Source organism: Rhodococcus sp. NPDC078407 (genome assembly GCF_044542515.1).
In the GTDB taxonomy this organism is placed as follows: Bacteria; Actinomycetota; Actinomycetes; order Mycobacteriales; family Mycobacteriaceae; genus Rhodococcoides.
The window spans coordinates 111,336-157,724 of sequence record NZ_JBITUQ010000011.1; the positions used below are offsets into that span (position 1 = coordinate 111,336).

The 46,389-nt window shown below is 64.2% G+C and carries 41 protein-coding genes (1 of these 41 cut by a window edge); 29 read left to right on the forward strand and 12 right to left on the reverse strand.

Features of this window, described 5'->3' with window-relative positions; all coding sequences use genetic code 11:
- On the reverse strand, nucleotides 1-253 hold the 5' portion of the coding sequence (locus tag ACIGGF_RS13675) for a Crp/Fnr family transcriptional regulator (RefSeq protein WP_027494494.1). It extends 422 nt beyond the left edge of the window; the window shows 253 of its 675 coding nt (coding positions 1-253); it begins with the start codon at nucleotides 251-253; its stop codon lies off the left edge, out of view.
- A gap of 255 nt (nucleotides 254-508) precedes the next feature.
- A complete protein-coding gene (locus ACIGGF_RS13680; RefSeq protein ID WP_397521847.1) occupies nucleotides 509-778 on the reverse strand; it encodes a hypothetical protein in 270 nt (89 codons plus the stop codon).
- 173 nt (nucleotides 779-951) lie between these two features.
- Here ACIGGF_RS13680 and nth point away from each other — a divergent pair, with 173 nt between their 5' ends.
- Genes nth through marP form a run of 4 tightly spaced genes read left to right on the forward strand, consistent with a single transcriptional unit; the run spans nucleotide 952 to nucleotide 4,224 of the window.
- Entirely contained in the window at nucleotides 952-1,638 is a 687-nt protein-coding gene (gene nth, locus ACIGGF_RS13685; RefSeq protein WP_397521870.1) for an endonuclease III, read from the forward strand.
- Nucleotides 1,639-1,688: 50 nt separating this feature from the next.
- Complete coding sequence (locus tag ACIGGF_RS13690) at nucleotides 1,689-2,327, forward strand: TlpA family protein disulfide reductase (protein WP_397521871.1); 639 nt, start codon at nucleotides 1,689-1,691, stop codon at nucleotides 2,325-2,327.
- Between the two features lie 23 nt (nucleotides 2,328-2,350).
- Nucleotides 2,351-3,037, forward strand: coding sequence for an NUDIX hydrolase (locus tag ACIGGF_RS13695; protein ID WP_397521872.1), 687 nt, complete (start codon nucleotides 2,351-2,353; stop codon nucleotides 3,035-3,037).
- On the forward strand, nucleotides 3,034-4,224 hold the full coding sequence (marP, locus tag ACIGGF_RS13700; protein ID WP_397521848.1) for an acid resistance serine protease MarP: 1,191 nt from the start codon (nucleotides 3,034-3,036) through the stop codon (nucleotides 4,222-4,224). The genes ACIGGF_RS13695 and marP overlap by 4 nt, the downstream gene beginning before the upstream one ends.
- On the opposite strand, the gene ACIGGF_RS13705 is transcribed toward marP, so the two are convergent.
- Nucleotides 4,221-5,153, reverse strand: coding sequence for an alpha/beta fold hydrolase (locus tag ACIGGF_RS13705; protein ID WP_397521849.1), 933 nt, complete (start codon nucleotides 5,151-5,153; stop codon nucleotides 4,221-4,223). The two genes, marP and ACIGGF_RS13705, sit on opposite strands and share 4 nt — an antisense overlap.
- A gap of 21 nt (nucleotides 5,154-5,174) precedes the next feature.
- Entirely contained in the window at nucleotides 5,175-5,669 is a 495-nt protein-coding gene (locus tag ACIGGF_RS13710; protein WP_243597013.1) for a phage holin family protein, read from the reverse strand.
- A 240-nt stretch (nucleotides 5,670-5,909) separates the two neighbouring features.
- On the opposite strand from ACIGGF_RS13710, the gene ACIGGF_RS13715 reads away from it, so the two are divergent.
- Complete coding sequence (locus tag ACIGGF_RS13715) at nucleotides 5,910-7,280, forward strand: MFS transporter (protein WP_397521850.1); 1,371 nt, start codon at nucleotides 5,910-5,912, stop codon at nucleotides 7,278-7,280.
- A gap of 67 nt (nucleotides 7,281-7,347) precedes the next feature.
- On the opposite strand, the gene ACIGGF_RS13720 is transcribed toward ACIGGF_RS13715, so the two are convergent.
- Nucleotides 7,348-8,448 carry a hypothetical protein gene (locus ACIGGF_RS13720; protein WP_397521851.1) on the reverse strand — a complete coding sequence of 367 codons (1,101 nt, stop codon included), beginning with the start codon at nucleotides 8,446-8,448 and terminating at the stop codon, nucleotides 7,348-7,350.
- 217 nt (nucleotides 8,449-8,665) lie between these two features.
- Between ACIGGF_RS13720 and ACIGGF_RS13725 the strand changes: the two genes are divergently transcribed.
- Complete coding sequence (locus ACIGGF_RS13725; protein WP_397521852.1) at nucleotides 8,666-8,812, forward strand: hypothetical protein; 147 nt, start codon at nucleotides 8,666-8,668, stop codon at nucleotides 8,810-8,812.
- A 60-nt stretch (nucleotides 8,813-8,872) separates the two neighbouring features.
- On the opposite strand, the gene acs is transcribed toward ACIGGF_RS13725, so the two are convergent.
- Nucleotides 8,873-10,816, reverse strand: a complete 1,944-nt coding sequence (acs, locus tag ACIGGF_RS13730) for an acetate--CoA ligase (RefSeq protein ID WP_397521853.1) — start codon at nucleotides 10,814-10,816, stop codon at nucleotides 8,873-8,875.
- 444 nt (nucleotides 10,817-11,260) lie between these two features.
- Here acs and ACIGGF_RS13735 point away from each other — a divergent pair, with 444 nt between their 5' ends.
- The 5 genes from ACIGGF_RS13735 to ACIGGF_RS13755 all read left to right on the forward strand — a co-directional run bounded on the left by ACIGGF_RS13735 (nucleotide 11,261) and on the right by ACIGGF_RS13755 (nucleotide 17,337).
- Nucleotides 11,261-12,883: an ABC transporter substrate-binding protein gene (locus ACIGGF_RS13735; protein ID WP_397521854.1), complete on the forward strand. Its 1,623-nt coding sequence runs from the start codon at nucleotides 11,261-11,263 to the stop codon at nucleotides 12,881-12,883.
- 146 nt (nucleotides 12,884-13,029) lie between these two features.
- Nucleotides 13,030-13,953, forward strand: coding sequence for an ABC transporter permease (locus ACIGGF_RS13740; RefSeq protein ID WP_397521855.1), 924 nt, complete (start codon nucleotides 13,030-13,032; stop codon nucleotides 13,951-13,953).
- The gene (locus tag ACIGGF_RS13745; protein WP_397521856.1) at nucleotides 13,946-14,884 is read left to right on the forward strand and encodes an ABC transporter permease; all 939 of its coding nucleotides are present in this window, start codon (nucleotides 13,946-13,948) and stop codon (nucleotides 14,882-14,884) included. The genes ACIGGF_RS13740 and ACIGGF_RS13745 overlap by 8 nt, the downstream gene beginning before the upstream one ends.
- Before the next feature lies 1 nt (nucleotide 14,885).
- Entirely contained in the window at nucleotides 14,886-16,559 is a 1,674-nt protein-coding gene (locus ACIGGF_RS13750; RefSeq protein ID WP_397521857.1) for an ABC transporter ATP-binding protein, read from the forward strand.
- Between the two features lie 31 nt (nucleotides 16,560-16,590).
- Nucleotides 16,591-17,337 (forward strand): oxidoreductase, encoded by a 747-nt coding sequence (locus tag ACIGGF_RS13755; RefSeq protein ID WP_397521858.1) that lies wholly within the window; start codon nucleotides 16,591-16,593, stop codon nucleotides 17,335-17,337.
- A gap of 402 nt (nucleotides 17,338-17,739) precedes the next feature.
- On the opposite strand, the gene ACIGGF_RS13760 is transcribed toward ACIGGF_RS13755, so the two are convergent.
- A complete protein-coding gene (locus ACIGGF_RS13760; protein WP_397521859.1) occupies nucleotides 17,740-18,585 on the reverse strand; it encodes an HAD-IB family hydrolase in 846 nt (281 codons plus the stop codon).
- 334 nt (nucleotides 18,586-18,919) lie between these two features.
- Here ACIGGF_RS13760 and ssd point away from each other — a divergent pair, with 334 nt between their 5' ends.
- The 6 genes from ssd to ACIGGF_RS13790 all read left to right on the forward strand — a co-directional run bounded on the left by ssd (nucleotide 18,920) and on the right by ACIGGF_RS13790 (nucleotide 27,691).
- On the forward strand, nucleotides 18,920-20,035 hold the full coding sequence (ssd, locus tag ACIGGF_RS13765; protein WP_397521860.1) for a septum site-determining protein Ssd: 1,116 nt from the start codon (nucleotides 18,920-18,922) through the stop codon (nucleotides 20,033-20,035).
- Nucleotides 20,032-21,216, forward strand: coding sequence for a TadA family conjugal transfer-associated ATPase (locus tag ACIGGF_RS13770; RefSeq protein ID WP_397521861.1), 1,185 nt, complete (start codon nucleotides 20,032-20,034; stop codon nucleotides 21,214-21,216). Before ssd ends, ACIGGF_RS13770 begins: the two co-directional genes overlap by 4 nt.
- Nucleotides 21,213-21,992: a type II secretion system F family protein gene (locus ACIGGF_RS13775; RefSeq protein WP_397521862.1), complete on the forward strand. Its 780-nt coding sequence runs from the start codon at nucleotides 21,213-21,215 to the stop codon at nucleotides 21,990-21,992. Before ACIGGF_RS13770 ends, ACIGGF_RS13775 begins: the two co-directional genes overlap by 4 nt.
- Nucleotides 21,989-22,561 carry a type II secretion system F family protein gene (locus ACIGGF_RS13780; RefSeq protein WP_397521863.1) on the forward strand — a complete coding sequence of 191 codons (573 nt, stop codon included), beginning with the start codon at nucleotides 21,989-21,991 and terminating at the stop codon, nucleotides 22,559-22,561. Before ACIGGF_RS13775 ends, ACIGGF_RS13780 begins: the two co-directional genes overlap by 4 nt.
- A gap of 188 nt (nucleotides 22,562-22,749) precedes the next feature.
- Nucleotides 22,750-24,441, forward strand: a complete 1,692-nt coding sequence (locus ACIGGF_RS13785) for a recombinase family protein (RefSeq protein WP_283347338.1) — start codon at nucleotides 22,750-22,752, stop codon at nucleotides 24,439-24,441.
- Between the two features lie 1,300 nt (nucleotides 24,442-25,741).
- Nucleotides 25,742-27,691, forward strand: a complete 1,950-nt coding sequence (locus ACIGGF_RS13790; protein WP_283347337.1) for a hypothetical protein — start codon at nucleotides 25,742-25,744, stop codon at nucleotides 27,689-27,691.
- A 134-nt stretch (nucleotides 27,692-27,825) separates the two neighbouring features.
- Here ACIGGF_RS13790 and ACIGGF_RS13795 read toward each other — a convergent pair whose 3' ends face one another.
- Nucleotides 27,826-28,707 carry a ParA family protein gene (locus tag ACIGGF_RS13795; RefSeq protein ID WP_283347336.1) on the reverse strand — a complete coding sequence of 294 codons (882 nt, stop codon included), beginning with the start codon at nucleotides 28,705-28,707 and terminating at the stop codon, nucleotides 27,826-27,828.
- A gap of 794 nt (nucleotides 28,708-29,501) precedes the next feature.
- Here ACIGGF_RS13795 and ACIGGF_RS13800 point away from each other — a divergent pair.
- The 12 genes from ACIGGF_RS13800 (at nucleotide 29,502) to ACIGGF_RS13855 (ending at nucleotide 42,883) form a co-directional block, all read left to right on the forward strand.
- A complete protein-coding gene (locus ACIGGF_RS13800) occupies nucleotides 29,502-30,026 on the forward strand; it encodes a hypothetical protein (protein WP_283347335.1) in 525 nt (174 codons plus the stop codon).
- A gap of 887 nt (nucleotides 30,027-30,913) precedes the next feature.
- Complete coding sequence (locus tag ACIGGF_RS13805; RefSeq protein ID WP_283347334.1) at nucleotides 30,914-31,060, forward strand: hypothetical protein; 147 nt, start codon at nucleotides 30,914-30,916, stop codon at nucleotides 31,058-31,060.
- Nucleotides 31,061-31,125: 65 nt separating this feature from the next.
- A complete protein-coding gene (locus ACIGGF_RS13810; protein WP_283347333.1) occupies nucleotides 31,126-31,959 on the forward strand; it encodes a hypothetical protein in 834 nt (277 codons plus the stop codon).
- Nucleotides 31,960-32,928, forward strand: a complete 969-nt coding sequence (locus ACIGGF_RS13815; RefSeq protein WP_283347332.1) for a hypothetical protein — start codon at nucleotides 31,960-31,962, stop codon at nucleotides 32,926-32,928. It begins immediately after the preceding gene.
- Nucleotides 32,918-34,279 (forward strand): radical SAM/SPASM domain-containing protein, encoded by a 1,362-nt coding sequence (locus ACIGGF_RS13820; protein WP_283347331.1) that lies wholly within the window; start codon nucleotides 32,918-32,920, stop codon nucleotides 34,277-34,279. The genes ACIGGF_RS13815 and ACIGGF_RS13820 overlap by 11 nt, the downstream gene beginning before the upstream one ends.
- 6 nt (nucleotides 34,280-34,285) lie before the next feature.
- On the forward strand, nucleotides 34,286-35,440 hold the full coding sequence (locus ACIGGF_RS13825) for a hypothetical protein (RefSeq protein WP_283347330.1): 1,155 nt from the start codon (nucleotides 34,286-34,288) through the stop codon (nucleotides 35,438-35,440).
- Nucleotides 35,441-35,771: 331 nt separating this feature from the next.
- The gene (locus ACIGGF_RS13830) at nucleotides 35,772-36,386 is read left to right on the forward strand and encodes a hypothetical protein (protein WP_283347329.1); all 615 of its coding nucleotides are present in this window, start codon (nucleotides 35,772-35,774) and stop codon (nucleotides 36,384-36,386) included.
- Nucleotides 36,387-36,625: 239 nt separating this feature from the next.
- On the forward strand, nucleotides 36,626-37,930 hold the full coding sequence (locus ACIGGF_RS13835; protein ID WP_241260586.1) for a tyrosine-type recombinase/integrase: 1,305 nt from the start codon (nucleotides 36,626-36,628) through the stop codon (nucleotides 37,928-37,930).
- On the forward strand, nucleotides 37,927-39,687 hold the full coding sequence (locus ACIGGF_RS13840) for a hypothetical protein (RefSeq protein ID WP_206492264.1): 1,761 nt from the start codon (nucleotides 37,927-37,929) through the stop codon (nucleotides 39,685-39,687). The genes ACIGGF_RS13835 and ACIGGF_RS13840 overlap by 4 nt, the downstream gene beginning before the upstream one ends.
- 14 nt (nucleotides 39,688-39,701) lie before the next feature.
- The gene (locus ACIGGF_RS13845; RefSeq protein WP_206492265.1) at nucleotides 39,702-41,708 is read left to right on the forward strand and encodes a hypothetical protein; all 2,007 of its coding nucleotides are present in this window, start codon (nucleotides 39,702-39,704) and stop codon (nucleotides 41,706-41,708) included.
- Nucleotides 41,705-42,088, forward strand: a complete 384-nt coding sequence (locus tag ACIGGF_RS13850; RefSeq protein ID WP_206492266.1) for a hypothetical protein — start codon at nucleotides 41,705-41,707, stop codon at nucleotides 42,086-42,088. Before ACIGGF_RS13845 ends, ACIGGF_RS13850 begins: the two co-directional genes overlap by 4 nt.
- 486 nt (nucleotides 42,089-42,574) lie before the next feature.
- Nucleotides 42,575-42,883 (forward strand): alkylmercury lyase, encoded by a 309-nt coding sequence (locus ACIGGF_RS13855; protein ID WP_206492267.1) that lies wholly within the window; start codon nucleotides 42,575-42,577, stop codon nucleotides 42,881-42,883.
- Between the two features lie 58 nt (nucleotides 42,884-42,941).
- Here ACIGGF_RS13855 and ACIGGF_RS13860 read toward each other — a convergent pair whose 3' ends face one another.
- Genes ACIGGF_RS13860 through ACIGGF_RS13875 form a run of 4 tightly spaced genes read right to left on the reverse strand, consistent with a single transcriptional unit; the run spans nucleotide 42,942 to nucleotide 46,127 of the window.
- Nucleotides 42,942-43,289: a DUF3703 domain-containing protein gene (locus ACIGGF_RS13860; protein WP_206497609.1), complete on the reverse strand. Its 348-nt coding sequence runs from the start codon at nucleotides 43,287-43,289 to the stop codon at nucleotides 42,942-42,944.
- Complete coding sequence (lspA, locus tag ACIGGF_RS13865; protein ID WP_241257668.1) at nucleotides 43,286-43,804, reverse strand: signal peptidase II; 519 nt, start codon at nucleotides 43,802-43,804, stop codon at nucleotides 43,286-43,288. The genes ACIGGF_RS13860 and lspA overlap by 4 nt, the downstream gene beginning before the upstream one ends.
- Nucleotides 43,801-45,753, reverse strand: coding sequence for a cation-translocating P-type ATPase (locus ACIGGF_RS13870; RefSeq protein WP_206497608.1), 1,953 nt, complete (start codon nucleotides 45,751-45,753; stop codon nucleotides 43,801-43,803). The genes lspA and ACIGGF_RS13870 overlap by 4 nt, the downstream gene beginning before the upstream one ends.
- Nucleotides 45,750-46,127, reverse strand: coding sequence for a helix-turn-helix transcriptional regulator (locus tag ACIGGF_RS13875; protein ID WP_206492269.1), 378 nt, complete (start codon nucleotides 46,125-46,127; stop codon nucleotides 45,750-45,752). The genes ACIGGF_RS13870 and ACIGGF_RS13875 overlap by 4 nt, the downstream gene beginning before the upstream one ends.
- Between the last annotated feature and the right edge of the window lie 262 nt (nucleotides 46,128-46,389).

The following is a 46,389-nucleotide window of genomic DNA, read 5'->3' on the forward strand; positions in this document are numbered from 1 at the left end:
CGAAGATCGACAGCTCACCGAACATGTCCGACGGTCCCATGATCGTCAGCAGGTTCTCGCGGCCGTCGGGGGAGCGTCGTCCGAGCTTGATCTTGCCCGAGACGATGATGTAGAGCCGGTCTCCGGGCTCACCCTCGTTGAACACGACGTGTCCGCGGGGGAAATCGACAGGCTGCAGCTGCTTCGTCAGCGCCGCAACCGCAGAGGGTTCGACTCCTTGGAAGATGCCGGCCCGTGCCAGGACGTCGTCCACTTGCGCTCCTTTTGGGATGTCGGTGATGCGGCAACCCGCACCCCCGAAAGCGTTTGTACATACTCGTCACCCGCCAAATCGCGCGTGCAATTCAGGCGTCGATGCCGATGCAATGTTCAAACACAACAATTACCTCAGGGGAGTCTACTTCGACTCGGCCGAAACCGAGTGATCGACGCCACCACAGGTTGCCAGAGGAACGGTACGTCTGTTCGCGTTCACCATAAATTCATCGAAATGTGGACAAATGGGTGCTCAGCTGGCCCGTTGGTCGACCATGCCGTCGCGTGTGTCGATGGTGCGCGGAGGAGTCTGTCGACGCTTACGGGTGTTGAAGCGGGCCAGTGCATGCGGAAAGCCTTCGTTGGCCAGAGTGGCGACCTCGGACTTGCTCGCCTTGTCGAGGAATTCCTGAACTTCCTGCTCTCGGACGCCGAGCTTGCTGAGCCGGAACTCCACCCGTTCCATCGCGAGTGCGAAGAGCATGAGTAGTACCGGAAAGAGCACCACGGCGAGTCCTTGCATACCGGCCAGTTAACACCGAAAAGATCTCGATACAAACACGGTCCGCCGCTGCCACAGCGAACGTTACGCATTCTTGTCCGTACAGTTGGGGAGTGGAATCGACAGCTCCGAAACGTCCCGACGTGCGCAAACGCGAGGAGACGCACCTCGGGCTGGTGCGCCGAGCTCGGCGGATGAACCGGACGCTCGGGGTCGCCTTTCCGCACGTGTACTGCGAACTCGACTTCACCACGCCTCTCGAACTCGCCGTCGCGACCATCCTGTCCGCGCAGTGCACCGACAAGCGCGTCAACATGGTCACCCCCGCACTGTTCGTGAGATACCGCACAGCTCGCGATTACGCCGAGGCCGACCGGACCGAACTCGAGGAGTTCATCCGCACCACGGGGTTCTATCGCAACAAGGCAAACTCGCTGATCGGACTCGGGCAGAAGTTGCTGGAGAACTTCGACGGTGAAGTCCCCGCTTCCCTGAAGGATCTCGTGACGTTGCCCGGCATCGGCCGAAAGACGGCCAACGTCGTGCTCGGCAACGCGTTCGACGTACCCGGAATCACCGTCGACACCCATTTCGGTCGGCTCGTCCGGCGCTGGCAGTGGACCGAGGAGCAGGACCCGGTCAAGGTCGAGCACGCCGTCGGCGCTCTCATCGAACGCAAGGAGTGGACTCTGCTCTCGCATCGAGTGATATTCCACGGCCGACGCGTCTGCCATGCCCGCACGCCTGCGTGCGGGGTCTGCGTCCTCGCGAAGGACTGCCCGTCGTTCGGGGCGGGGCCCACCGATCCTGCGACCGCAGCCGCGTTGGTGAAGGGTCCGGAAACCGATCACCTGCTCGCCCTCGCCGGAATCGTGTCGTGAACAAGGCTGCTCTTCGCTGGTCACTGGTTGCGCTGATTCTCGTAGTGGGGATGGTCTACGCGTTGTGGCCCCGCAGTGACTCTCCGGTAGCTCAGCCCTCGGACGGGCCCGGTTCGGGGCAGCGGGGACCCTCGACGGCCGAGCGCCGCGCCGCCGACACACCCGAGGCTCTCGCACCGTTGCGGCAGGACGCCGCGCTTGCCGCATGTCCGGCGGCGTCGGGCAATTCAGCGTCGGACAATTCAGCCTCGGGCACTGCGGCGGGCCCGTTGACGGGAATCACGCTCGAATGCATCGGCGACGGCTCCTATCTGGACGTCGGCCAGGCGTTGGCCGGCCGTCCGGCACTGCTCAACATCTGGGCCTACTGGTGTGGACCCTGCGCCGAAGAGTTGCCGTACCTGCAGCAATACGCCGAACGAGCAGGCGACGCGATCACGGTCGTCACGGTGCACAACGACCCCAACGAGGCGAACGGCCTGACGCGGCTCACCGATTACGGCGTCACCCTGCCCGGAGTTCAGGACGGCGGCGGCCGTGTCGCGGCCGCGGTGGGTGCACCGAACGTGCTGCCCGTTTCCGTTTTGATATCTGCAGATGGCACTGTCGCCAAGGTGCTGCCACAACCTTTCGACAGCGTCGACGACATCGCCGACGCCGTACGCGTGAACCTCGGTGTCGACTCGTGAGCGTTCCCGAGTGGCTCGGCCGCATGGTCGAGGTTGCCAGCGGTGCGGGCGGACTGACCGACACCACCGGCATCAACCCGGTACTGCAACGACAGGCGCAGCCGGCCGAGAGCTCCCGATCCGCAGCTGTTCTGGTGCTCTTCGGCGGCACTCCCGTCGTCGACCCCTCCTCACCCGGCGGACTGCCCGCCGATGCCGACGTGCTTCTCACTCAGCGCGCGTCGACGCTGCGTGATCACAGCGGTCAGATCGCCTTCCCCGGCGGTGCCACCGACCCGGGCGACGACGGGCCCATCGGAACGGCGCTGCGCGAGGCACAGGAAGAGACCGGACTCGATCCGGCCGGTGTGCTGCCGCTGGCGACGATGCCCGGGATCTACGTTCCGCCGTCGCGCTTCGACGTGGTCCCGGTGCTCTCCTACTGGCACAGCCCGAGTCCGGTTCGGGTGGTCGACGCGGGCGAGACCGAGCGGGTGGTGCGAGTTCCGTTGCGGGAGTTGCTGGATCCGGACAACAGATTTCAGGTGCGCCACCCCGCCGGATACCAGGGCCCGGCCTTCTCGGTCCAGGGAATGCTGGTGTGGGGTTTCACGGGCGGTATTCTGGCGGGCCTGCTCGCTGTATCGGGCTGGGAGTCCGAGTGGGACACGGGGGACATACGTGATCTGGAGGCCAGCTTGACTGCGGTAGGAGCGAGGCTCGATCGGTGACGGGTTCAGGGTGGGTCGATATTGCGGTGGTTGTCGTCGCGTTGATGGCGGCAACGTCGGGTTGGCGGCAGGGGGCGGTGGCGTCGGCGCTGGCGTTTCTGGGTGTCGTGCTCGGGGCGGTCGCCGGAATTCTGGTGGCACCGCACGTTCTCGAACACGTCGACGGAACGCGAACGCGGGTGTTCGTCGGTATTGCGCTGATCGTGATGCTGGTGATCGTCGGTGAGGTCGCCGGTATGGTCCTCGGGCGCGCACTGCGCAGTGGAATACATTCGCGCGGAGCCAGATCGGTGGACAGCACTATCGGGGCCGGGTTGCAGGCCGCAGCCGTGCTTGCTGCCGCGTGGCTGCTCGCGATTCCGCTGACGTCGTCGTCGCAGCCCGAGGTCGCCAGTGCCGTGCGTGGCTCGACCGTCCTGGGCAAGGTCGACGAGGTTGCGCCCGACTGGCTTCGCCAGGTGCCGAAAGAATTCTCGGCGCTGCTCGACACCTCCGGGTTGCCGGACGTCATCGGCCCGTTCGGACGCACCCCTGTCGCGGACGTCGCCGCACCGGATTCCGGTATCGCAGCGGGGCCGATTCCGTTGGCCTTGCAGGCCAGCGTCATCAAGGTCAACGGCATCGCGCCGAGCTGCCAGAAGGCGCTCGAGGGCTCGGGCTTCGTTGTCGGATCGGATCTGGTGATGACCAACGCGCACGTCGTCGCCGGTACCTCCGAGGTGACGGTCGATTCGCCGAACGGGCCTCTGGTGGCCGACGTCGTGTTGTTCGACTCCGAGGAAGACATTGCAGTGCTTCGGGTTTCGCAGCTCCAAGCGCCGGTGCTGGCGTTCGCGTCGTTGCCTGCCGAATCCGGCACCGACGCCATCGTGCTCGGCTACCCCGGCGGCGGACCGTACACCGCGAGCTCGGCGCGCATCCGCGAGATCATCAACCTCAGCGGACCGGATATCTACCGCACGGGAACCGTCCAACGCGAGGTCTACACCGTTCGCGGATCGGTGCGGCAGGGCAATTCCGGTGGACCGCTGGTCAACTCGTCCGGCGAGGTACTCGGCGTCGTGTTCGGTGCGGCAGTCGACGACCCCGACACCGGATTCGTGCTGACTGCGTCGGAGATCGCGGACGAGCTCGCGCAGAGCTTCGATGCCCCGGTGCCGGTGGGTACCGGCGACTGCATCGTCTAGCTCTCGCGTACGACTCGCAGAATTTCCTCGGACACCACGTCGGGTGCCTCCTGGTGCACGTAGTGCCCCACGTCGCGCACCGTTCGACGCGTCAGCCCCGGTGCCCAGTGCCGATCTCTGTCGAGGGTGGTGGGCAGGACGTACGGGTCGAGGTCGCCGCTGATCTGCGCGACGGGAATCGACGTGCGCACGTCCACCGCGTCCATGAAGCGGCGTCCGTCGGAGCGGAATTGGCTGCGGAACGCCCAGCGCTGATATTCGAGCGCACTGTGGGCGGCACCGGGAATGCGGATGGCAGAGCTCATCTTGGCTACGGTGTCCGCGAAATCCTCGGTGCCCTGCCACACGGACCCGGCGCGACTACGCATCAGCTCCTCCACCGCGACACCACCTCGACGCGTCAGCAGTCTCTCGGGACGCAGCGGCACCTGGTAGCGAACGAAGTGCGGCAGCAGCGCGGCGCGTTGTGCGGAATCCTTCAACACGGCGCGGCGCAGAGAGATGGGGTGCGGGGCATTGATGAGCACCATCGAGCGCACCATGCGCGGGTGCAGTGCCGAGCCGGCCCAGCACACCAGCCCGCCGTCGGCATGGCCGACGAACGTGGCGTTCGGGTAGCCCAGCGCGCGGATCAGTCCGACGATGTCGCCGGCCAGGGTCCAGCCGTCGTATCCGCGTGGGGGTTTGTCGGTGTCGCCGTAGCCGCGTAGGTCGACGGCGATGGCTCGGACCCCGGACTCGGCCAGGGCGCTCAGCTGGTGTCGCCACGAATACCAGAAGTCGGCGAAGCCGTGCAGCAGAACCACCAGCGGTGCGTCCGGTGCGTGCTCGCCGACCTCCACGATGTGGAACCGAATTCCGTTGGCGTGAATATCACGATGGATCCACTGTCCCGGATATCGGGCCGTGGACGGATCGGGCTGATTCATACTGCTCGATTCGCCGGGCTGCTACTTCTTGTAGCCGGGGACTCCGGGGATGGAATCGTGCTGGTTCGGCAGCACCGTCGACGCCTGCTTGAGCGAGTCGATGGTCTTCTCGGGCTTACGCAGCTTCTTGACCCTGCGGTAGCCCAGGAATCCGAACAGCGCGGCAGCCAGCACCATGAATGCGAACACGATGAGGAAGGCGGCCCAGCGGTAGAGCCACACGTCGAGCAGTTCGGCGGCGAAGAAGAAGAAGAAGAAACTGCTGAACAGCAGCACCGTCAGCGCGATGATGAAGAAGACGCTGCCCTGCAGCCCCTTCTTGACCTCGCCGGTGACCTCTGCCTTGGCGAGAGCGACTTCGGCGCGCACGAGCGTCGAGACCTGAGTGGTGGCGTCCTTGACGAGGTTGCCGATGCTGGCGCTACCAGGGGTTCGGGCATCGACGTCGGTCAGAGGTATCGACGAAATCGTGTTCGGGACGCCGTTTCCGTATCCCTTGTCATTGCTGACGCTCAACTCTCGACCCCTTGTAATCGCTTTGCTCGGTGTTGCGGAAGATCGTATCGACAGTAGTGCCTGAACAGGTTAACCGTTCCGCGACGGGCGAGCGTCGCTCGGCCCGTCGATGGGTACCTCTCCGTTGGCTCCGACAAACACCGGGAAGTTGCACGAATCGGCAACGAACGGCCCGGGGGCGTGAAATTCTCAGGTGTTCATCAGGTAATTTTCAGGGAACTTTCCCCTTCAGGAGCACTCGTGAGTTCAACACACGCCGTCACGGACGACGGCGCAATTCCCGCACCTCAGGTGCCGCGGTCACGCATCGTGATCGCCTCGATGGTCGGCACGTCCATCGAATTCTTCGACTTCTACATCTATGCCACCGCCGCAGTGCTCGTCTTCCCGCGGTTGTTCTTCCCGGCGGGTAACGACACCACCGCGCTGCTGGCGTCGTTCGCCACCTTCGGTCTGGCGTTCGTCGCCCGGCCCATCGGCTCGATTCTGTTCGGCCACTTCGGCGATCGCATCGGCCGAAAGGCGACTCTTGTCGGATCGCTGCTGACTATGGGCGTCGCGACGTTCGCGATCGGGTTGCTCCCGACGTACGCGGCAGCGGGTCTGTGGGCGCCGGCACTGCTGGCGATCATGCGCTTCACCCAGGGCGTCGGCCTCGGCGGTGAGTGGAGCGGTGCGGCCCTGCTGGCCACCGAAACCGCCAAGCCGGGCAAGCGAGCGTGGGCGGCGATGTACCCGCAGCTGGGCGCGCCCATCGGCTTCTTCTTCGCCAACGGCATCTTCCTGCTGATCGTCATCGCGACCGGCTACGACTCCGTGAATTCCGGCACCGACCACGCCTTCCTCACGTGGGGCTGGCGCATTCCGTTCCTGCTGAGCGCAGTCATGGTCATCATCGGCCTGTACGTCCGGCTCAAGCTCGAGGAGACGCCGGTGTTCAAGCTGGCCGTCGAGCGTGGACAGAAGGTCAAGACCCCGTTGGCTCAGGTGTTCAAGACCAGCTGGCGTCAGCTGATCATCGGTACCTTCGTCATGCTCGCGACCTACACGCTCTTCTACATCATGACCACCTGGGTGGTCAGCTACGGAACGGGCAAGGTGGCCGACGTCAACGGACCCAAGCTGGCCATCCCGTATACCGATTTCCTGGAGCTGCAGCTCATCGCCGTGCTGTTCTTCGCGGCACTGATCCCGGTCGCCGGACTGTTGGCCGACAAGTACGGCCGCCGGCCCACGCTGATCGTCATCACCGCGGCGATCGTGCTGTTCGGTCTGTCGTTCCACTGGTTCGCCGACCCGGCCTCCGCATCGGCCGGCAAGATGCTGGTGTTCATGTGCGTCGGCCTCGGCTTGATGGGCCTGACGTTCGGGCCCATGAGTGCCGTTCTGCCCGAGCTGTTTCCGACCAACGTGCGCTACACCGGCTCGGGAATCTCGTACAACACCGCGTCGATTCTCGGAGCTGCAGTGGCACCGTTCATCGCAACCTGGCTGGTGAGCAGCTACGGCGTCGGCTGGGTGGGGGTATACCTCGCCATCGCTGCGACGTTGACGCTGATCTCGCTGATCGTCATGAAGGAAACTCGGGACCGGTCACTCGACAGCGTGTGAACGGGCTGCATCCCCACGACCTTTCGTGGGGATGCAGGGTTTCTGCGAACTGCAGAGAACCGACTTGTCAGGTGAACCGGAGCAAGGCCGCGCACCCATCGGCAGGGGTGATCCGTTCGTCGATGCGAACCAGCGCCGAACCGGTCGCGAGTGCGGCGGAGGGAAGGGCCTCATCCGCCCGCCGGGTGGCGGCGGCGGTGGACCCGAGTTCCGACAGTTCATCGGGAGTGGTGGCGATCCACGTGGGTTGATCACCCATCAGCACCGTGCGATCGGCGAGGTCACCGAGCAGCAGAGTATCGACGCTCCCGGCGCGCAGAGCGGCAACGACGGCATCGAGTCCTTCCGCCGCCAGGCCCGACTCTCGACCGGTTTCCGCGCGAAAGCGCGTCGCGACATCGTCGATCACGGCGAGGCGTCGCAGGGCCAGTTCTTCGGCAACGGCCTGATCGATCCCGTCCGGGTGCGAACCCCGAGCTCGTGAACCGACGTCGAGCTGTACTGCAGATGCCTGATCCTTCTTGGTGAGCGCAGCAAATAGATCGGTGCGCGAGCGCACTTCCCCGACCAGGAAGATCGGCTCGACGCGGTACTCCTCGGTGAGTGTCGACACCCGGTGCGCAACGGTCGCGATGTTGCGGCGAACCGCCTCCTCCGCCACAGGTTGTGGGTCTCCGTACCCGGCGGTCTCCGCCCCGGCCGCCTTGTGCACTGGATACTCTCCGCCTTCGACGGTTTCGGTATGCGTCCGCTGACCCCGGCCGTCTTCGATGGTGATGTCCGCTCCCTCGTGATCCACCGCGACCACCAGGTAGGCCGGGCCCTGGGCACCGTGCTCGATCACCGGCAGAAGATACGGCAGATCGGAGAAGCGCGCCTCCGTCACTGGCGGCGGCCTCAGCAGGTGTTCGTCGACCAGGATTCGCTCGGCGTTGGCAACGAGTCCTCGCCCGCTGCGACCGACCGGCGGTGCGCTGCCGCGGATCTCGTTCTCGATCGAGTCCAGAACTGCGTCCGGAGCGCCGGCGTCGACCAACTGGTTCCGCAGGCCACGCCACGTCAGTTCCAGCTGTTTGGCGGCGTCCTCGGTGTCGTGGGTGTCCTCGAAGTAGACCGACGCGAACGGTCCCTCGGCCGAGATCACGTGCTCGAATGTATCGGCATGCACAGCATTGCTCCTCTCGATGTGACGACAGGTTTCGGTTGCCCGATCACTTCCTGGCGAAACACGTCGAGGGCATGCGTTGACCACAGAACCATTGTGTAGAACTTCCGTTGCCGGGTACCGCTTTTCAACGGCGGCGGAACAGGTTCCGTCTGCCATGTACTCGAGAAGAGCCATGCACTCGAAGAAGAGACATGCACTCGAAGAAGGGAGACGCGACATGGAACGAGGAAGCGGTAAGCACTCGCCCCGTCAGGACGACGCGTTGAAAGAGCAGACCGAAGGCATGATCCGAGGCAACAAATCGACTCGCGCCGACGAATCATTGGATCCGGAGCCGCCGGCCGACGACGACCCCGAGTTGTGAGTGCCTTCGGCAGTGGTGTGGATAAGTGCCCGCTGGGGCACTTATCCACACCACTGGCCGCTAGCGGCCCTTCTTGATCGACTCGAATACCTTCGGGTCGACGAGGGTGGAGATGTCACCGAGTTCGCGGCCTTCGGCGACGTCGCGGAGTAGGCGGCGCATGATCTTGCCGGAGCGGGTCTTCGGTAGCTCGGGAACGATGGAGATCTCCCGCGGCCGGGCGATCGGTGAAATCTCCTTGGAGACCTGGGCTTTGAGTTCGGCGATCAGCGCGTCGCCGGTGTTCTCCTCACCGCCGCGCAGGATGACGAACGCGACGATGCCCTGACCGGTGGTCTCGTCGGCGGCACCGACGACAGCTGCTTCGGCGACGCTGTGATGGCTGACCAAGGCCGATTCGACCTCGGAGGTGGAGATGCGGTGGCCGGAGACGTTCATGACGTCGTCGACGCGGCCGAGGACCCACAGTGCGCCGTCGTCGTCGTACTTGGCACCGTCGCCGGCGAAGTACCAGCCCTCTTCGGCGTAGCGGGACCAGTACGTCTCCTTGTAGCGGTCCATGTCGCCCCAGATACCGCGGAGCATCGACGGCCACGGCTCGTCGAGGACGAGATATCCGTTGCCGCCGTTGCCCAGTGGCGTGGCGGCGTCGTCGACGATCTTGGCCGAGATGCCCGGCAGCGGCGTCATGGCCGAGCCCGGCTTGGTGGCGGTGACGCCGGGCAGCGGGGAGATCATGATCGCGCCGGTTTCGGTCTGCCACCAGGTGTCGACGATCGGTGCGGTGCCGCCGCCGACGACGTCGCGGAACCACCGCCATGCCTCGGGGTTGATGGGCTCGCCGACGGATCCGAGCAGGCGGATCGAAGACAGGTCGTGGGCCTCGGGAATCTCTTTGCCCCACTTCATGAATGTGCGTACCAGGGTGGGGGAGGTGTAGTAGATCGAGACCTTGTACTTCTCGATGACGTTCCAGTGTCGGTGCTCGTCGGGCGAGTTGGGGGTGCCTTCGTAGACGACCTGGGTGGCGCGGTTGGAGAGCGGGCCGTAGACGATGTAGGAGTGTCCGGTGACCCAGCCGATGTCGGCGGTGCACCAGTAGACGTCGGTGCCGGCCTTGTGGTCGAAGACGTTGTGGTGGGTGTACGAGGTTTGCGTCAGGTAGCCGCCGGAGGTGTGGATGATGCCCTTGGGCTTACCCGTGGTTCCGGAGGTGTAGAGGATGAACAGCGGGTGCTCGGCCGGGAACGGCTGCGCCTCATGGGTTGTCGATGCCTTCGCGACGGTGTCGTGCCACCACAGGTCGCGTCCGTCGGTCCAGGCGACGTCGGAGTCGGTGCGCTTGACGACGAGCACGTGCTCGATGCTCGCTGCGCCGTCGACGGCTTCGTCGACGGTGTCCTTGATGGGGGCGGGTTTGCCGCGTCGCCACTGGCCGTCGGTGGTGATGACGAGCTTGGCTTCGGCGTCGTCGATGCGTGAGCGCAGTGCGGTGGCGGAGAATCCGGCGAAGACGACCGAGTGGGTCAGACCGAGCCGGGCGCAGGCGAGGATCGAGACGATGGCCTCGGGGATCATCGGCATGTAGATCGCGACGCGGTCGCCGGAGACGAGGCCGAGTTCGGTGAGGGTGTTGGCGGCTTGGCTGACGTCGGCCAGCAATTGGGAGTAGGTGACGTCGCGGCTGTCGCCGGGTTCGCCTTCCCAGTGGATGGCGACCTGGTCGCCGTGGCCGTCGAGGACGTGGCGGTCGACGCAGTTGTAGGCGACGTTGAGTGTCCCGTCGGCGAACCATTTGGCGACGGGGGCGTCGGACCAGTCGAGGACTTCGGTGAACGGGGTGTGCCAGTGCAGCCGGCGGGCCTGCTCCGCCCAGAACGCGAGCCGATCCTTCTCCGCGGTGGCGTACAGATCCGCCTGAGCGTTCGCCTGCGCCGCGAACTCGGCCGAGGGTGCGTACGAAGCAACCGGGGTCTCGTCGGTTCCGGAGGTACTGGTCGTCATCTCGAATAGCTCTCTTTCGTCCGATGCTTTTCGCCCATGTAACGGCACTTGCATGCCGGTCTCGAGCCTCTGGTGAGGGTAGTCACATGCGATGGCTATCGCACCGTTGCAATCGGCTGCAACCCCTTGATCTGCGGTGATCGGTAGTTCTCGCACGATGGACGGTCGCCGGGGCGCCCAGTGAGTCGGCTCGGCGTGGCCGGATTCCGAACTGTGGGAAATCGACTTGCCGAAACGTTTCGATCATGTTTCGGATCTACTCGGGGGTCGGCGAAACCCGGGGGAGTTCACATGTTCGTTTCAAGATGTGTCTAAAGTCCATTCCATCAGATCGTTGGAACGGCCCACCTGCCGTGCCATGCGGTCGCCCACGAATCCCCGGGCGTCGCGCCCGAGGAACTGAGCACGGACGACCCCGTGTTCACATCTGGATGGAGGATTTTCTTGCGTATCAAACGTGCCGCGGTAGTCACCACGGCTGTGCTGATGAGTGCGAGCCTGCTCGCCGCCTGTGGCGGTGGAGGCGCGAACTCCGGTGGCAGTGCCGACGGGGTCTACAGCATCTACATCGGCGAGCCGGAGAATCCGCTGATTCCCGGAAATACCACCGAGAGCGAAGGCAGCCAGGTCCTCGAGGCCCTCTTCACTCCGCTGGTCACGTTCAACGACGACGACAACAGCGTCGAGTACAACGGCGTTGCCGAGTCCGTCGAGTCCGAGGACAACACCACCTGGACCGTCAAGCTCAAGGACGGTTGGACCTTCCATGACGGCACCCCCGTCACGGCCGAGTCCTACACCAAGGCGTGGAGCTACAATGCGTTGAGCACCAACGCATTCGGTGCTTCGTACTTCTTCGAGAACATCGAGGGCTACGCGGATCTGCAGGGCAGCGACACCGCCGAGCCCGTCGCGACGGAACTGAGCGGACTCAGCGTCGTCGACGACACCACCTTCACCGTCAAGCTCACCGGACCGTTCGCGATCTTCCCGCTCACGCTGGGTTACACCGCGTTCGACCCGCTGCCCGAGGCGTTCTATGCCGATCCCGACGCCTTCGGCGCTCGCCCGATCGGTAACGGCCCGTTCAAGGCCGATTCGGACTTCATTCCCGGACAGGGCTTCACCGTCACCAAGTACGACGATTACGCGGGCGACAATGCCGCACAGTCGGCAGGCGTCAACTTCAAGGTCTACACCGAAGTGAGCACCGGCTACAACGATGTTCAGGGTGGCGGACTCGACGTCATGCTCGACCTCCCCGAGGACGCGTGGGCCACTGCCCGCGACACGTTCGGTGACCGCTACGGCGAGCGTGCTCGTCCCGACATCACCTCGCTCGGCTTCCCCACCTACGATCCGCGCTTCCAGGATCCGAACGTGCGCAAGGCATTCTCGATGGCCATCGATCGCCAGGCCATCGCGACCGCGATCTTCACCGATACCCGTACTCCGGCAGGATCTTTCGCGTCGCCCGTCGTCGACGGTTACCGCGAGGACGCCTGCGGTGCCAACTGCGAGCTGAACCCGGACGAGGCCAACCGTCTGCTCGACGAGGCCGGATTCGATCGCAGCCAGCCGGTGGACCTGTGGTTCAACGCCGGTGCGGGCCACGATTCGTGGATGACCGCAGTCGGCAACCAGTTGCGTGACAACCTGGGCGTGAACTACGCACTGCGCGGTGACCTCCAGTTCGCGCAGTACCTGCCGCTGCAGGACGCCAAGGGCATGACCGGACCGTTCCGTTCCGGTTGGATCATGGACTACCCGTCGATCTACAACTTCCTCTCGCCGTTGTACTCGGCTGCGGCCACACCGCCGGCCGGTAGCAACTACGTCTTCTTCAACGACCCGGCATTCGACGCCGCGTTGGCAGAAGGTAACAACGCAGAGGACATCGAGGGTGCCACCGAGGACTACCAGAAGGCCGAGGACATCCTGATCGATCAGATGCCCGCGACCCCGCTGTTCTACGGCCTGAACCAGGCCGTGTGGTCCGACCGCGTCTCCGACGTCAAGATCGACAACCGAGGAAACATCATCCTCGAGGACGTCGTAGTCAGCTGACGACACACCTGGTGGGCGGCAACCATGCGTGATCGGTTGTCGCCCACCGGGTCTCGTTCTACCGTGGGCCGTTCTGTTCCCACACCGACCTGCGCCGGCAAGACCCGAGGCGCAGGTTCGTCCCTTGTTCAAGGAGAAGACACACAGTGGGTCGCTACATCACTCGCCGATTACTGCTGACGATTCCCGTCCTGATCGGCTCCTCGTTCTTGATCTTCGCGATGGTCTACGCGCTGCCGGGTGATCCCATCCGCGCCCTCGCCGGAGATCGTCCCCTCGCGCCCGGCGTCGTCGCCCAGCTGCGAGACGAGTTCAACCTCGACGACAATCTGTTCGTCCAGTACTTCAAGTACATCGCCGGCTTCTTCCAGGGCGACTTCGGTACCGACTTCTCCGGACGTCCCGTCCTCGACACCATCGAGCGGGCCCTTCCTGTGACAATTCGGCTGACCATCGTGGCCGTCGTCATCGAGACCATCATCGGTATCGCCGCAGGCGTGCTCGCCGCTCTCAAGCGAGGATCGTTCTTCGACAACCTGGTGCTGATCTCGACCACGCTCCTGGTCTCGGTGCCGGTGTTCGTTCTCGGCTTCATCGCCCAGTTCACCCTCGGTCTCAAGTTGGGGCTCTTCCCGATTTCGGGCATCAACGACGGCTGGGCGAGCTACCTGCTTCCCGGCATCGTGCTCGCTTCGCTGTCGATGGCATACGTCGCTCGGCTGACGCGCACCTCGGTGGCGGAATCCATGGCCGCGGATTACATCCGCACCGCGAAGGCGAAGGGAATCAGCAACCGGCGCATCATCGTTCGGCATGCGTTGCGCAACTCTCTGATACCGGTGGTCACCTTCATCGGTGCCGACGTCGGCGGATTGCTCGGCGGCGCGATCGTCACCGAAACGGTGTTCAACCTGCCCGGTCTCGGACGCGCGATCTACGACGGTCTCGCCCGTCAGGAAGGTGCCGTCGTCGTCGGCATCGTGACGCTCTTCGTGTTCTTCTACATCTTCTTCAACCTCGTCGTGGACGTTCTCTACGCGGTACTCGATCCAAGGATTCGTTATGAATAAAGAAGATTCGAGCGCAGCTCAGCACGCCAAGGACGAGGGCCAGCCCGGCAACGTCGCCACCGGTGAGGCCGTCGAGTTGGTCGGTCAGGCCAGCCTGTGGGGCAACGCGTGGAAGTTCTTGCGCAAGAGCCCGTTCTTCATCATCGGAACCTTTCTTTTGACGGTGTTGCTGGTGATGGCGGTGTTCCCACAGCTGTTCGCTCGCGGGATCGATCCGCGCGTGTGCTCGCTGTCGGACTCACGGCTGAGCCCCAGTGCCGAGCACTGGTTCGGTACCGACGTCCAAGGTTGCGACTACTACGCCAACGTCATCTACGGCGCGCGGATCTCGTTGTCCATCGGTGTGCTCTCGGTCATCGGTGTGTTGATCATCGGTGTGCTGATCGGTGCTCTCGCAGGCTATTTCGGCGGAATCACCGACAGCATCCTGGCGCGTTTCACGGACGTGTTCTTCGGCATCCCGCTCCTGCTCGGTGCTTTGATCCTGCTCACCGTCACGGCTCAGCGCACCATCTTCACCGTGTCGTTGGCCCTGGTTGCCTTCGGCTGGATGACCGCTATGCGTCTGGTCCGATCATCGGTCATTGCAATCAAGAACAGTGAATACGTCCAGGCTGCACAGGCATTGGGGGCGTCGACCTACCGCATCCTGGTGCGGCACATTCTGCCCAACGCGCTGGCCCCGGTGATCATCTACGCCACGATCTCGGTGGGAACGTTCATCGCGGCCGAGGCGACGCTGACCTTCCTCGGAATCGGGTTGCAAGCGCCCGAGATCTCCTGGGGACTGCAGATCAACCTGGGACAGAACGTGTTCCTGACGGCACCGCACCTGGTGCTGTTCCCGGCGGCGTTCCTCTCGGTCACGGTGCTCGCGTTCATCATGCTGGGCGACGCACTCCGTGACGCACTCGACCCGAAACGGAACTGACATGAGCATGCAGAAGGACGCCGTTCTGAGCGTCACCGATCTGACGGTCGAGTTCGAGGTCGACAAGGTATGGCGCAAGGCCGTCGACACCGTCTCGTTCACCGTCGGCTCCGGCGAGGTGCTGGCCATCGTCGGCGAGTCCGGATCGGGCAAGTCGACGACGGCCATGGCCGTCCCCGGCCTGCTGGCCGACAACTCGCGGGTGTCGGGCAGCATCAAGCTGGGCGAGAAGGAACTGGTCGGGCTGCCGGAGAAGCAACTGGCTCCCATCCGCGGCAAGAACGTGGCGGTGATCTTCCAGGAGCCGATGACGGCGCTGAACCCGGTGTACTCGATCGGGTGGCAGATCACCGAGGCCATCCGTGCGCACACCTCGCTGTCGAAGAAGGAAGCGAAGGCGCGGGCCGTCGAGCTGCTGAAGCTCGTGGAAATGCCTGATCCGGAGACTCGGGTGAACTTCTACCCGCACCAGCTCTCCGGTGGCCAGCGTCAGCGAGCGATGATCGCCCAGGCGCTGTCCTCGGATCCGTCGCTGCTGATCGCGGACGAGCCGACCACGGCGTTGGACGTCACGGTGCAGGCCGAGATCCTCGACCTGATGCGCGACCTGCGTAACCGGATCGACGCCTCGATCGTGCTGATCACCCACGACATGGGTGTGGTGGCCGACATGGCCGATCGCATCGCCGTCATGAAAGACGGCGTGATCGTCGAAACCGATTCTGCGCAAACCATTTTCAAGAACGCGTCGCACCCGTACACGCAGCAGCTGCTCGCCTCGGTTCCGCACCTGGGCAGCAGCATGGAGTCCGTGGCGGCGGGGACCGTCGCCGCACCGAAGGCGGCCGAGGACACGCGCGCGTTGAGCATCGTCGACGGCGTGATCGAGTACCCGGGCCGCACGGTGTTCCGGGCCGTCGACGGGGTCAGCCTCGACATCGAGATGGGTGAGGTCGTCGGTCTCGTCGGTGAGTCCGGATCGGGCAAGTCCACGATCGGCAAGGCCGTGGTGGGGCTGAACAAGTTGACCGGCGGCTCGCTGTCGATCGCCGGCGTGGACATCACCGCGATGTCCAACCGGGAGCTACGGGCGGTACGCAGCAAGGTAGGGATCGTGTTCCAGGATCCGGGTTCGTCGCTGAACCCGCGCTGGCCCATCGGACAGTCCATTGCCGAGCCGATGCTGTTGCACACCCAGCACAGCGCCGCAGAACGCAATCGCAAGGTCGAGGAACTGCTCGACCGGGTGCACCTGTCGCGGACCATGCGCAACCGTTACCCCCACCAGCTCTCCGGTGGTCAGCGTCAGCGCGTCGGCATCGCCCGGGCTCTTGCGCTGGAGCCGACGCTACTGGTGGCCGACGAGCCGACGTCCGCCCTCGATGTGTCGGTGCAGGCGAAGGTGCTCGAGCTGTTCAAGGAACTGCAGCACGAATACGGATTTGCATGCTTGTTCATCAGCCACGACCTCGCAGTGGTCGAGGTGCTGGCCAAGCGCATCGCGGTGCTGAACAAGGGCAAGTTGGCCGAGTTCGGTACGACGGATCAGATTCTGCGTCGTCCGACCAACGAGTACACCAAGCGGTTGCTCGCGGCGGTCCCGGTGCCGGATCCGGCCGAACAGGCCAAGCGTCGTCAGGCGCGCGCCGAGTTGTTGGCGGCAGGCGCGAAGTAGGGGTCGAGGGGAGGGGGTACCGTCGTCTGTCGTGACGGATCCCCTCGCCCCGCTGCTGGAACTGCCCGGAGTAGTCGACTCCGCCGAACGCGCACGTGACGCACTGGGCGCAGTACATCGACACAAAGCCAACCGTCGTGGCTGGCCCGCCACCGCCGCCGAGGCCGCGGTGCGTGCAGCGCGTTCGTCCTCGGCGCTCGAGGGCGGTTCGATGGACTTCCCCCGCGAGGGCGAGGACGGCGACCCGATTCTGGCCGGTGCGCTGCGAGTGGCGGCTGCTCTCGACGGAGATGCTCTGCAGAACACGCTGTCCACCTGGAAACGCGCACCACTGCAGACGCTGGCTCGCCTGCATCTGTTGGCAGCGGCAGACCTCGTCGACGACGCTTCCTCACTCGGTCGGCCACGCACGGACGCCGGCGTCGGCGAGCGGCTGGACCTGCTTGCACAGCTGGTGACCGGCGGAACCTCTGCACCGGCCCCGGTGATCGCAGCGGTGGTGCACGGTGAGTTGTTGACGCTCGGCGCTTTCGGATCGGCCGACGGCATCGTGGCGCGTGCTGCATCGCGGTTGGTGGCCGCATCGTCGGGCTTCGATCCGCACAACCTCGGCGTGCCCGAGGTGAGCTGGATGCGTCGAGCGAAGGCATACCGGGACGGAGCCGCCGGATTCGCCGAGGGTACCGCTACCGGCGTCGGAAGTTGGGTGATCCTGTGCTGCGGAGCATTCGAAGCTGGTGCGGCAGAAGCGACTTCGATTGCCGAGGCTGCACAGTAGGAGCTGTGGGAACGTAAAAGGGCCGCGAGCGGAGCCTGCAGTAGTGAGCACATAAAAGGGCGGCGATGCCGACTTGCGTCGACGTCGCCGCCCGTTAGCACGGATCACCTGGTTACCAAGCGTGCACAGGTGGGCTGTGATGGACTACCACGTGGCCTCGGCGAGGATTCGACAGTGATGAGGTCATCCCTGCAACCGGTGCAGGGTTCTTGCTGATCATTCTCGAATTTCGCAGGCCCACAGCGCTTCTGCCATTAGGTGGCTAGCTCCGCGTGGGTGCCGGTGTCCGTGCTGGGAATCCCGGTCGGGAGAGCGAATCTTCTCTTCCGATTCGTCCTTGGCCTTCCGTTCTTCCGTACGTCATTTCTACCCCGTGACGCTGCTCACATCAAGGGGTGAGCGTCATCTTTTTCGGCGGAGCAGGCCGTAGCTGATCGCGCCGGCCGCGAGAGCGCTGAAACCTGCTGCCGCACTGACCACTACGGTTTTGCCGGACGGATTCTGGATCCGCGACCGCAACGAGACCGGGTTCGAGAAGGTGAGAATCGGCCACCCGTTCGTCGCAGCTTCCTTGCGTAGCGCGCGATCGGGGTTGACGGCCGTCGGATGTCCCACGGCGCGCAGCATCGGCACGTCGGTGATCGAATCCGAATACGCATAGCTCGACGTCAAGTCGTAATCGTGTTGCGCTGCCAGGGAGTTCATGGCGTCGACCTTGCCCTCGCCGTAGCAGTAGAAGTCCACCTCGCCGATGTATTTTCCGTCCACGGTCACCATCGTGGTGGCCATGCTGTGGTCGGCACCCAGTAGTTCGGCGATGGGGTGCACGATCTCGTCGCCGGACGCCGAGACGATCACGACGTCGTGTCCGCGGAGCTTGTGGTCTGCAATGAGGTCGGCGGCCTCGGCGAACACGAGTGGGTCGACGATGTTGTGCAGCGTTTCGGCGACGACGGCTCGTACCTGTTCGACGTCCCACCCGGCGGTCATGCCCGCAATGTGTGCGCGCATCCGCTCCATCTGATCGTGATCGGCTCCCGAGAGCAGAAACAGGAATTGCGCGTAGCTGCTCTTGAGAACCGCGCGCCTGTTGATGAGACCTTGGTCGAAGAACGGCTTGCTGAAAGCCAGCGTGCTGGACTTCGCGATGATCGTTTTGTCGAGGTCGAAGAATGCCGCGACGCGCCCTGTGCGTCGGCCGGCTGGGGCGTCGTCGTTGCTCGCGCTCTGGGTCACGTTTGTCACCATAGTGGCCGGTGGTGACCGTTGGCTGTTACGCGGTGCCACTGGGGGACTCGGGAGAACATCGCCTCGAAAATCAGACGGTTGAACTTGCAAACAAGGACGTCCACGGGTGTAGTATTTTCTACGAGCCCGGTTCATTCCGGGCGGTGTTCAGCCCGACCCCCCGGGGCTGAACCAGACGACCCTCGCCTCCTCCCCCCCTGGCGAGGGTCGTCCTCTTTTCTGGGGTGAGTCAAAAAGTGGTACCGAAGTACCGTTATTCATCCACAGGGCCGAATCTATCCACATTCTCCCAAGTCACGCGCATCTCGAGCAGATTCTCACGCAGGCTGGGTGCATGGAAACAGATGCGCGACGGTCGCAGGCTCGGTCTTCGGTCACGATGTCGATCGACCTTCGCGGTCTCCGCGAGGACGTGTACCGAATCGCAGCAGCCGCGGATTGTGTTGTGGAGGAGCAGAACTTACTGGTCGGTATCGGATCGACGCGGTCGATTTGGGATCGCGCCGGAACGATTTTGATCGATTTCACGTCCGCGGAGGCAGCAATGTCGGCCGGATTCTCCCGACGCTCGGACGTCATTCTGATCACAGACGCGCCGCCGACACTCGACGACTGGCGAACCGCCACCTCGCTCGGAGCCGAGCACGTGATCTCCCTGCCGTGGGACGAGGACGCCCTCGTGCGCATACTCGGCGAACCCACATTCGCACCGTCGGGAAACGGTGGCGTGATCGCAGTGGTCGGCGCTCGCGGTGGGGCGGGGGCGTCCACATTCGCCGCCGCACTCGGACTCTGCAGCAGCCGCTCGGGCCGACGCGCACTTCTCGTCGAAGGTGACCGGTACGGCAGTGGACTCGATCTGTTGCTCGGCTGGGAGAACACGCCCGGTCTGCGGTGGTCCGGGTTGGTCGTCGAAGGCGGTCGGGTATCCGCAGATGCCCTGCACGGCGCACTGCCGTCGCGGGACGGGCTCTCGGTCTTGGCGCTGGGCAGATCCGAGAACCGAAGCATCGGGCCGACCGCCGTCGCAGTGGCGGCTGTGCTCGATGCAGGGCGCGCAGCGGGTGATCTGGTGGTGTGCGATGTCCCGCGTCACCCCGGCGACGTCTCCGACGCTCTGTACGCCGCGGCGGACCTCGTTGTGCTGTTGCTACCGGCGGAGCTACGCGCCGTCACGTCCGCGGGAGCGGTGATCGAGCACGTCGCTGAACGAAATGCCAACGTCGGCATCGTCGTTCGCGGACCCGCGCCGGGCGGGCTGCGAGCCGACGACATCGCCGTCGCCCTCGGCCTACCGCTGTTGACGTCGATGCGCGCCGAGCCGGGATTGGCCGAGCGACTCGAACGGGGCGGCCTTGCTCTCGGTCGTCGTTCACCCCTGGCCGCCGCTGCCGACGGCGTGTTGGAGACCTTCGCGCAGAAGCCGGGCGCACGGCGGTGGGCGGCATGAGTGCCGTTGTCACTGCGGACTTGTTGGACCGCGTACGTGATCGCTTGGCCGCATCTGCCGACACTCCCGTTCCGGCTACGGTGGCCGCGGCCATCCGCGCCGAGGCGGGTGGCGTCATCGGCGACACCGACATGCTCGCTGCCCTGCGTGTTCTGCAGACCGAGCTGACGGGAGCGGGACCGCTCGAGCCGCTGCTGTCCGAGCCCGGCGTGACCGATGTACTGGTCACCGCCCCGGATCAGGTGTGGATCGATCGCGGACGCGGCCTCGAACGCACCGACATTCGCTTCGCCGACGACGCCGCTGTGCGTCGGCTGGCGCAGCGGCTCGCGCTCTCGGCCGGCCGCCGTTTGGACGACGCGCAACCCTGGGTCGACGGCCGACTGCCCGGAGTGGGGCGGGACGTGTTCGGGGTTCGCCTGCACGCTGTGTTGGCACCGGTGGCGAGCGGCGGTACGTGTGTGTCGCTTCGAGTGTTGCGACCGGCGACGCAGGGACTCGCGGCGCTCCGTGCGTCCGGTGCGGTGACCGAAGACGGGTACGAGCTGCTGCGTCGAATCGTGTTCGGCCGCCTGGCTTTCTTGGTCGTCGGCGGTACCGGTGCAGGAAAAACTACTCTGTTGGCCGCACTTCTCGGGGAGGTGGATCCGGCCGAGCGAATTGTCTGTGTGGAAGACGCTGCCGAGTTGGCTCCGGCGCACCCACACGTGGTTCGGCTGGTAGCTCGCGCGCCCAATGTCGAAGGGGTGGGGGAGGTGTCGGTGCGGCAGTTGGTGCGTCAGGCGCTGCGAATGCGACCCGATCGACTCGTGGTCGGTGAGGTACGCGGTGCCGAGGTGATCGACTTGATGACGGCTCTCAACACCGGGCACGACGGCGGTGCCGGAACGATCCATGCGAACTCCCCTGCCGAAGTACCTGCACGACTGGAAGCTCTTGCAGCACTGGGCGGAATGGGCCGCGATGCGCTGCACAGTCAGCTCGCCGCGGCGGTCCAGGTGGTGCTCCATGTGCATCGCAGTGCCGACGGGACGCGCCGGCTCCGCGAAATCGGGGTGGTCGACGTCGATCCGACCGGGCGCGTGCACATAGTGTCCGCGTGGTCGGTCGAGGGCGACGCAGTGCCGGGCCAGAGTCGGCTACTCGAATTGCTGGACCGACGTTGCGGTGATGGTCGATGACGGCCGTCTCGTTGGCTCTCGCTACTGCAATTCTGTTGTGGCCTAGCGGGTCCCGAGTCCTGCCGACAGAGAAGCTCGCGGTGTCGACGGTGCCGCGATGGCTGGTGCCGAGTTGCGCTGCGGTGATGGCAGCAGGCGGGGTGTGGTGGGTGGGCGGCGTCTGGGCCGCGTGCGCAGCGGGGGTGGCCGGAGGTACCGGGTGGAGCCGCTACCGGCGACGGCTGGAGCGTGATCGACGCGCGGTCGAATTGAACTGGTTGGCAACCGCAGTGGAGGTGATCGTCGGTGAGCTGCGGGTGGGCTCCCACCCGGCCGCGGCCAGCGCGGTGGCGGCCGACGAGTGCGGCGGTATCGCCTCGGCTGCCCTGCGGGGCGCGGCGTCGCGATCCAGGCTCGGCGGCAGCGCTGCCGATGGTATCGCCGCGTCCGATCCACTGCTGGACGCCGAGCTCGGCAGGCTGGCCGCAGCGTGGCGGGTCGCGGACGAGCATGGGCTCGCCCTCGCCGAACTGCTCGACGCGGTGCGCGACGACATGTTGGGACGCAGGCGTTTTCGGGAACGAACGGAGGCGTCACTCGCCGGAGCCCGCGCCACGGCTTTGGTGCTGGCAGGGCTGCCGGTCCTCGGAGTTGCGCTGGGGCAGCTGATGGGTGCGAATCCTTTGCAGATTCTGCTCGGTGGTGGGATGGGCGGCATTCTGCTGTGCATCGGCACGGCGCTCGGTTGCGCCGGGTTGCTGTGGACCGATGCAATCACCGGCAAGGTGACCACATGATGTGGGCTGCTGTGCTCTGCCTGGCAACGGCATTGATCACCGTGCCCTCGGCCGGCGGCGGGCTGCGTCGTAGGGCATCCGACCGCCGCGTGGAAGCCGACACCGCCGATACTCCGAGACCCGATCCGCTCGCCGTGGCCACGACCTTCGACCTCCTCGCCGCATGCTTACGATCGGGACTTCCGATAGCGACGGCCGCGGCAGCCGCGGCGCGGTCCGCGCCCGCCTCGTTCGGAATCGCGCTACGCAAGGCCGCCGACCTACTCGAACTCGGGGCCGACGCCGAGGCGGCCTGGGATTCCGTCGCACACGACCCGGAAACCGAGGCGCTGGCGAGAATGGCACGCCGATCGGCTCGGGCCGGGTCGTCCATGGCGTCGGCGATGACGGAACTGGCTGCGACACAACGAACTCGGGCCGAAGATGCGTCGGCCGCCGCGGCCGAACGCGCAGGTGTGCTGATCAGTGGTCCGTTGGGTCTGTGTTTTCTGCCCGCTTTCATCTGTCTCGGGATCATCCCCGTGGTGATGGGCCTGGCGGGCAACGTACTGGGCGGTGGACTGCTGTGATGGCCGCTTATCAAGATTTCCGGTGCGGAGATGCCGCACCGGATAACAGGGAGGGGAATCGAGATGATCGAGAACGCACTGCAGGAATTGAAGACTCGAATCGTGTTGTTGGGCGTCGAGGACGACGGGATGTCCACCGCAGAGTAGTCCGCGGTCCGGGTTTACACCCATGACGTAGTATTTGACAGATGGGTGGGAGAGCAGCGCCTCGGGCATTGATCGTGGTCCGGCTGTCGCGTGTCACAGAGGCGACTACGTCGCCGGAGCGCCAGCTTGCGGAGTGCCGAAAGCTTTGTGAGAGCAGGGGTTATGACGTCGTAGGGGTTGCCGACGACTTGGACGTCTCCGCTGGCAAGACGTCACCGTTCACTCGCCCTAAGCTCGGCCCCTGGCTGGATGCACGTCACAACGATTTCGACGTGATCGTCTTCTACCGCATGGATCGGATCGTGCGCAGGTTGATGGATTTGGCGAAGCTGATCGACTGGGCCGAGAAGCACCGTGTCACGTTGGTGTCAGCCACCGAGTCGTTTCTCGATTTGAGTCAGCCGTTCGGGAAAATTATCGCGCTCCTCGTGGCGAATGTCGCAGAGATGGAGCTCAACGCCATCACGGAGCGTAATGCGAACGCGTTCAAGCACAACTATGAGGCGGGCAAGTGGCGCGGTGGCGTTCCGCCCTGGGGTTTCCTCCCCGAGAAAGATACTGCTGGCGAATGGCGGTTGGTGCAAGACCCCATGCAGGTCGAGGTCATTGACGAGGTTGTCGAGCGAGTGCTCATAGGCGAGCCGTTGCGCGCCATCGCCCACGACCTGACCGACCGAGGGATACTGACACCGAAGGATCGGTTCGCGCAGTCGAGGGGCCGGAAACCGGCCGGATACGAGTGGCATTCGGGGCCTCTGAAGCGGGGGCTGACGTCTCAGACGTTACTCGGCCGCATTGTGACCCGTGAGCCGCGTGTTGACGAACTGGGCGAGGCCCTGAGAGATCCAGACGGTAAGAAAATCTTCGGTCCCGAGACAATCGTGGTGGGTGCCGACGGTTCTCCCCTCGTGCGAGCCGAGCCGATTGTCACGCGTGAGACGTTCGATCGCCTCGCCGGCGAGCTGTCCGGCCGTGAGAACCGCACGGAGCCGACAGTGCGTTCGACAGGCCTACTGCTGCGGGTCATCTATTGCGGGGTGTGCGGGCGGCCTGCCTACCGACTCAAGGGTGGGACTGGGCGAAAATCTCGATACCGTTGCGCTTCAGCGCAGTACAAGGACCAGTGCGACAACAGGACAGTCACCGCAGAGGATGCCGAGGGTCGGGTCGAAGAGCAGCTTCTCAGAACTCTCGGTGAGATGGAGCGGACGGTGCGAACCTGGATGCCGGGCAGTGACGTCGCGACCGAACTAGCCGAAGTCGGCGAAATTCTGTCCGACCTCACCGACCAGATCGGTACGGGTTCGTTCAGGAGGGGCACGCCGCAACGAGAGCGTCTGAACGCAAGGATCGCCGCGCTGACCGAGCGGCAAACAGCGCTCGAGGCGCAGCCGACCGAGACCGCCGGATGGCGCTACGAGGGCACTGGACAGTCTTTCAACGATTGGTGGGCCTCGTCTACGTCTGAAGCGCGGAACGTATGGCTGCGGGACAACGTGCGTGTGACATGGCGGTCACACAGCGTCGGTACGCGAACCGTACTGGACGCCCTCGACGTCGAGATGCTGGCACCGGATCTGGCTAGCGGCGTGCTGTTGGGACCAGTCGGGGCTCTGGCCGAGTACAAGGCTGCGGGGGCTTGGGCGCATGCAGGTCTGGGCACGCTGCCGGATGCCCTGGCTGCGGTCTACATGCGGCAAGGGAAGTCACGACCGCGCGTCGTGCAGGAGTAGAGACACGCTCCGCGTCGACTCGGTGTGTGTTCGAGCGCTGTGGGTCTCGGCGTCAGCAGTCGGTGACGCGTTTCTCCTAGACAATCTCGCATGCAAGAAATTTCGTCGTGATCTCGTCGGCTTCCAATGATTGACCGGGCTCAGTCGTTCCGTCCTAGCCGCGTTCGCGTGTTCGAGAACATAGCCACTGAAGCCGAGCGGCCCCTCGCTCAGGCCACACGCACAGGCCACCGTTAAGCCCGCCGACAGCGGTGTCGAAACGCACGTAGAGAGCGGACTCGCCAAGCAGTGCGAGGTGGTTCTCTATCTTCTCTGCTACGACTTCGGCACGGAGACAGATGTTTTGAGTACATGCGCGCACGTAAATTTTGCGTGGGTGCAACCGATAATGCGTTTGCGATGGAAGCTTCGAGGTGGCGGTCTTAGCTATCGAGCGCATCTGCGGTACCTCGCAGGCCTACCCGAATATTCCTCGTTGCCTCAGGACCGTGCGCGTCGCGAATTATCAGCGGGCCGGTCCGCGCGTGGCTTTGCGGTCTGGATCCGACATTGTCTTTTGAATAACTCAGTCGAATAACTTTGTAGCGGTCGCCGACCATGCCGGTGACCGCTACGACCTGCGAAGCCTTAGCGAAACGGAGGGGTTAGGAGTTTCCGCGTGAGTAATATTTTTGTATAGCTGTTCTCCGACAAGCGATTTCAGTTCTTGCGATCACCTCGACTTCGACCTAGGGTGAGATCATGTCCGGGGATCCAGATAGGCCAAGTCGGTCAGATTCAACCGCCGCGAATGGTGGTCAAGCGGTTACGCACGATTGTGCGCCACGAGTGTTGAGCGCGCGGGACTACGCCGAATTAAAAGGAATTCCCCTGCGTTCGCTGCGCCGATACCTGGCGCAGGGGCTGATTCCCGGTGCCGAGCGCGTGGGGCCGGGGAAGAAATGGCGGATCACTCCGACCACACCAGCCTGATCCGAAGCTCGATTCGACCGTGCTGCCTCAGCAGGGTTCTGCGCGAGGCTTCCTGAGCGAAATATTCACTGCAGGAAACGCTTACGCGCGATCCTGACCAACATTCAGCAACACGGCTGGCCTCGACAGAAGAAAACCCCCGCACCTGCAGCAACAGGAGGCGGGGGTCACTATCGAAGTTTTGCGAGAAGCGAGTTGCAAGCTCGAATCTCAGTGTTGCGCATCCCCAGAAGGGACTGTCTTGCCAGACACGTCTCAGGGTACCTCCTGCCCTGACGAAGTTTCAACCGTCGCTGCTTCATGTGTCGCGCGGCCAGCACCCGAGGTCGTGTGGAAGCTGCTCTCGCCACTGCTCGCCGCGCGTCAATCGATGCGGTTGGCCGAGCCCGATGGCGGCGGCAAATTCAACTCCCCGCGACCTCGAACGTCGCGTCTCCCCGACTACCCCGCCGCCGTCCCCATCTACGATCGACAGCGCCGCACGAAGTTGTTGGCGCTCGACTTCGACGCCAAAACGCATGGCGCTGCTCAGGTAGAAGCGGACGTCGAACGCGTCCTTTCGTGGCTGCACGAATGCGGCGCTCGGACCGTCACAGACCGGTCCACCAGTGGCGGTCGCCATGTACTCGTGCCCTTGGCCGCAGGCACATCACTCGAGGTCGATGACTTCACCGCCCTGTTGTCCCTGCTCGAATCCCGACTGCCGACATTCGACAAAACCCCGATGCGCAACGCCACGCACGGGTGCATCACTGCCCCGGGGTCACTGTGCAAAGAAGGTGGGCACAGGCAACTCGTCGGCACACTTCCCGACGCCGTCGAAGCCCTCACTCTCAGATCCGACCGCGGCGTCGTCGCCCGCATGGTCGAACTGCTCGGCGGTATTACTACCTCGCGGCCTCGTACCCGCGTCGCGGCCGTACAGGCGTCGCTGACCCGCGAAGGACATCTCGTCGGCGTCGACGACACACGCAGGCTGCATCCGCGGTTCTGTCAGACGAGCCCGATCCCGGCCGCGGTCGCCGCGTTCGCGCGCGCCGGCGAGTTCGATCGCGGCCGCTGGGACTCGCCCTCCGAGGCGCGACAGTCCGTCATCACGGCCCTGGTGCGTCGTGGTGCCACAGCAGCAGACATCGAAAGTCTTATTGGCTCCGACGAATACGTGGGCCTGCGCCAGGCCTACGACCGATACAGGAACTCCGCCCAGATCGCGCGCTCCCTACGGTTGGACGTCAACAAAGCGCTCACCTGGGCTGCGAGCGTTGCGACCGAATTCCGCGTTCGCGAGCACAAGAACAAGCACACAGGGGGGTACGGAGGTGTCGATCTATCGCGTGACGATCCAATCCGACGACGATGGCTTGCCTCTGCCAACACATGGATCGATCAGGAGTTCCTAGCATCACGACAGCGCCCCGCGCTGCTCGCAGTCGTCCAATCCTTGGCCTACAGCTCGGCTCTCGCAGGCAAACTGGTCGAGGGTGTACCAGTGGTGGCTATCGGCGGCCGTGGGCTCTCACACGCCGCTGGGCTCATGTCCGAGGCGAGCGTGTGGTCGGCTTTACGGGTTCTGCGTGAGACGCCCGGCTCACCCGTGCTGCGAGTCGCGCGCGGCGCAGGCCAGCTCCCAGACCGGTACGCCCTGACGACACCGGCGACAGCGCGCGACACCAGCGCGGTGGCACTCGAACGAGCACAGGTCGCCCCTGTGCATCACGCATGGAGTGTGCTCGGTCTGCGCTCTCGGGTGCTCTATGACCTCATCCACACAGGCCACGCACTCACCGTGAAGGACGCGTTCGCCGCTGCAAAGCTCAATACCTCTGCCGGCTACGCGGCCCTGACCGATCTGCGAATCGCTGGGCTCATCACCTCGACCCGAGATGCCGTCGCTGCCACGGAGCGCACTCTCGACGATGTCGCAGACGACGCGGGCCTCGATCTGGTCGCCTCCCAACGGGTCGTCCGCCACCGCGCCGAGCGACTTGTGTGGCACGCCTGGCTGGAAAGCCGTTCCGGTACAACATCACCCAATTGCAGCGGTGTACTTCAGCGCGCGTGCGAAGTGACGGGATGGGCCGATCCGCACCTCAATCCCCGCGAGTCCGAATTGATATGGGCAGCGACCCTGGCCGCCGGTCCACCGACGCTGGATCCCGACCTCAAAGCGTTCGATCTACACCGAAACCAGCTCGGTGCGGTCATCGCGGCACCGAGCTGGGGGATGCAGCTCACGGATCAGGGACCGATCCGCCGGCGTCGCATTGGGCATGGCTGAAATCACGGTCGCTGCACGGCGTGCTCGATCAGAGTTCGCGGTGCACGCTGAGCAAGCCGCTCTACTGCCGACCCGCGGATTGCCGGCAAATGCGGAAGAACGAACGAACGCAGAATTGACACGGGTCCGTTCGTTCATTTCGCCTGTTCGACATCTTGGATTCGCTGCAGGATCTCTTGGCTGAGCGTCACGTAGTCCTCGGCAAGGGCAGATGCGCTCCCAGGTCCGTGTTCCTCTGAAAGCTGTCCGGCGTCATCGTCGTGGTCGGCGAGCTCGTGTATGAGCCCTCCACTCTCCCTGGTCTTCACTGCGGACCTCTCTGCGTGCTGGATGACCGCCTTGAGTAGCGGTGCTGCGCCGTTGAGTGCCGACTCGATGTCCGAGGCCGCGTTGCGCCTGACGGCCTTGTCCGAGGTGGCGACGTCGAACAGAACCACGCCGAGAAGCTCGATGTCGGGGTTCGCATCGCGGGCGGTCTCGATTTGTCGCGAAAGCACTCGCAAACCTTCGATGCTGGCTCGATCGGCCCGGGTGGGCACCACGATCCAGCGGGTGGCGCCCAATGCGAGCTGGAACAACGTCGGACGGGTCGACGGGGTGTCCAAGACGATGAGATCGTAGTCGGGGGCGATGGGTGCGAGCGCCTCCGCGAGGAGGCTCTGGTGGGGGCGTGACCGATGCGCACGACCGGTGATCTCTGACTCCCAATCGTCCAGCGCTTCACCGCCGCTGATGACGTCGAGGCCGGGTCGAACGTCGGGGATGACAGGCACGAGTGCGGAGCCGGTCGCCAGTGCGCTGCGCAGAAGCTTGCCGGAGTCGCCCCGGCCGTCCCAGTAGTAGCCCAGATCATGCCCCGCATTGCCATGCGGATCGAGGTCGATGAACAGTGTTCTCCACCCACCTTCCGAGGCAAGGCCGGCGACGTTCACGGCCGTGGAGGTTGTACCTGTGCCGCCCTTGCAGTTGGCGAAGGTGACTACGCGAGTCAGTTCCTTCGTCATCGAGTCCGTCACTACAGCCTCTCCTTCTCGCATCGTCTCTCGCGAGGCGAGAGTCGCGCGCCACAATCCGTGGCGCGCCTTGGACATGCACCACCAGTGAGGAACTGACCCCACTTCAACTTATCGTGGATTGAGTGAAACAGGTTGCGCGACCAGTTAGGTCAACCGCGTCTAAAGTTGTTGTGCGACTGTATCTTTTGACGCGTACACCGCCCGAGGGCGTGGTGCTGCTCGGGGGATCCTATTTTCATTTCATTTCATTACATGTAACGAAATGAAATGAAATTCGGCCCGCATTGGCCTCGCGTGTTGGTTCTCGATGTATTGGTGCACCGCCCCTGGCTGCGTCTCAATTGCCGTGACATCGTCCCCGCTGCGCCGGCAGTAGTTCGAAGGCGGAAGTGTCCGCGACGGACGGACAGGGTGGCGATCCCGATAACTCACATTAGCTCCGCGGCGCAGCGGTTGTCGCTACGCTGACTGTGAGCGAGCGTCCGCTCCTATCGCTCCCGCGTGGGGGGGTGTTCGGCGGCTCGGGCCGCGAGCCCCGGCGAACGTCAGTTCTGTTCGTCCTGTTCCTCGCCGAACTGACCTGTTTCGAGGGCCTGGCCGCCGCCTGTTGGGTTTCGATCAGATCGGGGTTGTGTAGACGATTGCGTCCTGGATATACCCCGAGACCTGTTCGCTGCACGCCCCTGATGGCGAAGCCGTCGTCGGACCTGTCGGCCGCGACTGCATCAGGCGTTTGGAAGGTTGACGCTACGGTCACAATCGCATTGACTTGATCGACCGAGAAAGGACTGCTCATGAGCACTCTCGACGAACAGGAACGCAAGCTGCTCGAGTTGCTCACCCACTCGGTCCACCGGACGTTCGCCGACGCCCGGGCCTCCGGTGTCCCTGCCGAGGTGTTCGCCGACGTTGAGGCAATCGCAGCGTCGATGACCTCGGCGCTGCCGACTGGCCACATCTACGACCAGCTTGTCGGCCCGTTCTACGACACCTCGGGCCTGACCCAGTGGTGGGGCGTGAGCCGGCAGGCCGTCGCGAAGGCATCGTCCACCGGCGCGCTGATTGCCTGCCGGCTCGACGGCGGCGGATGGGTCTATCCGACCTGGCAGTTCACCGACTCAGGCACGGTGTACCCGGACCTGCTCACCTTATGGTCGACTTTGCGTGCTGCAGCCGATGCCTGGACCTGCGCAACCTGGCTGCGCAGTCCCCTCGCCGACCTCTACGACCGCAGCGCAGCGCAATGGGTCGCCGAAGGGCGCCCCATCGAGCCAGTGCTTGAGCTCGCATGCGCCGACGCGCGCCGGTGGGCGGCGTGAGCAGCCGCGACCGCGTCGCGCTTGGACCCGCGATCATGGCCACAGCGGAGCCGATCGCCGACACTGCCGCTGCGGCCGTCATCGAAACCGGGATGAAGCTAAGTTGACCAACTATCAAGCCATCCTTGAAGATCGATCCGAGTAGTGCGACGTCTTTCCCCGCCATTTGCCCACCGCTCTTCAGCAGCGCTCGTGAAACGCTCTCGTGTCCGGTCCGGGTGGTTCAGTGAGTCGACACAATCACCGCGCGACTCGCAGTACATCCCGATCGTGGTCTAAATGTCTGACTCGCAGGGGTCAGTCCCAGCGGCGGTGGGGCAGCTGAGAAGGCTTCTCATCGCCGTGACGCGTCATCTAATTTCCTCCCCAAGCGTCATCGCCGATAGCTATACGGATTTCACACCGGCCCGGTGAGTGGCACTGGTCGACTACGAATGGTGGAGTTCGGGCGCACAGCTGCTCACGGCACCAGGGGGAGAGATGCCGCGCCACGACAGGTTTTTCCTCAAAATCTTCGAAGTCGAACCGGAACGGCAGTCGCCGGTCCTGCCACGGCTTCTGACAGGTCACCCCTGCCGGACACGATGTCGACTTCGATTCCAGTCCCGATGGTTCAGCTGGCCATAGATCGTGCCAGCCGGGTCCGATCGTTAGGCGTCCATGAACCGGAGGGTGAGCGCGTCGATGCTGTTCGTCGAAGACATCAATCGCAGCCTGGACGATGCGATCGAGATCGTCATCCGTGGATAGCGGAGGGATGGTGCCTCGCGGGACGCCAATGGGTCAATTTTCGATTGATCGAATGATTGTTGCCACCTACGCCCAATGGGAATATATCCCTGCATTTGGTGAGAAGAATTCCCTCGAAGCGATACGGAGAATGTGAAATGTCTGCAGACAAGACGACTGTGGCTACGACGCCCACGAAGGCGGCCGACGCGCCTACCTTCCTCAAGAGTGTTGTGACACCCAGCGACACGCGCACCACGATGGGCCTCGGCAAGATGTGCAAGTACAAGTCGTACGGCAACTAGCTCCTGCATGCTGGAGAGGTGGCACTAATGCCTAGTGTCACCTCTCGGTGTAGCTCAGGTCATCCATGGCGAAAATAAAATTCAGCAAGTTCAGCGAACCCGGAGCATGGTCCGAGATTCTCGAGGGGCTGCTCTCGGACACCATCACAGGTGACCGCAGCACTGCATTCCGCGAACGCTGTCGCGAGTTCGGGATCGAGACGACTACGCCCTTGTTCGACTGGTTGATTTCCGACCTCGCGTTCATTCGTCCGCCTGACGCAATCGCCCAGATCATTGCCCTCGTTTTGGGACTCGAACACCGAGCGGGAATCGACACCTTCACCGCAAGTATGAGGCTCACCTCGGCGTACGCACGCAAGATCGACTCGGATCCGGAAACCGCCCGATTGCTCGTCGGCGTAGCCGTAAGCTTCGCTGCCGACACCGGACTCGGCGGCGTTGCGATCGACCGGTGGGCCGGCGTCAACCAGCGAATGTTGCTGAGTTCGGAGTGGACCCTCACGGATGTTGCCTCCGCGGCCGACAACCAGCCTGAGTCCGTAATCTACGAAGCGCTGATCGGCGAGGACACTCGGCTGCGCGAAACGCGGCTGTGCGGACACGCATCCTCGCGCCTGGGATGGCACAGTGCCGAACTTATGCAAGTAACCACCGGTAATCGCATGTGGCGCGGTCCACTGACTGCACAGAATGATCTCGCGCAGCTGGACGTAGCCCGGACCGTCTTACTTCCCCAGATGGACGATGACGCCCGGTACGTCGCTGAGCACATGCATGCGGCGATCGACGAGGTTCCCGCAGAATTCAGCGGGATAACGAAAGACTACTTCGAGGGCAGTATCGTGTACGCAGCCGAAATGTATCGACTATTCGACACCACCGGAACGTCGGCATAAATGGCAGCCGCGACTTACATCCTCGCCGACTACGACGATCCTGACCTACCCGCGATGACTGCGGTCCCTGGATCAGTCCACCTTCCCCTTTCCCTTCCGCACGACGCGTACTCGATCCTCGCGACGAAGACGGGCTGGTCGATTTCCTGCGGTCAAGACCGGCTGACCGACTCCGACCTTAAAGACTGCTCGGTGGTGGTCTACCGCCGCTGGCGAAGCTCTCCGCCGGCCCCACTGGTTCGCGCAGACGCCGAAGCCGACGCATCGGCGAGAGCGTTCATCGAGCGTCAATGGAACTCCACCATTGCCGGACTGCTGTCTCTGGCATATGACTCCGAACCGGCGAAATGGTCGCGAGATCCGATAGCTGTTGACAACAAGATTCGCAACCTGTGGCAAATCCGAGACCTCGTGCCGACCCTCGAAACGGTCATAGGCACGTCGACCCCCGTCATCGGCACACCCGCGGTTTTGCAACAGGTGATTTGGAAGCCCGTCGACGTCGACCAATCCGTCGCTGGCGGACGAGCTACGACCGTCGTCGCACCGCCTCCGCACGCTGAGTCTCGCGAGCCATGTCCCGCGTTCTATCAGCGCCGGATCAATTCGGTAGCCGAAATCCGGGTCGGTTACTCCTTCGGAACGGTGTCATCGGTATGGCAAGAACCGATCAACGCCCCGGAATCCGCCATCGACCTCCGCTATGTGGACATGGACCGAAAGCCGTATCCCCATCCGCTGATCGAGCAACAGGCACGCGACATTGCCCGAGCACTTCGCAAGGAGATGTACACCGCCGACATCCTCGTCGACACTGCCGGGCAGATGTGGTGGACCGACATCAACCCCGACGGATTATTCAGCGGCGCCGACTCACCCGAGGGTGCCTTGAGCACCTGCCTCACTACTGGTATCCGCCTTCAGGCGAGCCTCCCACCAACCCACAGGGGAAACCGCGATGCGTCTTAGTCACTACACCCGGATCACCGACCTGGGCGACGACACCTCGTTACTCCTCAACCTTCCACACAAGCGTGCGGACGTGCTTCCTAACGGGGTAGTCGCCCTCATTGAAGCCGGACGCCTCGACGAACAAGCCGACACCGCTCACGCGCTGCTGGAAGCCGGCTACCTCACATCGATGTCAGCCGAAGACGAGGTGACATGGTTCCAGCAATACGTAGCGGACCAGGTCAGCGACACACAGGCCGCGAACATCGCAGTGGTCACCACCAACTCGTGCAACCTCGCCTGCTCGTACTGCTTCCAGGCCGACACAGGCATGCGAGCGCTCCCACAGCGTTACCTCACCGAGGCCGACGCGGATTCGATCCTGCGTTCGGTCACCTCGCTGATCGGGACCCGCGGAGTCAGTCATCTCGAATTGTTCGGCGGTGAGCCCCTCCTGCCCCGACTCGGCGACGTCGTGCGCAAGCTTGTCCTCGGGGGAGCCGAGCTAGGGTTACAAACACATGCGACGACCAACGGCGTATTCCTGCACCAATTCGCCGACCTTCTCTCCCCCACTATGCTGAACGACCTCATCGTCAGCGTGGACGGGACCGCCGAATACCACGACATCCGCCGGGTCCCGTTGTCCGGCGCCCCGACGTTCTCCACGATCATCGACAACATCGAGCTTGCCCTCGATAAAGGTGTCTCTGTCGCGATACGACCCAACATCGATCGCCGGAACATCGACGGTCTGCCCAAACTCATCGACTTCCTCGGCGAGCGCGGAATCCTCGCGCACGAACTTGTCGCGTTTCACCACGTGAATGTCCATCCGGATCCACTGTCGCCGGAACGCGGCGTTGGCGACCACTACATGAGCGCCATCGAGATCGACGAATACCTTCTCATGCGCGGCTACGGCGACTTCGTCTCCGGAGAACACAGTGCAGTGTTCGGTTCGCTCGGCAGCACCTCGAGCCGATTGACCGCTTACCTCCGCGATGTGATCAGCAGACCGATGTACGACGCGTGCGGGGCCCCAGCAAGGAACATCTACTTCTCACCCGAAGGTGCCATCTACAACTGCCACGAACTGGTCGGGCGGCCCGACAAGGCTGTAGGAATGAGCACAAAACGCGGCATCGTCGAGCTTCCGCTATGGGACAAATGGCGGGCACGCCGAGTCGACTTGCTGAAGAACTGCCAGACCTGCAATCTCGCCCTCACACACGGCGGCGGCTGCGGTGCCAGGCTGGATCCGGACAGCTTGGATGTCTGGGGGGTGTGTGCAGGGTTTCCCGAGGAATTCGATTCCAAGGTCGTTGCCCTGGCACGTGAAGACCGACTCGACATGATGAGCGCCTGAACACTGGTGTCCATCTCCCTCGCACCTGGAGTTCGCGTCGGATTTCGCGGTAATCCGGTGGTCCTTGTGCCTGGCCGCGATCCCCTCGTTGTCGACGGGGATACCCATGACTTCCTGCTTCGGGTCGCCAACGAGGAATCCGGCGGTGCCCCGACCCTAGTCATGGACGACCAGGAGACGGCCCGGTCCATTCAACTGCTCGTCGACCACGGCGTGCTGGAAGGCGAGTCGGCTGATTGGACGATACGACATCAGACGTACGCACCGAGCTTGTCCGACCTGTACTTCCGCCGCGATTCGCAGGTATTGCAACAGCTCTTCGCGGGGGTCGCGACAGCCACGGGCCGACTAGTGGCCTCCAAGGCCACCGTCGGCTTCGGATTAGCGACGCTCTTGCTCGCCTCGGCGTTCGTGATCTGGGCGCTTCCTGTGACCTCCACCATGGTTACGGTGCTCGACAGTCCTGGCACCGCGATCCTGCTCGTGTTCGTGGCTCAGACTGTCCGCTTGCTCCTGCACGAGTCCGGGCACTATGCCGTGGCTGCGCAATGCGGTGACCGGCCAGGGGTCGGCTACGGGCTCTACCTCGCAGGCCCGTCCCTCTATGTCGACCTCTCGCACCTCGAATCCGAGCCGGTGGCCACCCGCCTACGCGGCGACCTGGCGGGCCTCGCTGTCGACGGTTACCTCATCGCGGCACTTGCGCTGGCCTACCTCTGGCATTCCGATGGAATGGCGGCGATAGTCCTACTCTCCCTATGCACCGTCTCCCTCGCAAGCCTGCGGCCCACCGAAAAGTCGGACGGCTACTGGGCTCTGCGTGACGCCATGGGGGCACGCGCCGTCTCCGCCACCTGGGCAACGCCACGCGCTATGCTCACCGCGTTGCGAGCACAGGACACGACGGTGCAGCGGTTTGCCCGGGTACTGGTGATCATCTACACCTTGTTCAGCGTGTTCGCGCTCTGTTCACTTCCACGGTGGCTGTTCGGCATCTACCACGCGGTCATCGATGCGGGGCCGAGATCGCTGGCCGTAGTTCTGTTGGCTGGCGTTGGTTACCCGACGATCATGGTCATCGCTCTTTTGGTAGTTCGCCGACGCCGGACAACCCGACTGCGCCCAATAAGAGGTCGTCACCGACGTGATCGGTCTCGATGACCAATCAATACACATCCGACACCGCTGACTGCTTCGGCCACCTACGGGTCAAGTGGTGCTGGATGCCGGAAACTGTGAGGAAAGCGCACCTTTCACCGCCGCGTTGGTCGGTGGATTCGCGCAACCTGCTTGAGGTTTGGGCCCGGTGACGTGGGACAACTTCCTTTGCCGATCGACTCGATGTAACACTCCTGCCGCAGCCCATCAACTCGGCTACGCCATCGGCTGACGCGCTGCGCGGATTCGGTCAGAAGTAACAGCCGCCAACTGTGCCCGATACGGTGTCGACGGACCTCGCGCGTCAACGTTTTGCTCGTAGGAGAACACCGCTGTGTCCGATCTAAAATATCCGCCGCCCGCAACACCGGTACCGAAGGGGCGACGGAAATGGCCGTGGGTTATTGGCGCTGTCCTGTCCGGCTTGCTAATCGTCGGTTGCGTCGATCAGACGGGGACCGCTGAGACCGCCGCGCAGGCCGCAGTGGCGACTTCCGCGCTGACAATCAGCCCCTCGATCACTGCCACCTCCAGCGACGCACCGCCGACGCCCCCAGGCTCCAACCCGACGACACCCGAAGCGAGACTCGACAACGCCGACGGCGCACAGGCATCCCTGTCCACGCTGGCCACTCTGCCGATCAAGGGCCGAGCCCCGAAAACCGGCTATGACCGTGACTTGTTCGGCCAATCCTGGACCGACGATGTCGACGTCGAATTTGGGAGGAATGGCTGTGACCAGCGAAACGATCTGCTTCGTCGTGACCTCACGGACATCACCCTCAAGCCAGGATCCAATGGATGCGTGGTGCTGACCGGCACCCTGGCCGACACCTACACCGGCACCATCATCGACTTCGTTCGAGGAGCTGATACCTCGATGGCTGTTCAACTGGATCATGTTGTGTCGCTTATATCGGATCGCCGACTGTTGGGTGCTAAGATCTGAGCCATGCCCGACCGGTGGAGGTGCGAGTCCGAGTGAGCAACCATGCCCGAGTAATGCAGGTAGATCTCAGGCTCCTCGGCGCCAGCCAAAATCCAGCGCCCTGGCTCAGCGAGGCGGTCCAGGCAAACCGCCAGTGGACGCGACGCGGCACACCCCTGCACATCCCCTTGACTGCAGATGGCCACATGGACCCCGTCGTGGTCTCCTGGGCTCACCACTTTCACAACGAGCACACCGCCATGAACTACGCAAGTGATGTGGCGGCATACTTCGGATACCTTGGCGACCAGCGGGACGGACTCTCGTGGCTGGACGTCAGGCGCGGAGACGTGACTGCATACTTCCAGTGGCGGCGCACGGACGCCACAGTAATTCGGCGGGGGGCGATACAGCGAGGAGTGTCGGCGAGCACCATCGTGCGCAACCGCGCGGCGCTCATGTCCCTCTACGGTTACGCCGCCGATCACGATGCGGTGTCGTCGAACCCGGTCCCGACCGGCAACATCAACGTGACGCGTGGCCAGGTCCTGGCTGACGTGAATTGGCTTACGCGACGTGCGTACCAGCGCTGGCGAAGCGAGGCACTGCTCGGGGTGGGTGCCGCCCGGGCCGAGAGCATGGTCATGAGGGACCGCAATGCCGCCTACGCGGACCTTCTCTACAGCAGCGGGATGCGTCGCTCCGAAGCGGCGGGATTGCTCCTCGTTGAAGTTCCCACAGCGCAGATCACGAGTCGTCTCTTCAAGGGGCGGGTCCCCGGAGCCCTTTCGAAGAACAGCCCCGAGCGTGGCCGGATCTTCTACCTCGGCCGAGAAGTGCTGGCGACAATCAACGAGTACGTGTCCCAGATGCGCGTATTGGACGAGGCCGCTGGCCTGGCGTCCGGCGTCTACGAGGAGGTCCCCAATGCGCTGATCGTGCAGAGGGTATCCCGCCGGAATGGGCTCGCGACCAAAGTCACCGTGGACGACACCGAGAGCGGCGAGACCGTCCAATTCAACCTCGATGAGTTGGATTGGTCGCATCGGGCTCGGACGTTCGGTCTCGATTCGGAGGGGCGTCGACGTCCGCTGGCACTGTGGCTCGGACAGCACGGCCGTCCGCTCCAGCCCACGTCGTGGAATGACGTCTTCAGTGAGGCATCCGACCGGATGGCGGCCTCGTCCCGGGTGTCGCACGGTTCCCTGCAGATCGACGATGACGACTCGATCTACGTCCATCCACACATGCTGCGACATTCCTTCGCGCTTCACGTCTTCGCGCTGTCCGCGATGATGTCGTTGCGGCAGCAAGATCGAGTGAGTCAGGCGGGCCTCCGGAGCCTCATCGAGGAAGGCAATATCTGGCTGCGCGTGCAGAACCTCCTCGGGCACAAGAACCTACAGGTGACCAGAGACCACTACTTAGCACCAGTACTGGCTCTTGAATGGGACTGGTTCCTCGCGGCGACGGAGCAAGCCCCCACTCAACTGGACGAGGCCCTAGCGCTTATCGCTCAATCAGATGAGCGCGTCATCGACAGCCCGATCGGAGTCGGCAGTTGATCTGTTCATTCGATGGCCCGCTCACCTTGCGCCTTGCCGAATACCGCCGGCCAACCCACGATTTCGTGCTGCGCTTCGACACCCTGGATTGCGGTCCTGAGTTCCAGCGAGTGTTGGCCGTGCGTTTCAGCGAACTCGTCTCTGGCGATGGCACTTGGAACTCTAAGGCAACCGTCGAACTTGGGTTCCGCGCTGTCAAGGCGCTCCTACGCACGGTCCCCCTCGACCGGCCATCGGATCTGCAGGCTTCCCAGTGGAACTCATTTCTTCTGTCTATGAGTCCGTCGGTGCGTTCAGCCTACGGGCAGTCGGTGAAGGCCGTCCTCCGAGTTCTTCCGGGCATCACCGAGAGCGCCCTCCACGCCATCGAAACAGGATACGTCGGAAGATCTCCTGCTGAGGTCAGCGGTATCGTTCTCAGCGACGCCCAGATCGAGACTCTGCGCGCCACCTGCTTCGAAACCCTGCGGGCGGCCAAGGCCCGTGTTACCGCGTCATGGATGCTCGTCGACGACTTCCGTGCCGGACGCATCACACCGGATTCAGATGACTACCTTTACGCCCAGACTCTCGACGAGATCGCCCGGACCGGCGATATTGCCCGCCGCTACCCTTCGTCGCCTAGTCTTCGTGTGATTCCACCGACTGTGCTCAAGCGGCTGAATGGCAGCGCCACCAAACGAACGCCGTACCTGGCCTACAAAGCGCTGTATCTCACCGCAGGCGAGGGTGCCGCCGCGGTCATGGGCTTGACGATCACCTGTGGATGGAACCTCAGCGTGGCCCTGAATCTCACCACATCCGACATCAGTCGAGTCGACGCCCGTGATGGCAGCGAGCCGGTGCATCTCCGCGTCACCCTCACAAAACCCCGCCGCGGTGCCGTGAGCACTTGGTCCGAGACCTACTTCGACAACGGCGCCCGGTCTAAGGCGAGAATGATCATGATGCTGCTCGAGGCGACCGAAGGCGCACGGCGCACCTTGGCCTCCGTGGGGCACCCGACCGATGCGGTTCTAGTGGTCTTATCTGGCGGCCTCAACTCAGGACGGCAGACACCATCCGGCATCCCACTATTCACCCTCGCTGACGTACATTTGCGAACCGTTTTGGCCCATCTTGCCGGCTGGCGCAAGGACCACCCTGAACTTGACTTCGCCACAGCAAGGGCACTCCGCCACTATTTCGTGACCCAGGTCCATCCGCAAGGCCACACCGCCGCGACCAACACCGAATATGCCCTGCAGGACCCCCGAGTCCGTCAAGACGCACAGGAAGCTATCGCCGCCGGGCTCGAGGCCGCACTCGATGACGTGCAGGCACGTGTCACGTCCCGAGACTTCGCCACCGCCGCCGAAGCCCCGATCGCCGCCAACCTCGGTGTGCTCGATGCCCTCAATGCCGGCCATCGGGACACCGTCGCGGCAGCCTGCCAGGACCCCACATCGAACCCGGCGACGGGATCGCCATGTGAGGCGTCGTTTCTCACCTGCTTCGCCTGCAAAAATGCAGTCATACTCCGGCGCCACCTCCCTCGGGTCGTGGCTCTGCTCGATCATTTCGAGCTCCTCCGTGCGACGACGGATGAGCACACATGGTCAACCCGCTATCAGGCTCACTACGCCAGAATACGAAGCCTGACCAGCCCCGGACCCTACTTCTCCCCAGACGATCTCAAGCGGGCACGCGACACGGTCACCGCGGGTGACCGGAACGCCGTCGAACGACTAATGAGACGAGAGTGGGACACTCGATGACTCAGAGAAACGCGATGACCACCGGCCTGTCGAACAATCCGTCTGCGACCTTCCCCGACCGCGGCTCACGCGCGGTCGTGCCGTCCTCCTCCGCCCGCGTGTTTGCCACCCACGAACGCCGCAGCGACGTTACAGACCAGCCGATAACCGTATTCGCGGACGATGTGTGGCCGCTGCACCACATCGATCACGCGGACCACCTGGCATCGATGAATCTCAACTTCAATACGGTTCCCGAGCCGTTCAGGAACGCCACGAAGATATATATCTTCAACATCCTCAATACCCCCATGCTCCGCGCTAGCGCCAAGATTCGCCGGCGGATGATTTCGCCAGGATCAGTGCAGGCTGCCTACTACCGGCTCTGCGCTCTCACCCAATGGCTGTCGGCACGCGGGTACGAGCAGTTCGCCGAGATCACCACGGAAACCTGGGAGGAGTACGCGGCGGAGATCGCAGACTCGTCTTCCGGCCGCAGTTTCAAGGGCGCCATCCTCAGCTTCCTGTGCCGCATCTGGGTGCACAACATAGACCATCCCGGCCCGCTCCACCTGGTCCAACCACCGTGGTTCGACCGCGATCTCACAAACTGGATAGGCGACACCCGAGGCCAATACGAGAACCGAACCGAGCCCATCCCGCCGGACGTGATGGCCGATCTCCTGCACGCGAGCATGGCTCTCGTCGATGAGTACCTCAGTGGGGCCCTCGACTTGGGAAGCCAATCTGCCCGATGGAAGGCCCGACGTTGGGCGCAGGACAACGACCTGTCCGTCCCCGCTGGCAAGGGACAGGCCGTTACTCCGGAGCAATTCGCGGCCTTCAAGCAAGCTACCAATTATGTGCGGGCGTTCGACATCGGCGACGTGCGCACATCTGCGATGCTCATTGTCGGCTATCTGACCGGCATGCGCCCCAGCGAGTTATTGCACCTCGGACACGACTGCCTGGAAAGCACGGGCCCCCTCGAAGACGACCTGTCGAGCACCGCCAGCAGATACCGAATCTGGGGACGCACCTTCAAGAATGTGCTCGATGAGGACGGGCAGGCTGCCACCGCCGGTCGGCGGAGACAACAGCCCTGGATCACCATCGAGCCGGCCGCCCGCGCTATCGAAGCACTACAACTGATCAACCCCAACAGCGAGTACCTATTCGCGGTGGTCAAGCGAACACCAGACTGTGAGAGATCACGACGCGGCGCTCTGATTTCGACGACCATGGCCTCTGCTGGAATCAAGAGGTTGATCACGAAGTGGAACCAGCACGCCCACCGTGGCGACCGCTTGCCCATCCGATTGAAGGCGAGTAGCGAAGGAGCCGTGAATAGAGGCTCTTCCTTGGTATTCGACGACATCGAGAACGATGAAGTCGTCTCATTGAGCAGGCTTCGCCGCACCCTGGCCTGGCATATCGCAAACCAACCCGGTGGTGAAATCGCCCTCGGCATCCAGTACGGCCACCTTAGCTCCGTCACATCACTGGGCTACGCAGGACGTGCCGAATCAGGCTTCCCGGACGAGGTCGAATTCGATCGGCTGATGTCCAACTGGGACCGCCTTCAAGACCTGACGGAGGCATGGAGCCATGACGAGCAGATCAGCGGCCCCGCCGCAGACCGCCTTGCCGACGGGCTCAGCAGCTTCCAGGAACAGTTTGCCGGACAGGTTCGCAGCGAAGCCGAACTCAAGCGGTTCCGAAACAGCCGTCTGCACTTGATCTACGACAACCCGAACGCGCACGTCGTCTGCATCTACAACCCGAGCACGGCTGCGTGCCAGGTCGATCGCCCGCCCAAGGATGACGCCACGCAAACGCCCGATCTGACAAATTGTCAAAGCAACTGCCCCAACATCGCCATGCTCGATCAGCACGTCTCAGCGAAGGCAAGAGAGCGCGATGACCTGCTCGCTGAGGCCGAGTCTCTGCCCGAGCCACTTGCCATGCGCAATCGACAACGGGCAGAACTCCTGACGCGCCAGATCGGCAGACACCCTGGGAGGGAGGGGGAAGCCACGTGACCCGACGCGGGGATGACGCAGCTGAACGGGACGCACTGATCGCTGCGCTCGGACGACTGCTCGATGGCCAAGCGAAGAACAGTTCGGGAAAGCTCAGCGCCAAGGCCCTTGCGGAGGAAGCGGGTCTGGCGAGAACTTCCCTCACACACAAGCACACCGACATTCGTGATCTGGTCGCCCAGATCTCGAAGCAGATCGCTCCAGTGTCCGCAGCTCAGCAGACAGAGGAGACCTCCGCTGTCGCAAAACTTCGCCAAGATCTGGCTGCAGAGAGGGAGCTCAACGGCATATTGAGCACCCAACTCGCCGCCGCACTTCTCCGGCTGGAGCAGCTACCCGACCGCCATTTACGCCCCTTACGTGGCAGGGATGGAACTTAGCGCCAGGTTCCCGACACCCGGTGCAGTTCATTCGCGCGGGCGTCTCGGGTTCGTCCCGCACTCGACACGAGCAGGGCCACGCGAAATACTGCAGCAAGCAGGTGATGGGACTCGCCTCTGCCGCCGTAGCTCCCGCTGATAGTTCCTGGCCTGCGGCCAGGCGACTGCTATGGGCTCCGGCAACGACGTTGCCCTATTCGAGACGATGTTCTGGCTGCCGCCTGGCGGCACCGGAAACAGCATCGCCGCCGCATCATGGGCCGAATCGGCTGACCTACACGGCGACCAGGTCGGCATCGTGCTCGCAGCGCTGGCAGACGCCGACGTCGCCAGATACGCTGTTGGTTCACTTCGACGCGGCGGTTTGAAGCCAGGTCGCCCACCGAATCGGGCACATTCGTACCACCTGAAAAGTGCCGCTACCCATAACGGGTGCCGCAGGACGGCCCGATTGTCAGCGCACATAGCAAGGGGCAGGATCTAGGTATGAAGGTGGAGATTCTGTATTTCGATGGCTGCCCGAACTGGCAGGACGCGGCCGACCGGGTCCAGGCGGCGGCTGACACGGTCGGGTTGTCCGATGTGACGATCGGCTATCGGCGGATCGAGACAGAGGAGGAGGCTGCGGCGCTGCCGTTCGCCGGTTCCCCAACGATCCTGATCGATGGCACGGACGCATTCGCTGGGGCGCCGGCGGTGACCGAGTTCGCGTGCCGCGTCTACCCGACGGGGACCGGACTGGCCGGATCGCCCACCGTCGAGCAGCTGGCCCAGGTCCTGCGGAGCCGAATCTAGCTCGCAGAGTGTGAGAGCCCCCTGCCTTGGCGGGCGACGGTTCCCGTGAAGATACCCGCTAGGGCGACTGCGCCAGGATCACTGCCATCTCGGCCGAGAGGGGCATCGTCGTCATGAGCCCGGCACGGGTACGGCCGGTGTTGCCCTCGGGGTAGCGGCCGAGGGCCGAGCCGGGTGCGGCGACGACGATGCGAACGATCTGGCCGAGCGCCTCGCGGCGGTCACGTTGGTGCAGGGCGAGTCCGAGCATGGCGATGTGATTGCGGGTGTGCGGCCACAGGTAGGGCTGGGAGATGATGTGGGCGCGTTCGAGGTGATGCCACCGTTCGTCGGCCTCGCCGGTATCGCGGGCGGCGACCATCTCCGCGGTGTAAGCCTGGCGCAGATGCTCGGGCATTCCGCTCATGGCGTGGGCTCCTTGCTGGTGGTGGTGTCGAGGAATAGTGCGCAGATCACGAGCAGGACGCCGCCGGTGATGTAGACGTCGGCGAGATTGAAGGTGGGCCACCAGCCTGTGTGGAAATAGTCGGTGACCTTGCCATCGAGGATCCGGTCGATGACGTTGGCGGCGGCACCGGAGACGATCGCGGCGAGCCCGACGCTCTGGAGCCTCGGGCTGCCGGGTGCGGTGCGCCAGGCGAACACACCGATACCAGCGGTCACAGCGGCGGTCACCGCCACGATCACGATGGTGGGGAGCTGCGCGCCGAGACTGAACGCGACCCCGCTGTTATAAGCCAGCCGCAGGTCCAGCACCCCAAGCCCGATGGTTCGCCCGCCAGCGAGGCCGGAGCGGGCCATCGGATCAACAATGAGCGCCGCCGTAACCAAGAGGCTGGCGACGACCAGGAGCCAACGTCGGCCCGTGCCCCGCCGGGGCACGGCCGCTGACGGCGGCTTCATGCTTTCGGCATCAATCATGACCGGGCTCCGCCGACCGGTTCAAGCACCCGAGGGGTTGTGGGCATGGCCAAGATTTTTCGCGCGCGGCCCGCCCGGACACCGTTGGCGATGACGACGATCTCGGCGACCTCATGGACGAGCACTACCGCCGCCAGCCCCAGAACCCCGAACAACGCGAGCGGCATCAGCACCGTGATGATCGCCAAGGACAGGCCGACGTTCTGCAGCATGATCCGACGCGAGCGGCGTGCATGCCCCAGGGCCTGGGGCAGGTGGCGCAGATCCTCGCCCATCAATGCGATATCCGCGGTCTCGATCGCGACGTCGGCACCCATCGCGCCCATCGCGATCCCCAGATCCGCGGTGGCCAGCGCCGGGGCGTCGTTGACGCCGTCCCCGACCATCGCTGTCGGCCGATCCGCGCGTAGAGCAGCGACGATGCGGGCCTTGTCCTCGGGCCGCAAGTCCGCGTGCACCTCGTCGATGCCGACCTCTGCGGCCAGGGCGCGGGCGGTGCGTTCGTTGTCGCCGGTGAGCATCGCGACGGTGTAGCCGCTCCTTTGCAGCTCGGCCACGACCTCGCGGGCCTCCGGGCGCAGCTCATCGCGCACCGCGACCGCCCCGATCACCACGCCGCCGCGTTCGATCAGCACCGCGGTGGCACCGGCATGCTGCATCCGCTCGATATCCCCTGCCAGGGGGCCGGGGTCGACCCACCCGGGCCTGCCCAACCGGGCTGCAACACCATCGACGCGGCCAGTCAGCCCCGCGCCGACGACAGCATCGACCTCCTCCGCCGGAACGACGTTGTCGACAGCGGCGAGGATCGCCCGAGCGAGGGGGTGCTCGCTGCGCGCCTCCAGCGCGGCGGCAACTGCCAGCACCTCGGCTTCGGTGGCACCGCCGGTGGCGGCGACCTCGATGACCTCGGGCCGATTACGGGTCAGGGTGCCGGTCTTGTCCACGGCGACACCGCGGATCCGGCCGAGGGCTTCCAGCGCCGCGCCGCCCTTGATCAGAACACCGAACTTGCTGGCGGCACCGATCGCGGCGACCACCGTCACCGGGATCGCGATCGCCAACGCGCACGGGGACGCGGCGACCAGCACAACCAGTGCCCGCTCAATCCACACCAGCGGATCCCCAAACAGGCTGCCAACAGCGGCAATAACCACGGCAGCGATCATCACGCCCGGGACCAGCGGCTTCGCGATCTTGTCGGCCAGGCGCTGTGCCTCGCCCTTGCGAGACTGCTCGGCCTCGACGATCCGCACGATCTTGGCCAACGAGTTGTCCTCGGCACCTGCCGTGACCTCAACCTCTAGGGCACCTGTGCCGTTGATCGATCCGGCGAACACCTCGGCCCCTGGCCCGGCCTCGACAGGCATCGACTCGCCTGTGATCGCCGAGGTGTCCAGGGCAGTGCGCCCGCTGCGGATGATGCCGTCGGTGGCGAGTCGCTCGCCGGGCTTGACGATCATCGTTTCCCCAAGCCACAGCTGCGCCGGGGCGACGGTCTGCTCGCGGCCGCCCCGCCGCACGGTGGCGGTGTCCGGGACGAGGGAGAGTAGGGCGCGCAGGCCGCGGCGGGTGCGGGCGACGGCATATTCCTCGAGGCCCTCGCTGATGGTGAACAGGAACGCGAGCATCGCGGCCTCGCCGACGGCGCCGAGCAGCACCGCGCCGACGGCAGCGATCGTCATCAGTGTGCCGACGCCGATCTTGCCCTTGGCCAGGCGTCTGAGTGTCGAAGGGACAAAGGTGTAGCCGGCGATCAGCAGCACTGCGGCCTGCAGGGTCAGCTCGGCCGCGGGCGGCCCGCCAGCCCAGGCGACGGCGTACCCGGCCACCAGCAGCACCCCGGCGATCACCGCGGCACGGATCTCGGTGACCTGCCAGAACCTCGCCGGCTCCTGCGCCTGGTCGGCACCGGGTTCGTCGGGGCCGCAGCCGCAGGCGTCGCTCACGACTGCTCTCCGGTATCGGTGCCGTAGTTCAGGCATAGCGCGACCGCGTTCCCCGTGGCGGCCAGCAGAGTCTCGGCGGAGGCGAGCAGGTCCATCAGCTCCGGGCGAGCGAGGGAGTAGAACACCTGCCGCCCTTGCGGCCGGCCCTCGACAAGGTGGCAGTCGCGCAGGCACGCCACGTGCGCCGATACCGTGGACTGGGCCAGTCCGAGTTCGCCCACCAGGTCCGCCACTCGGGCCTCCCCGTCGGCAAGACGGCGCACGATCGCGAGCCGTGTGCCGTCGGAGAGGCTGTGGAACAGCGCCACCGCGGCGTCGAGTTCGGTCCCCGCGCTTACCGCGGTTGGGCAACCGCCAATGTCTTTGATCGTCATAATGCGATGATAGTCATATGTAGCGATGATTGATACGTCGGGCCGCACCCGGGGGGCTACGGAGGCCGCCGGCGACCAATTGTCCTCGGTGCCCCCGTGGGCCGGCACCGCTCTACAAAAATCGAGAAACCACACCGAAGACGCGTTAGTAGAGATCCGCCCCCCATCTAGGGCGTGTCTCCCAATCGGCGTAGCCAGGTGAGAATTGCGCAGAGGGTGACGGCGGCGCGGTAGGTGATCGCGAGTTTGTCGTAGCGGGTGG

What these genes read in the sequence shown, in the direction of transcription:
- ACIGGF_RS13770 (WP_397521861.1), top strand. Translation starts at nt 20,032, where the DNA reads ATGAGTGCCGTTGTCACTGCGGACTTGTTGGACCGCGTACGTGATCGC.
- ACIGGF_RS13875 (WP_206492269.1), bottom strand. Translation starts at nt 46,127, where the DNA reads ATGACGATCAAAGACATTGGCGGTTGCCCAACCGCGGTAAGCGCGGGG.
- ACIGGF_RS13785 (WP_283347338.1), top strand. Translation starts at nt 22,750, where the DNA reads ATGGGTGGGAGAGCAGCGCCTCGGGCATTGATCGTGGTCCGGCTGTCG.
- ACIGGF_RS13820 (WP_283347331.1), top strand. Translation starts at nt 32,918, where the DNA reads ATGCGTCTTAGTCACTACACCCGGATCACCGACCTGGGCGACGACACC.
- ACIGGF_RS13750 (WP_397521857.1), top strand. Translation starts at nt 14,886, where the DNA reads ATGAGCATGCAGAAGGACGCCGTTCTGAGCGTCACCGATCTGACGGTC.
- ACIGGF_RS13760 (WP_397521859.1), bottom strand. Translation starts at nt 18,585, where the DNA reads ATGGTGACAAACGTGACCCAGAGCGCGAGCAACGACGACGCCCCAGCC.
- lspA (WP_241257668.1), bottom strand. Translation starts at nt 43,804, where the DNA reads ATGATTGATGCCGAAAGCATGAAGCCGCCGTCAGCGGCCGTGCCCCGG.
- ACIGGF_RS13680 (WP_397521847.1), bottom strand. Translation starts at nt 778, where the DNA reads ATGCAAGGACTCGCCGTGGTGCTCTTTCCGGTACTACTCATGCTCTTC.
- ACIGGF_RS13775 (WP_397521862.1), top strand. Translation starts at nt 21,213, where the DNA reads ATGACGGCCGTCTCGTTGGCTCTCGCTACTGCAATTCTGTTGTGGCCT.
- ssd (WP_397521860.1), top strand. Translation starts at nt 18,920, where the DNA reads ATGGAAACAGATGCGCGACGGTCGCAGGCTCGGTCTTCGGTCACGATG.
- ACIGGF_RS13860 (WP_206497609.1), bottom strand. Translation starts at nt 43,289, where the DNA reads ATGAGCGGAATGCCCGAGCATCTGCGCCAGGCTTACACCGCGGAGATG.
- ACIGGF_RS13745 (WP_397521856.1), top strand. Translation starts at nt 13,946, where the DNA reads ATGAATAAAGAAGATTCGAGCGCAGCTCAGCACGCCAAGGACGAGGGC.
- nth (WP_397521870.1), top strand. Translation starts at nt 952, where the DNA reads ATGAACCGGACGCTCGGGGTCGCCTTTCCGCACGTGTACTGCGAACTC.
- ACIGGF_RS13810 (WP_283347333.1), top strand. Translation starts at nt 31,126, where the DNA reads ATGGCGAAAATAAAATTCAGCAAGTTCAGCGAACCCGGAGCATGGTCC.
- ACIGGF_RS13690 (WP_397521871.1), top strand. Translation starts at nt 1,689, where the DNA reads ATGGTCTACGCGTTGTGGCCCCGCAGTGACTCTCCGGTAGCTCAGCCC.
- ACIGGF_RS13815 (WP_283347332.1), top strand. Translation starts at nt 31,960, where the DNA reads ATGGCAGCCGCGACTTACATCCTCGCCGACTACGACGATCCTGACCTA.
- acs (WP_397521853.1), bottom strand. Translation starts at nt 10,816, where the DNA reads ATGACGACCAGTACCTCCGGAACCGACGAGACCCCGGTTGCTTCGTAC.
- ACIGGF_RS13835 (WP_241260586.1), top strand. Translation starts at nt 36,626, where the DNA reads ATGAACTACGCAAGTGATGTGGCGGCATACTTCGGATACCTTGGCGAC.
- ACIGGF_RS13845 (WP_206492265.1), top strand. Translation starts at nt 39,702, where the DNA reads ATGACCACCGGCCTGTCGAACAATCCGTCTGCGACCTTCCCCGACCGC.
- ACIGGF_RS13855 (WP_206492267.1), top strand. Translation starts at nt 42,575, where the DNA reads ATGAAGGTGGAGATTCTGTATTTCGATGGCTGCCCGAACTGGCAGGAC.
- ACIGGF_RS13725 (WP_397521852.1), top strand. Translation starts at nt 8,666, where the DNA reads ATGGAACGAGGAAGCGGTAAGCACTCGCCCCGTCAGGACGACGCGTTG.
- ACIGGF_RS13800 (WP_283347335.1), top strand. Translation starts at nt 29,502, where the DNA reads ATGAGCACTCTCGACGAACAGGAACGCAAGCTGCTCGAGTTGCTCACC.
- ACIGGF_RS13805 (WP_283347334.1), top strand. Translation starts at nt 30,914, where the DNA reads ATGTCTGCAGACAAGACGACTGTGGCTACGACGCCCACGAAGGCGGCC.
- ACIGGF_RS13705 (WP_397521849.1), bottom strand. Translation starts at nt 5,153, where the DNA reads ATGAATCAGCCCGATCCGTCCACGGCCCGATATCCGGGACAGTGGATC.
- ACIGGF_RS13780 (WP_397521863.1), top strand. Translation starts at nt 21,989, where the DNA reads ATGATGTGGGCTGCTGTGCTCTGCCTGGCAACGGCATTGATCACCGTG.
- ACIGGF_RS13695 (WP_397521872.1), top strand. Translation starts at nt 2,351, where the DNA reads ATGGTCGAGGTTGCCAGCGGTGCGGGCGGACTGACCGACACCACCGGC.